The sequence below is a fragment of the Rhodospirillum sp. A1_3_36 genome, from assembly GCF_047263945.1.
GTDB lineage: Bacteria > Pseudomonadota > Alphaproteobacteria > Rhodospirillales > Rhodospirillaceae > Rhodospirillum.
The window spans coordinates 403,701-460,409 of record NZ_JBLAVB010000001.1; the positions used below are offsets into that span (position 1 = coordinate 403,701).

At 59.7% G+C, this 56,709-nt stretch carries 54 protein-coding genes (1 of these 54 cut by a window edge); 38 read left to right on the top strand and 16 right to left on the bottom strand.

Features of this window, described 5'->3' with window-relative positions; genetic code table 11:
- Positions 1–1,715, top strand: the 3' portion of a protein-coding gene (locus ACLIRY_RS01695) for a molybdopterin cofactor-binding domain-containing protein (RefSeq protein ID WP_413203607.1). Its footprint begins 478 nt before the window's first position; the window shows 1,715 of its 2,193 coding nt (coding positions 479–2,193); its start codon lies beyond the left edge, outside the window; it ends in the stop codon at positions 1,713–1,715.
- Between the two features lie 75 nt (positions 1,716–1,790).
- Here the strand turns inward: ACLIRY_RS01695 and ACLIRY_RS01700 are convergent, their stop codons facing one another.
- Positions 1,791–2,840, bottom strand: coding sequence for a cytochrome-c peroxidase (locus ACLIRY_RS01700; protein WP_413203608.1), 1,050 nt, complete (start codon positions 2,838–2,840; stop codon positions 1,791–1,793).
- Positions 2,841–3,323: 483 nt separating this feature from the next.
- Here ACLIRY_RS01700 and ilvD point away from each other — a divergent pair, with 483 nt between their 5' ends.
- Positions 3,324–5,174, top strand: a complete 1,851-nt coding sequence (ilvD, locus tag ACLIRY_RS01705; RefSeq protein WP_413203609.1) for a dihydroxy-acid dehydratase — start codon at positions 3,324–3,326, stop codon at positions 5,172–5,174.
- A gap of 111 nt (positions 5,175–5,285) precedes the next feature.
- Here the strand turns inward: ilvD and ACLIRY_RS01710 are convergent, their stop codons facing one another.
- Positions 5,286–5,729 carry a DUF4870 family protein gene (locus ACLIRY_RS01710; protein ID WP_413203610.1) on the bottom strand — a complete coding sequence of 148 codons (444 nt, stop codon included), beginning with the start codon at positions 5,727–5,729 and terminating at the stop codon, positions 5,286–5,288.
- A 498-nt stretch (positions 5,730–6,227) separates the two neighbouring features.
- Positions 6,228–7,046 (bottom strand): exodeoxyribonuclease III, encoded by an 819-nt coding sequence (locus ACLIRY_RS01715; protein WP_413203611.1) that lies wholly within the window; start codon positions 7,044–7,046, stop codon positions 6,228–6,230.
- 88 nt (positions 7,047–7,134) lie between these two features.
- Here ACLIRY_RS01715 and ACLIRY_RS01720 point away from each other — a divergent pair, with 88 nt between their 5' ends.
- A complete protein-coding gene (locus tag ACLIRY_RS01720) occupies positions 7,135–7,914 on the top strand; it encodes a hypothetical protein (protein WP_413203612.1) in 780 nt (259 codons plus the stop codon).
- A 29-nt stretch (positions 7,915–7,943) separates the two neighbouring features.
- Here ACLIRY_RS01720 and erpA read toward each other — a convergent pair whose 3' ends face one another.
- Complete coding sequence (erpA, locus tag ACLIRY_RS01725; RefSeq protein WP_413204177.1) at positions 7,944–8,318, bottom strand: iron-sulfur cluster insertion protein ErpA; 375 nt, start codon at positions 8,316–8,318, stop codon at positions 7,944–7,946.
- A gap of 288 nt (positions 8,319–8,606) precedes the next feature.
- Here erpA and ACLIRY_RS01730 point away from each other — a divergent pair, with 288 nt between their 5' ends.
- From ACLIRY_RS01730 to ACLIRY_RS01795, 14 genes are all read left to right on the top strand, one after another.
- The gene (locus tag ACLIRY_RS01730) at positions 8,607–9,803 is read left to right on the top strand and encodes a deoxyguanosinetriphosphate triphosphohydrolase (protein WP_413203613.1); all 1,197 of its coding nucleotides are present in this window, start codon (positions 8,607–8,609) and stop codon (positions 9,801–9,803) included.
- On the top strand, positions 9,800–11,578 hold the full coding sequence (gene argS / locus ACLIRY_RS01735) for an arginine--tRNA ligase (protein WP_413203614.1): 1,779 nt from the start codon (positions 9,800–9,802) through the stop codon (positions 11,576–11,578). The genes ACLIRY_RS01730 and argS overlap by 4 nt, the downstream gene beginning before the upstream one ends.
- Entirely contained in the window at positions 11,578–12,615 is a 1,038-nt protein-coding gene (locus ACLIRY_RS01740) for an SPOR domain-containing protein (protein WP_413203615.1), read from the top strand. The genes argS and ACLIRY_RS01740 overlap by 1 nt, the downstream gene beginning before the upstream one ends.
- A gap of 7 nt (positions 12,616–12,622) precedes the next feature.
- On the top strand, positions 12,623–13,627 hold the full coding sequence (nagZ, locus tag ACLIRY_RS01745) for a beta-N-acetylhexosaminidase (protein WP_413203616.1): 1,005 nt from the start codon (positions 12,623–12,625) through the stop codon (positions 13,625–13,627).
- Positions 13,627–14,322 (top strand): site-2 protease family protein, encoded by a 696-nt coding sequence (locus tag ACLIRY_RS01750; RefSeq protein ID WP_413203617.1) that lies wholly within the window; start codon positions 13,627–13,629, stop codon positions 14,320–14,322. The genes nagZ and ACLIRY_RS01750 overlap by 1 nt, the downstream gene beginning before the upstream one ends.
- Before the next feature lie 125 nt (positions 14,323–14,447).
- Complete coding sequence (locus ACLIRY_RS01755) at positions 14,448–15,269, top strand: segregation and condensation protein A (RefSeq protein WP_413203618.1); 822 nt, start codon at positions 14,448–14,450, stop codon at positions 15,267–15,269.
- A complete protein-coding gene (gene scpB, locus ACLIRY_RS01760; protein ID WP_413203619.1) occupies positions 15,262–15,999 on the top strand; it encodes an SMC-Scp complex subunit ScpB in 738 nt (245 codons plus the stop codon). The genes ACLIRY_RS01755 and scpB overlap by 8 nt, the downstream gene beginning before the upstream one ends.
- A 185-nt stretch (positions 16,000–16,184) precedes the next feature.
- Entirely contained in the window at positions 16,185–16,418 is a 234-nt protein-coding gene (locus ACLIRY_RS01765; protein WP_413203620.1) for a twin-arginine translocase TatA/TatE family subunit, read from the top strand.
- A gap of 160 nt (positions 16,419–16,578) precedes the next feature.
- A complete protein-coding gene (gene tatB, locus ACLIRY_RS01770; protein WP_413203621.1) occupies positions 16,579–17,052 on the top strand; it encodes a Sec-independent protein translocase protein TatB in 474 nt (157 codons plus the stop codon).
- Between the two features lie 18 nt (positions 17,053–17,070).
- Positions 17,071–18,066 (top strand): twin-arginine translocase subunit TatC, encoded by a 996-nt coding sequence (gene tatC / locus ACLIRY_RS01775; protein WP_413203622.1) that lies wholly within the window; start codon positions 17,071–17,073, stop codon positions 18,064–18,066.
- A gap of 166 nt (positions 18,067–18,232) precedes the next feature.
- Positions 18,233–19,516, top strand: a complete 1,284-nt coding sequence (serS, locus tag ACLIRY_RS01780; protein ID WP_413203623.1) for a serine--tRNA ligase — start codon at positions 18,233–18,235, stop codon at positions 19,514–19,516.
- Positions 19,516–20,298 (top strand): 5'/3'-nucleotidase SurE, encoded by a 783-nt coding sequence (gene surE / locus ACLIRY_RS01785; protein WP_413203624.1) that lies wholly within the window; start codon positions 19,516–19,518, stop codon positions 20,296–20,298. Before serS ends, surE begins: the two co-directional genes overlap by 1 nt.
- 48 nt (positions 20,299–20,346) lie before the next feature.
- On the top strand, positions 20,347–21,054 hold the full coding sequence (locus ACLIRY_RS01790) for a protein-L-isoaspartate(D-aspartate) O-methyltransferase (RefSeq protein WP_413204178.1): 708 nt from the start codon (positions 20,347–20,349) through the stop codon (positions 21,052–21,054).
- A 76-nt stretch (positions 21,055–21,130) separates the two neighbouring features.
- On the top strand, positions 21,131–22,222 hold the full coding sequence (locus ACLIRY_RS01795; protein ID WP_413203625.1) for a LysM peptidoglycan-binding domain-containing protein: 1,092 nt from the start codon (positions 21,131–21,133) through the stop codon (positions 22,220–22,222).
- A gap of 39 nt (positions 22,223–22,261) precedes the next feature.
- Here the strand turns inward: ACLIRY_RS01795 and ACLIRY_RS01800 are convergent, their stop codons facing one another.
- The 4 genes from ACLIRY_RS01800 to ACLIRY_RS01815 form a co-directional block, all read right to left on the bottom strand.
- Positions 22,262–23,146 (bottom strand): ATP-binding protein, encoded by an 885-nt coding sequence (locus tag ACLIRY_RS01800; protein WP_413203626.1) that lies wholly within the window; start codon positions 23,144–23,146, stop codon positions 22,262–22,264.
- 80 nt (positions 23,147–23,226) lie between these two features.
- On the bottom strand, positions 23,227–23,706 hold the full coding sequence (locus ACLIRY_RS01805) for a ShlB/FhaC/HecB family hemolysin secretion/activation protein (RefSeq protein WP_413204179.1): 480 nt from the start codon (positions 23,704–23,706) through the stop codon (positions 23,227–23,229).
- Positions 23,670–25,319, bottom strand: coding sequence for a hypothetical protein (locus ACLIRY_RS01810; RefSeq protein ID WP_413204180.1), 1,650 nt, complete (start codon positions 25,317–25,319; stop codon positions 23,670–23,672). The genes ACLIRY_RS01805 and ACLIRY_RS01810 overlap by 37 nt, the downstream gene beginning before the upstream one ends.
- The gene (locus tag ACLIRY_RS01815; protein WP_413203627.1) at positions 25,280–25,657 is read right to left on the bottom strand and encodes a hypothetical protein; all 378 of its coding nucleotides are present in this window, start codon (positions 25,655–25,657) and stop codon (positions 25,280–25,282) included. The genes ACLIRY_RS01810 and ACLIRY_RS01815 overlap by 40 nt, the downstream gene beginning before the upstream one ends.
- Before the next feature lie 459 nt (positions 25,658–26,116).
- Here ACLIRY_RS01815 and yajC point away from each other — a divergent pair, with 459 nt between their 5' ends.
- The 6 genes from yajC to ACLIRY_RS01845 all read left to right on the top strand — a co-directional run bounded on the left by yajC (position 26,117) and on the right by ACLIRY_RS01845 (position 31,954).
- The gene (gene yajC / locus ACLIRY_RS01820) at positions 26,117–26,536 is read left to right on the top strand and encodes a preprotein translocase subunit YajC (RefSeq protein ID WP_413203628.1); all 420 of its coding nucleotides are present in this window, start codon (positions 26,117–26,119) and stop codon (positions 26,534–26,536) included.
- Between the two features lie 88 nt (positions 26,537–26,624).
- Entirely contained in the window at positions 26,625–28,193 is a 1,569-nt protein-coding gene (gene secD / locus ACLIRY_RS01825; RefSeq protein ID WP_413203629.1) for a protein translocase subunit SecD, read from the top strand.
- A gap of 7 nt (positions 28,194–28,200) precedes the next feature.
- Entirely contained in the window at positions 28,201–29,304 is a 1,104-nt protein-coding gene (gene secF, locus ACLIRY_RS01830; protein ID WP_413203630.1) for a protein translocase subunit SecF, read from the top strand.
- A 125-nt stretch (positions 29,305–29,429) separates the two neighbouring features.
- Positions 29,430–29,795: an Mth938-like domain-containing protein gene (locus tag ACLIRY_RS01835; RefSeq protein WP_413203631.1), complete on the top strand. Its 366-nt coding sequence runs from the start codon at positions 29,430–29,432 to the stop codon at positions 29,793–29,795.
- A 178-nt stretch (positions 29,796–29,973) separates the two neighbouring features.
- Complete coding sequence (locus tag ACLIRY_RS01840; RefSeq protein ID WP_413203632.1) at positions 29,974–30,654, top strand: carbon-nitrogen hydrolase family protein; 681 nt, start codon at positions 29,974–29,976, stop codon at positions 30,652–30,654.
- A 256-nt stretch (positions 30,655–30,910) separates the two neighbouring features.
- A complete protein-coding gene (locus ACLIRY_RS01845; protein ID WP_413203633.1) occupies positions 30,911–31,954 on the top strand; it encodes an alpha/beta hydrolase family protein in 1,044 nt (347 codons plus the stop codon).
- Here ACLIRY_RS01845 and ACLIRY_RS01850 read toward each other — a convergent pair.
- From ACLIRY_RS01850 to ACLIRY_RS01860, 3 genes are all read right to left on the bottom strand, one after another.
- Positions 31,911–33,014, bottom strand: coding sequence for a helix-turn-helix domain-containing protein (locus tag ACLIRY_RS01850; protein ID WP_413203634.1), 1,104 nt, complete (start codon positions 33,012–33,014; stop codon positions 31,911–31,913). The genes ACLIRY_RS01845 and ACLIRY_RS01850 overlap by 44 nt on opposite strands.
- Positions 33,015–33,061: 47 nt before the next feature.
- The gene (locus ACLIRY_RS01855; protein WP_413203635.1) at positions 33,062–33,646 is read right to left on the bottom strand and encodes a GNAT family N-acetyltransferase; all 585 of its coding nucleotides are present in this window, start codon (positions 33,644–33,646) and stop codon (positions 33,062–33,064) included.
- Between the two features lie 295 nt (positions 33,647–33,941).
- Positions 33,942–34,541: a superoxide dismutase gene (locus tag ACLIRY_RS01860; protein ID WP_413203636.1), complete on the bottom strand. Its 600-nt coding sequence runs from the start codon at positions 34,539–34,541 to the stop codon at positions 33,942–33,944.
- A 194-nt stretch (positions 34,542–34,735) separates the two neighbouring features.
- Between ACLIRY_RS01860 and ACLIRY_RS01865 the strand changes: the two genes are divergently transcribed.
- Both ACLIRY_RS01865 and ACLIRY_RS01870 read left to right on the top strand, forming a co-directional pair.
- Positions 34,736–35,638, top strand: a complete 903-nt coding sequence (locus tag ACLIRY_RS01865) for a squalene/phytoene synthase family protein (protein ID WP_413203637.1) — start codon at positions 34,736–34,738, stop codon at positions 35,636–35,638.
- A 213-nt stretch (positions 35,639–35,851) separates the two neighbouring features.
- The gene (locus ACLIRY_RS01870; RefSeq protein ID WP_413203638.1) at positions 35,852–36,067 is read left to right on the top strand and encodes a hypothetical protein; all 216 of its coding nucleotides are present in this window, start codon (positions 35,852–35,854) and stop codon (positions 36,065–36,067) included.
- Positions 36,068–36,297: 230 nt separating this feature from the next.
- Here ACLIRY_RS01870 and trmFO read toward each other — a convergent pair whose 3' ends face one another.
- A complete protein-coding gene (trmFO, locus tag ACLIRY_RS01875; protein WP_413203639.1) occupies positions 36,298–37,767 on the bottom strand; it encodes a methylenetetrahydrofolate--tRNA-(uracil(54)-C(5))-methyltransferase (FADH(2)-oxidizing) TrmFO in 1,470 nt (489 codons plus the stop codon).
- Positions 37,768–38,088: 321 nt separating this feature from the next.
- Between trmFO and ACLIRY_RS01880 the strand changes: the two genes are divergently transcribed.
- From ACLIRY_RS01880 to ACLIRY_RS01905, 6 genes are all read left to right on the top strand, one after another.
- Positions 38,089–38,523 (top strand): rhodanese-like domain-containing protein, encoded by a 435-nt coding sequence (locus ACLIRY_RS01880; RefSeq protein ID WP_413203640.1) that lies wholly within the window; start codon positions 38,089–38,091, stop codon positions 38,521–38,523.
- A 190-nt stretch (positions 38,524–38,713) separates the two neighbouring features.
- The gene (locus tag ACLIRY_RS01885) at positions 38,714–39,133 is read left to right on the top strand and encodes a DUF4170 domain-containing protein (protein WP_413203641.1); all 420 of its coding nucleotides are present in this window, start codon (positions 38,714–38,716) and stop codon (positions 39,131–39,133) included.
- Between the two features lie 199 nt (positions 39,134–39,332).
- Positions 39,333–39,953 (top strand): hypothetical protein, encoded by a 621-nt coding sequence (locus ACLIRY_RS01890; protein WP_413203642.1) that lies wholly within the window; start codon positions 39,333–39,335, stop codon positions 39,951–39,953.
- On the top strand, positions 39,950–40,612 hold the full coding sequence (locus ACLIRY_RS01895) for a DUF1007 family protein (protein ID WP_413203643.1): 663 nt from the start codon (positions 39,950–39,952) through the stop codon (positions 40,610–40,612). Before ACLIRY_RS01890 ends, ACLIRY_RS01895 begins: the two co-directional genes overlap by 4 nt.
- A 10-nt stretch (positions 40,613–40,622) precedes the next feature.
- Positions 40,623–41,576, top strand: a complete 954-nt coding sequence (locus ACLIRY_RS01900; protein WP_413203644.1) for a nickel/cobalt transporter — start codon at positions 40,623–40,625, stop codon at positions 41,574–41,576.
- 58 nt (positions 41,577–41,634) lie between these two features.
- On the top strand, positions 41,635–42,240 hold the full coding sequence (locus ACLIRY_RS01905) for a flavin reductase family protein (protein WP_413203645.1): 606 nt from the start codon (positions 41,635–41,637) through the stop codon (positions 42,238–42,240).
- 214 nt (positions 42,241–42,454) lie between these two features.
- On the opposite strand, the gene ACLIRY_RS01910 is transcribed toward ACLIRY_RS01905, so the two are convergent.
- The 4 genes from ACLIRY_RS01910 to uvrA form a co-directional block, all read right to left on the bottom strand.
- Positions 42,455–43,087, bottom strand: coding sequence for a TIGR02466 family protein (locus tag ACLIRY_RS01910; RefSeq protein WP_413203646.1), 633 nt, complete (start codon positions 43,085–43,087; stop codon positions 42,455–42,457).
- A gap of 439 nt (positions 43,088–43,526) precedes the next feature.
- Positions 43,527–46,076, bottom strand: coding sequence for a patatin-like protein (locus tag ACLIRY_RS01915; RefSeq protein WP_413203647.1), 2,550 nt, complete (start codon positions 46,074–46,076; stop codon positions 43,527–43,529).
- A gap of 125 nt (positions 46,077–46,201) precedes the next feature.
- The gene (locus tag ACLIRY_RS01920; RefSeq protein WP_413203648.1) at positions 46,202–46,651 is read right to left on the bottom strand and encodes an SRPBCC family protein; all 450 of its coding nucleotides are present in this window, start codon (positions 46,649–46,651) and stop codon (positions 46,202–46,204) included.
- 31 nt (positions 46,652–46,682) lie between these two features.
- Entirely contained in the window at positions 46,683–49,532 is a 2,850-nt protein-coding gene (gene uvrA / locus ACLIRY_RS01925; protein ID WP_413203649.1) for an excinuclease ABC subunit UvrA, read from the bottom strand.
- A gap of 413 nt (positions 49,533–49,945) precedes the next feature.
- On the opposite strand from uvrA, the gene ACLIRY_RS01930 reads away from it, so the two are divergent.
- The 7 genes from ACLIRY_RS01930 (at position 49,946) to ssb (ending at position 56,341) form a co-directional block, all read left to right on the top strand.
- Positions 49,946–50,860: an ABC transporter permease subunit gene (locus ACLIRY_RS01930; RefSeq protein WP_413203650.1), complete on the top strand. Its 915-nt coding sequence runs from the start codon at positions 49,946–49,948 to the stop codon at positions 50,858–50,860.
- Positions 50,860–52,212, top strand: a complete 1,353-nt coding sequence (livM, locus tag ACLIRY_RS01935; RefSeq protein ID WP_413203651.1) for a high-affinity branched-chain amino acid ABC transporter permease LivM — start codon at positions 50,860–50,862, stop codon at positions 52,210–52,212. Before ACLIRY_RS01930 ends, livM begins: the two co-directional genes overlap by 1 nt.
- Complete coding sequence (locus ACLIRY_RS01940) at positions 52,209–53,078, top strand: ABC transporter ATP-binding protein (RefSeq protein WP_413203652.1); 870 nt, start codon at positions 52,209–52,211, stop codon at positions 53,076–53,078. The genes livM and ACLIRY_RS01940 overlap by 4 nt, the downstream gene beginning before the upstream one ends.
- An 11-nt stretch (positions 53,079–53,089) precedes the next feature.
- Complete coding sequence (locus ACLIRY_RS01945; protein ID WP_413204181.1) at positions 53,090–53,800, top strand: ABC transporter ATP-binding protein; 711 nt, start codon at positions 53,090–53,092, stop codon at positions 53,798–53,800.
- Positions 53,800–54,153 carry a DUF6867 family protein gene (locus ACLIRY_RS01950; RefSeq protein ID WP_413203653.1) on the top strand — a complete coding sequence of 118 codons (354 nt, stop codon included), beginning with the start codon at positions 53,800–53,802 and terminating at the stop codon, positions 54,151–54,153. The genes ACLIRY_RS01945 and ACLIRY_RS01950 overlap by 1 nt, the downstream gene beginning before the upstream one ends.
- A 323-nt stretch (positions 54,154–54,476) precedes the next feature.
- Positions 54,477–55,583: a branched-chain amino acid ABC transporter substrate-binding protein gene (locus ACLIRY_RS01955; protein ID WP_413203654.1), complete on the top strand. Its 1,107-nt coding sequence runs from the start codon at positions 54,477–54,479 to the stop codon at positions 55,581–55,583.
- A 212-nt stretch (positions 55,584–55,795) separates the two neighbouring features.
- Positions 55,796–56,341 (top strand): single-stranded DNA-binding protein, encoded by a 546-nt coding sequence (ssb, locus tag ACLIRY_RS01960; protein ID WP_413203655.1) that lies wholly within the window; start codon positions 55,796–55,798, stop codon positions 56,339–56,341.
- Positions 56,342–56,709: the final 368 nt, after the last annotated feature.

The window sequence follows — 56,709 nt, forward strand, 5'->3', positions numbered from 1 at the left end:
CCGCCGGTTTCGGCGCGTTCGTTGCCGCAGCAGCGGCATTGGTTCCGCCCGAGACTCCGCCCCTCAAGGATCCAGCGGCCTTCACGTTGATCGGTAAGTCCGACCTGAAACGGCGGGACAATACCAACAAAACGGATGGCACGGCCGTCTTTGCCCTGGATGTCACCCTGCCGGGTATGGTGCACGCCGTCATTCTGCGTCCGGATCGGCCCGGTGCCGTCCTTGCCTCCTTCGATGCCTCCGGCGCCAGGGATGTGGCCGGGTTCCTGGATGCCAAGGCTCTGCCGAACAAGGCGGGGGTTGCGGTTTTCGCCAAGTCCACTTGGGCGGCGATCCAGGCGCGAAACGCGATCACCGCCGAATGGGACAATAGTGCCGCAGAAACCCGCTCCACCGGGCGCATGGTTGAGGAACACCTTGCCCTGGTACGGGGCGAACCCACTTATCAGGTCCGGGAGGGCGGTGATCTGGCGACCACGACGGCGGCCTTGTCCGGTGCGGCCAAGGTGATTGAGGCGGAATTCACTTTTCCCCACTTGGCCCATGCTCCCATGGAGCCCCTGAATTGCGTCATCGAGGCAACCGAGACCGGCGGCGTCCGCTTCCATGACGGCTGTCAGGCGCCGGGGATCACCCAAGGCGCCGTCGCCCATGTCCTGGGATTGACGCCGGACAAGGTGGAAGTGAACACGGTTTATGCCGGAGGGTCCTTCGGCCGCCGCGCCAGCCCCACATCCGACTACCATGTGGAGGCCGCACTGGCCTTCTCCCTATTGGGGGGCAAGACTCCCGTAAAACTTGTCTGGACCCGGGAAGACGATATTCGGGGCGGCTATTACCGCCCCATGGCTGCCCATCGGGTCAAGATTGGCCTGGATGGTGACGGCAAACTGGTGGGGTGGGATCACCGGTTGGCTGTGCAATCCATCATGAAAGGCACGGCCTTTGAGGCTGCTATGGTCCAAAACGGTGTCGACGGTACCTCGGCAGAGGGTGTGCGGGACAGTCATTACGCCATTCCCGCCATGTCCGTGGGCCTGTCGGATTGGACCTCGCCACTTAAGGTTCTGTGGTGGCGCTCTGTGGGACATACCCACACGGGCTATGCCATGGAAGCGGCCATGGACATGGCTGCCAAGGCGGCGGGCCAGGACCCGGTGGCCTTCCGTCTAGCGCTTTTGGAAGGCGATGATCCGGATCGAAAACGGCTTGCTGGGGTGCTTCGCCTCGTGGCCGAGAAGGTGGAATGGAACAAACCCGCTGTCGCGGGGCGTTTCCGGGGGGTGGCCGTTCACAAGTCCTTTAATACCTACGTGGCCCAAGTGGCTGAGGTCTCCCGGTCCGAAGATGGGGCAATCAAGATCGAGAAGGTGATATGCGCCGTTGATTGCGGAGTCGTTGTCAATCCGGACATCGTCAAGGCTCAGATGGAAGGCGGGATTGGTTTCGGTCTGGGGGCGGCCATGCGCAACCAGATCACTTTCACCGACGGTGCCGTAGATCAGTGGAATTTCCCCGACTATATGCCGTTGCGGATGGGGGACATTGGATCCATTGAGGTTCACATCCTGCCCTCCACCGAAGCGCCGACGGGCGTGGGGGAGCCGGGCTTGCCTCCCTCGCTGCCTGCCGTGGCGAATGCCATCGCTGCAGCCACCGGAGACTGGCCGACGCACCTTCCCTGGAGCGAGAACGGCCTCTCCTTTGGGGCCTGATTGTCCGGATTTGTGAAACGGAAGAGGGGGGCTGTCGCCCCCCTCGTGTTTACTGTGACTTGAATATGGGGGCGATTACATCCCCTCAGGCTTGGGCGTGCCTGCAGTGCTCACCGGCAGGATGGGGTATTCGACCTTGGGCTGTTCTCCGGTCAGGGTTTTGAGGAAGGCCGTGATGGCCGTTACCTCTTCTTCGCTCAGGGTCTCCCCCAACTGCGAAGATCCCATGACGGCGACGGCCTGTTCCAGATCCCAAACCTTTCCGGAATGGAAATAGGGGGCAGTCAGCTCAATGTTGCGCAAAGGGCCAGCTCGGAAAACGTAGTCATCCGTTGCGGTCTTGGTTACGGCAAACCGCCCCTTGTCCCCGGGTGGCAGAATGTCGGCGCCCGGTTGCTCCACCACGCCAAAGGGATAGTACCCATGGCCCCCCACGTTGACTCCGTTGTGGCAGGCCGCGCAGCCCTTGTCTATAAACAGAGCCAAGCCCTTCTTTTCTGTTTCATCAAGAACGACGTCGTTGCCCTCCAACCATTGGTCAAAGCGGCTTGCAGGGGTAATGAGCGTCGCCTCGAAGGCCTCAATGGCCTTGGCCATGTTGTCAAAGGTCACAGGGTCCGCCTCGCCTGTGAAAGCGGCTGTGAAGGCCTCTACATAGGCGGGCATGGACTTTAGGGTGGTAACCACCCGTTCGGGAGTGCTGGCCATTTCCACACCGGCCTGGACAGGTCCCTTGGCTTGAGCCTTCAAGTCCTCGGCCCGGCCATCCCAGAATTGGGCCTCGTTGAATACGGCGTTGAGCACTGTTGGGGCGTTGCGCGGTCCCTTTTGCCACCCATGCCCGATGGAGGTCTCGAGGTTGTCATCTCCTCCCATACCCAAGTTGTGACAGGTGTTACAGGAAATCAAACCGCTCTTGGATAGGCGGGGATCGAAGAAAAGGGAGCGGCCCAATTCAATGCGCTCTCCGGTCACCGCGTTTCCCTCCACCGCAGGAACTATTGAAGGGATGGGTTTGAACATGTCCTTGGCCTGATCCCGCAGGTTATCGGCAGCGAAGGCGGTGCTCACAGTCAAGACACAGGCGGCACAAAGGGCGGTCGTTGTCATTCGGAAACGGCCCATGGACTTGTCTCCTTCTTGGATCGCGCCCCCAATTCGGGCCGGTGGATCCGGCGTTGGGAAGCGCCATTGACACTCCACGGGGAAAAATCCCGGATTAGGAGAAAAGTTTCATTGATATCTATCAAAAGAGTAGGGGCATTTGGTTTCTATACCCCGTCTCCAACCGGGGCTTGAGGCCCCGGACCCCCATTTGTTTTTACCAATGGGATCAAAGGGTCCGTGACCCTTTACGGGTCTGGGCAGAGCCCAGAAACTGCGAAGCAGGGTTTCCGGATTTTCAAGGACACAGAGTCTAGTTTACCTCCGCATCCGAATGGGAAACGGTATGCAGAGGATTGGCTTCAATATATGGAGGCGGAAGTCCGGGAGTCTCTTCTCCTTTGAACACGGGGCTCCATGTTGTAAGGTCACCGACCCCGGATAGCCGGGACAGGCCTTCCAAAAGGAAGGTCCACCCAAGACCCTCCAGGCAGGCGACGTTTCATGGCTCCTTATCGTTCCCGCACTTCCACCCATGGCCGCAACATGGCCGGCGCCCGCGGATTGTGGCGCGCCACCGGCATGAATGACGATGATTTCGGCAAGCCGATCATCGCCGTGGTCAATTCTTTCACCCAGTTCGTCCCGGGTCATGTGCACCTGAAGGACCTGGGGCAGATGGTGGCCCGCGAGATCGAGAATGCGGGCGGTGTGGCCAAGGAATTCAACACCATCGCCGTGGATGATGGTATCGCCATGGGCCACGATGGCATGCTCTACAGCCTGCCCTCGCGGGAGCTGATTGCCGACGCGGTGGAATACATGGCGAACGCCCATTGCGCCGATGCGCTGGTGTGTATTTCCAACTGTGACAAGATCACCCCGGGCATGCTCATGGCCTCTCTGCGGCTGAACATTCCGACCATTTTCGTGTCCGGTGGCCCTATGGAAGCCGGCAAGGCCGTGTTGAAAGGCAAGGAAGTCGCCCTGGACCTGATCGATGCCATGGTTGCGGCGGGGGACGAAAAGAACTCGGACGACGAAGTGGCGGTCATTGAGCGTTCTGCCTGCCCCACCTGCGGCTCCTGCTCGGGCATGTTCACGGCCAATTCCATGAACTGCCTGACCGAGGCCCTTGGTCTCTCCCTGCCAGGTAATGGCTCCATCGTCGCCACCCATGCCGACCGCAAGGAGCTCTTCCTGGAGGCCGGGCGGCGCATCGTCGATCTGGCCAAGCGCCATTACGAGGAGGATGACGACAGCGTTTTGCCCCGCTCTGTGGCCAGCTTCGCTGCTTTCGAAAACGCCATGAGCCTGGACATCGCCATGGGCGGTTCCACCAACACGGTGCTCCACCTGCTGGCTGCGGCCCAGGAGGGGGAAATCCCCTTCACCATGAAGGATATCGATCGCCTGTCCCGCAAGGTGCCGCATCTGTGTAAGGTGGCCCCCAGCACCCAGATTTACCACATGGAGGACGTGCACCGGGCCGGTGGCATCATGGGGATCCTGGGCGAGCTGTCCCGGGCCGGTCTGCTGAATACCAACGTGCCGACCGTGCATGCGCCGACCATGGCCGACGCCATCGCCGACAATGACATCATGCTGACCGACAACGCCATCGTGAAGCGGTTCTTCAAGGCGGCTCCGGGTGGGGTGCGAACTGTCGAGCCCTTCTCGACGGAGAACCGCTGGGAGCTGGATACGGACCGGGAGTCCGGCTGCATCCGGAACCTGGAGCACGCCTATTCCAAAGATGGCGGTTTGGCGGTTCTCTACGGCAATATCGCGCCTGATGGCTGTATCGTGAAGACGGCCGGCGTGGATGCGTCGATCCTGACCTTCACCGGAACCGTGAAGATCTGCGAAAGCCAGGACGAGGCCGTGGCCCGGATCCTGGGCGGCGAGGTGGTCGAGGGCGACGTGGTGATCGTCCGCTATGAAGGTCCCAAGGGTGGGCCGGGGATGCAGGAAATGCTTTACCCCACCAGCTACCTGAAGTCTCGGGGCTTGGGCAAAGCCTGCGCCCTGCTGACCGATGGCCGTTTCTCCGGCGGCACCTCCGGTCTGTCCATCGGCCATGCTTCTCCCGAAGCGGCCGCCGGTGGCCCCATTGGTCTGGCGGAGGAGGGGGATACCCTGGTCATCGACATCCCCAACCGGACCATCACGCTGCAGATCTCCGAGGAGGAATTCGCCCAGCGTCGCGCTGCCATGGACGCCAAGGGCAAGGACGCCTGGAAACCCGCCAAACCCCGGAAGCGGGTTGTTTCGGCCGCTTTGCGGGCCTACGCAGCCCTCACCACCAGTGCGGATCGGGGCGCCGTGCGCGACGTATCCCAGGTGGAGAGGTAGGGGCTCGATGTCCCTTCGTTGATGTGAAAGCGCCCCGTGGTCGATCCACGGGGCGTTTTTTCTGTCGGGTTACGGCAAAAGCTGAAGCCGAACAGGACTTGTGGACCTGTTTTAAAAGAATGACTTGGGATTAGAAAAACCCTTGCGCTTACTTATGGCGAACATTCCCTTAAACACACGGTAGATAAACCATATAACAGTGAAACAAAGTATTAGGATTGCTGCTCCAGGTAGGGAATACCAGAATCCCATTGTCATTCCCATCATCAAATATGCCAGAGAAAGAGAATTGCTCAAGATGATTGCTAAGGAAATCAAAGAAAAGAGAATAGAAAACCAAAAAGTTCGAATCAGCCAAGTCAAGTGATCAGCATATATTGTTCCAGTGTAGTCGCCTCGTTTCAGATAGGCCATGGTGAGTCCAAATACAGACGTAATTCCATAAAAAAAAGAAACAACGTAGAGGGCATAGATGACTTGAACCATCGTCCGTGCGCCCTCTGGTTCGGGTGGGTTTGGATTATCCATCATGTCGAAGATTGAGCTTTCGCTCATGGTCAGTCTCTCCTAAAGAGGGTAAGGCAAGGAAGCCATGTCGATTGGATAGGGATTCTTTACTAATACCAAGCGGCGCGGGTTTAAACCCACGCCGCTTTTCTTGCGTTCAAACGCCAGGCGGGCTTTTACGCGCCATAAGGCGCGGCGGCCACTTGGCCGCTTCCAAGGTGCGGTGAGGCAAACTCACCGCACCTTGGTATAAAGGGATCATCCGATGCGGTTATTTGTTCGCATTGCCCTCAATGCCATGTTGTCGAGCACAAGTTTGGCCTAGAGCATCGAGCGGAAAAGTGGGGGCCGCGAAGGGAACGCGGAGCGGACAACCGGTTTTCCGCTCCAAGCGATACTCTAACCACTTGCAAAGAAATTTCGAAAAGCGCCTCACAATTTTGAGTTTATGTCGCAAGAAGGCACAAGATTCACCCCTCCCACGGGATCCCTTTAAAATAGAAGGCATCGTTTAAAGTGTGAGAGTAATTGAGAGGAAAAAAGCGGTCAAGACGTTTGGGCGTTGCAAGCTAACTCCACCCACGTCGGCGTGTGGTCGCTGGCCTTCTGTTCTCCGCGCGGCTTGCGGTCCACACCTGCGGTCATCAATTTGTCCGCGGCCGCCGGGTTGAGCAGCAAGTGGTCGATGCGCAGGCCGTTATCCTTCTGCCAAGCGCCCGCCTGATAGTCCCAGAAGGTATAAACCCCCGGTGCCTTGGTCACTGCGCGTAGGGCGTCCGTATATCCCATGTGGAGCAGGGCGCGGAACCGCTGGCGGGTTTCCGGTCGGCAGAGGGCGTCATCCTTCCAGCCTTTGGGGTCGTACACGTCATCATCGGTTGGACAGACGTTGTAATCCCCGGCGATGACCACCGGCAGGTCCGGATAGGTCTCCAAAAGGACTCGCGCCCTGTCGATCAGCTTGTCCATCCAGCGGAGCTTATAACCGAACTTGCGGTCTTCCGTGATGGGGTTCCCATTGGGCAGGTAGAGGCAGCAGACCCGGACCTTGCCGTCCACCAGGGCCTCGATATAGCGGGCCTGGGCGTCGGGTTCGTCGTCTTCCGATCCCGTGGCGCCGGGCAGGCGGGGAGTGATGTCCTCCAGCGGCAGGCGGGAGAGGATGGCCACGCCGTTGTAGGTCTTCTGGCCGTGGACGGCCACCTGATATCCCAATTCCTCAATCTCCAGGGCCGGGAAGGCCTCGTCCACACATTTGATCTCCTGAAGGAGGACGACATCGGGCGTTTCCGCCTTCAACCATGCAAGCAGGTTGGGCAAACGGGCCTTGACGCTGTTCACGTTGAAGGTGGCGATGCGCACCATTGTTTCTTATCTCCTGAGAGGGCCATATGGGGAGGGGACGGGATGGTCTCGTCTTACCATGGACCAGGGACGGGGGACAGGGAAACCCATGGATGAAGCGGCTTCGACCCGCGCCTCGGCGGCGCAGGAACAGGGTTTGACGTTTCCTATCACGGGAGCCCTGATAAGGGCGCTCGGGGGAGCCCTGATAAGGGCAGTCGGGGGAACCCTTATCAGGGTGGGCTGTGTGATCGTCGGCCTGAGTGTCCCAGGGGCCTCCTCCGCCCTTGCGGCAGATTGTCCCCAGCCAGAGATGGCTCCCCGGGTTATTTTGGAAACCGGATTTGCCCAACCGACTCTGGATACAAGCAAAACGGCGTCCCAATTGGCGGCGATCCTGGCCAGCCAGCAAGGGGCATCGGCGGTGGGCAATGCCGTCGGGTTGACCAGCACCCGCCCAACCTATTCCTACCAGACAAGGGTTTCCGCCAAGCAGGTGGGAAATCAGAGATATTGTGTCTTTCTAACGGATCTGACGATTCGCTTCCAATACGAGAGTATTCTGGTCTACGTCGCCCGGCAGTATCGGCCGTCGACCTGTCCCTACCACGTGACCTTGGACCACGAGTTGCGCCATGTGGCGCTTTACCGTCAGGGATACGAGGCCTTTCTGCCCCGCTTGAGTGCCAGAGCCGCCGAGGTGGCGCGCCAAGTGAACCCCATGAAGGCATCCTCCCGGGCCACAGCCAAGCAAGTGCACCTCAAGCGCATCCAAAGGGAGTTGGAACCCCTGTTTCAGGCGTTCTTCAAAGAACAGCGGGCCAGAAATCTGGAAATGGACACGCCCCAGGCCTATGGCCTGGAACGGGACAAATGTCTGGATTGGTGAGGGGGTATCCTCTCACCGGCGCTCACCCCTTATACGGAAAAGGACGTTCCGCAACCGCATGTGCTGGTGGCATTGGGGTTTTTGATGGTGAAGGCTGCAGCCATCAGGTCTTCCGTATAGTCGATCACCGAGCCCCGCAGCAGGTCCAGGGATGCTTCATCGATCACCACGGTGACGTCGTGTTCCTTGAACAGCCGATCATCTTCGGCAACGGTTTTTTCCAGGTCGAACCCATAGGAAAAGCCCGAACATCCGCCGCCGGAAACCATCACGCGCAGCATCAGGCCAGGGTTTTTTTCCGCTTCCATCAAGGCTTTGATTCGCGCTGCCGCAGAGGCGGAAATGCTTACCTCCGGTCCTTGGGAGACGCCGGTGGCGGGAGCAGGGGTGGTTTCAGTGGTCATGTCCGTCATTGCGGTCTTCCTTTGTGACAGAGCCAATTGGGGTGGCCATGGGGGAAGGCCATGAAACCCACGGGACTGTTGCGTCCGAATGAAGCTTCCAACTGCCAAGATAGGCAGTTCGGGCAGCCAAGCGCAAGGGGAGGGGGCGTTTCCTTCGGCACTGCGGCGTAAATGAAAGGCCTCTTTGACCATCTGATTGTGAAATATTGAACGGCTTATTGGTTTATTCGGCAAAGACAGTGGGCTTGAAAGCTTGCCCGGAGGCGCGCTGGAGACTACCTTTCCGCCATGACACCCTGGATTCCCCAACCGACAGTCCTCGCCCCCTATGCCACTCATCCGGAGGAAAGCAGAGGACGACTCCACCCCGAGCCTGGCAACGCGCATCGATCCCCCCACCAAAGGGATAGGGATCGGATCATTCACGCCGCCGCCTTCCGCCGCTTGAAGTACAAGACCCAAGTCTTCGTCAATTCAGTGGGGGAAAATTACAGAACCCGGTTGACCCATAGTCTGGAAGTGTCGCAGATCGCCCGCTCAGTCAGCCGCATGCTTGGACTGAACGAGGATCTTGCCGAAGCCCTCGCCCTCGCCCATGACCTGGGGCACACCTGCTTCGGTCATGCGGGAGAAGATGCGCTGAAGGATTGCATGGCCTCCTTCGACGGCTTTGACCACAACGCCCAGTCCTTACGTGTCGTCACGAAGTTGGAACGGCGTTATGCCACCTTCGATGGCCTGAATTTAACTTGGGAGACCCTGGAGGGGCTCGTCAAGCATAACGGTCCCCTGGTGAAGGCCGGGGAGAGGACCCTGGAGGAGTTGCCCGCAGCGATCCGGGAATATGTCAGCAGCCATGATTTGGAGCTGGCCTCTTACGCTGGACCGGAGGCGCAGATCGCTGCCTTGGCGGACGATATCGCCTACAACGCCCATGATATCGATGACAGTCTGCGGGCCGGGCTTCTGCAGCTGGACGATCTAGTGGAGGTCCCTCTGGTCGGTCCACTCCTGCGCGAGGTGTTGGAGACCTATCCTGGCCTGGAAACCTCGCGCATTCTGCATGAGACCCAGCGGCGGGTGATTACGGCCATGGTGGATGACCTGCGCCGGGAAACCAGCCGCCGACTGTGTACGGCGGCACCTGGTTCGGCGGCGGAAATCCGGGCCATGAATGAGCCGGTGGTTGCCTTTAGCGCGGAAATGGCGGAAAACGACAAGGGCCTGAAAGACTTTCTCTTTCTCAATGTTTACCGCCACTATCGAGTGAACCGCATGACCAGCAAGGCCCGGCGGGTGGTGCGTGAGACATTCGCCCTATTGCTTGAGGAGCCGCGCCTGTTGCCCACCGATTGGCGGGAGCGGGCTTCGAAACCCCATACCCCCCGGACAGCCCGGGTGGTCTGTGATTACATCGCCGGTATGACCGATCGTTTCGCACTCGACGAACATGCCAGACTGTTTGACCCGTTGGTGAAGCCATGAATGTTTTCAATGAAGTAAAAGCCGTTGTTCTGGATGTGGTCGAGGTATTGAAGGCTGAAGGCACCCTGCCCGCAGAGCTGGATGCCTCTCGGGTGACCATGGAGCCCCCTCGGGATCCCAGCCACGGTGACATGGCGACCAACGCGGCCATGGTTTTGGGCAAAGCTGCCAAGATGAAACCCCGCGATCTGGCTGAATTGCTGGTTGGCAAGCTTGTCCAGGCTGACTTGGTCTCCGACGCCGAAGTGGCCGGGCCAGGTTTTATCAATATCCGTTTGAAGTCAGAAGCTTGGCTAAACGTTTTGAAAGTGGTTCTGGAAACGGGACCCGCCTTCGGCGCCTCTACGATGGGCGGAGGAGCGGCCGTCAACGTGGAATTCGTCTCCGCCAACCCGACAGGTCCCATGCATGTGGGGCATGGACGGGGCGCGGTGTATGGTGACGCGCTCGCCAGCCTGCTTTCCAAGGCCGGATGGGCGGTGACCAAGGAATATTATGTGAACGATGCGGGCGCCCAGGTCGATGCCTTGGCCCGGGCCGTTTATGCCCGGTATCGAGTGGTGCTTGGAGAATTGAGCGAAGAGGCCTTTGCGGCCATGCTTGCGGCCAAGGAAATCGAATACGGTGGTGACTATCTGGTTCCGTTGGCCAAGGACATTGCGGCGGACGAAGGAGCTGTTTGGCTGGGCAAGGAGGAGGTCGAGTGGCTGCCCCACTTCCGGGATCGGGGTATTGAGAGTATGCTCGCCCTGATTAAGGAAGACCTGGGCGCCATGGGCGTCACCCACGATGTTTTCACCTCCGAGCGGGACTTGGTGCGCGCCGGGCGGGTCGATGAGCTTCTTGCGGAGCTGGAAAATCGCGATCTGATTTATGTGGGTGAGCTGGAACCCCCGAAGGGCAAGCTTCCCGATGATTGGGAACCCCGGCCCCAGACTCTGTTCCGGGCTACCCAATACGGCGATGACGTGGACCGGCCCCTGAAGAAATCCGACGGCACCTGGACCTATTTCGCCAGCGACATCGCCTATCACCACGACAAATACAAGCGTGGCTTCAAGGAGATGATCAACATTCTTGGCGCCGACCATGGCGGCTACGTGAAGCGCCTGAAGGCCGCGGTGAAAGCCGTTTCGGATGGGCAAGGAGAGCTTGATGTGAAATTGATCCAGCTCGTCAAACTGATGAACAAGGGCGAGCCGGTGAAAATGTCCAAGCGCGCCGGTACCTTCATCACCCTGCGCGAGGTGGTTGATGAAGTGGGCAAGGACGTCGTCCGCTTTATTATGCTGACCCGTAAGAATGACGCAGCCTTGGATTTCGATTATGCCAAAGTCACGGAAAAAACTCGGGATAATCCGGTCTTTTATGTGCAATATGCCTATGCTCGGTCCCAGTCCGTAAAACGTCTCGCCATGGAGGCCTTCTCCGGCCGGGACCTGTCTCCTGAGGCCTTGGCCCAGAGCGCCGATCTGTCGCTACTGGATGCGGAAGAAGAGCTGGCCATGGTGCGGCTGCTGGCTGGTTGGCCCCGTTTGGTGGAAAGTGCTGCGGAAGCCCATGAACCCCATCGGGTGGCCTTCTACCTGGGTGAAGTGGCTGCAGCCTTTCATGGTTTGTGGAATCGTGGGAACGATGACGCTCAACTGCGGTTCTTTCTTCCGGAGAACGAGCAGATGAGCCTCGCCCGCCTCGCGCTTGTCCAAGCGGTAGCGACGGTGATAGCGTCTGGGTTGGAGATCTTCGGAGTGGAACCGGTTAAGGAGATGCGGTAATGGCACTAAAGCGCCAGCGTCCGGACGGTGCAGAGGACGATATCGACCTGGACGAGCAGCTGATGAACTTGCTGCCAGACGAACTGCGCAATTCCGATGAGATCTATTTGGATGACGACGTGGATGGCCCCCGGGGACGGGGAGGTGTCTTGGCCATTATGTTCGGCATTTTTTTCGGTCTGCTGGTTGCCGGTGTCGCCGCTTGGTATTTGTTGGGAGAAGCGGGAAGTGATCGGGCAGATGGGGCCGATGGACCACCGGTGATCACTGCCGAGGGGGAGCCCTATAAGACTCGTCCTGAAGAACCCGGCGGCATGATGGTCGAAAACAAGGACAAGCTCGTTTATAACCGCATTGCCGAAGGGGATCGGGCCGTGAAACCGGAAGAGAAGCTGCTTCCGGAGGCGGAACAGCCCAAGCCACCGCCGGTCGCACCGACTGAAGAGGCCGCAGGCAAAACCGAGACCACGGCTCCGGCCTTTGCGACCCAGGCCCCGGAGATTCCACCTTCCCCGATAGAAACCGATACCCCTCCTGCTCCGCCGCCACCTCCGGTGCCGCTGGCAAACGGGAAGGGTCCCCTAGACAGGCCGAACGGGACGGCGACCATGCCGCTGCCGGTTGCCCCTGCAGAACCGGTCGCTCCGGCACCCGTTCCGTTGGAGCCCAAGACAACAGCTGCTCCCAAACCCGCGGCGCCCAAACCTGTTGCTCCCAAACCCGTAGCGCCGCAGCCCGTCTCCCCTCAAACGGCCGCCGCCGCTCCGGCATCGTCGGGAAAGGCCGTGAAGGGAGATACCCTGATCCAGGTCGCCGCTTTGCGGACCGAGGGTGCGGCCGAGGAGGCATGGCGTAATATCTTGACCACGCACAAAAATCTTCTTGGCTCCTTCCGCCATTCGGTTGTGCGGGCCGATCTGGGTGACAAGGGGATCTATTTCCGCCTTCGTGTGGGGCCGGTGGGTGATCGCGCCCAGGCCAAAGCCCTCTGCGAAACCTTAAAAAGCCGTGGGCAAGGGTGCATCGTTGTCCGATAAATCGCCATTGGCCGCTATCTTGGGTGTCTCCGGAACGGAATTGACTCCCAATGAGATCGGCTTTCTTAGGGAAGTCGACCCTTTCGGGTTCATTCTCTTCGCCCGGAATATCGAGACACCGGATCAAGTCCGCTCCCTGACCGAAAGTCTTAGGGCGACTGTCGACCGAACGGATGCTCCGGTCCTGATCGACCAAGAAGGGGGGCGCGTTCAGCGGCTGCGCCCTCCCCATTGGCCCGTTCGCTCACCTGCGGAAGTCTTTGGTTCCTTGTACGGGCGGGATCCCCTTAAGGCCCGGGCTGCGGTCACCTTACAGGCTCGGCTGATCGCCCATGATCTGCGCCAATTGGGGATCGATACCGATTGCTTGCCGGTCCTGGACGTCCGCCAGCAGGGAGCCCATGACATTATCGGCGATCGGGCCTTTTCGGAAGACCCTGAGGTTGTTGGTCCGTTGGGACAGGCGGTGGTCGCCGGACTGTTGAGCGGTGGCGTCTATCCAGTGATCAAACATATCCCTGGCCATGGCCGGTCTCACGCGGATAGTCACAAGGATTTGCCTGTGGTGGATACCGATCTTGACACTCTGACAGGTCATGATATCCCGCCTTTTCAGGTCCTGGCCGACGCGCCCTTTGCTATGACCGCCCATATCGTCTATTCCGCAATCGATCCAACCCAGCCGGCCACTCTATCGGCCAAAGTGATCGACGAGGTTATTCGCGGGGTCTGCGGCTTTCAGGGATTGTTGATGACCGATGACCTGTCCATGAAGGCCCTTGATCGCCTCACCATGGAGGAGAGGACCCGCCGCTCGCTGGCAGCAGGTTGCGATTTGGTGCTCCATTGCAACGGGGATATGGATGAGATGAAAGAGGTGGTTCACGCCGCACGTCCCTTGGATCTCATGGGCATGCAGCGCTGGCATCGGGCCAAGGGGCAACTTGGTACGCCAGACCCAGCCTATGATCCGCGCATCGACGAAGAAACCCTGGCGGAGTATTTGTCGTGATGGATATGGACTTCGCGGGGATGGTCGAAAACGTTCTGACCTGGATCCCTGGACTGATTCTGGCCATCACGTTACACGAGGCGGCCCATGCCTATGCTGCCTCTTTGCTGGGTGACAATACGGCGAAGGCCCTGGGGCGAGTGACCTTAAACCCAATTCGTCATGTGGATCCCTTTGGCACCGTCGTGTTGCCCGGTCTGTTATTTCTGGTGAGTTCGCCCTTCTTATTTGGATGGGCCAAGCCGGTGCCCGTGGATTATCGGAACTTGCATCACCCCAAACGGGATATGGCCTGGGTGGCCCTTGCCGGCCCCGGAATGAACGTGTTTTTGGCCGTTGTCTTCGCGGCCAGCATCCATCTTTTGCGTTTCGTTCCAGAGGATTGGCTACAAGTTCTGTTCATCACCTTGCAAAAGGCCGTCTTGATTAATTGCGTTCTGGCTGTTTTCAACATGATCCCCATTCCTCCCTTGGATGGCGGGCGGGTGCTGGTGGGACTGTTACCCATGAAGCCGGCCCTTTGGATGTCCCGGATGGAAAAAAAGGGCCTGTTGCTGCTGATCGGCGTGCTTTTTCTTCTGCCCCTGCTCCTCGGGCAGATCGGCATCCATTTCAGTCCCTTTGAGTTGGTTATTGGCCCCATCGTCCGGGCGTTGATGGCGGCCGTTTATACCACCGTCATGCTTCCCATTTAGGGATGGCTCCGAGGGGTCCGAGATCAAGGTCAATTCGGAACACTCTGAAATCTCTATAGATTGAGTGAACCGGGGCCAGATTCATTCAATCCATTCTCGTTTCACTTGAGAGGCCGGGAGAGATCATGGTGGACGAGTCCGACTTTCAGGAGGACCCCACGCCAGAGCCCTCGCCGGAGCGGCTGAATGAGTTGGTCCTGGAACTGGACGGTTTCGAGGGACCCATTGACCTGCTGCTGAGCTTGGCACGGGACCAGAAGGTGGACTTGGCCAAGCTGTCCATCCTGGCCTTGGCCGAACAATATCTGACCTTCATGGCCCACGCACGCCAAGCCCAATTGGAGCTGGCCGCAGACTATTTGGTCATGGCCGCTTGGTTGGCCTACTTAAAGTCCCGCCTGCTGATCCCAGCTCAAAAGTCCGAGGACGAACCCAGTGGCGAGGAACTGGCAGCGGCCCTGCAATTTCAATTGCAACGGCTGGAGGGGATGCGGGCCGTTTCGGAACGGCTGATGGGCCGTCCCCGCCTGGGGAGGGAAATCTTTTCCCGGGGGGCACCCGAAGGACTCGTTCTGGTCAAACGGCCGATTTTCGCGGCCACCCTGCATGACCTGCTGCGGGCTTATGGCTCAGTCAGGCGGGCCATGGAGCGGCCAAAGGTCTTGGAGATCGAGCACTTTGATCTTTATAGCGTCGATGATGCTATTCAGCGGATAAATGCCATGCTTGGAACCGTGCTGGACTGGACGACCCTGCAGACCTTCTTGCCCCCGGCCATGCTCGACCCTTTGGCCCGGCGGTCAGCCCTTGCTGCAACCTTTGTGGCCACACTGGAGATGGCCAAGCAGGGTCTGTTATCCGTTCGCCAGGATGGCGGAACATATGCACCAATCCATGTGAAACCCACGGGCAAGGCTGTCTGGCGGGAAGGGGATAAGGATGAGTAAGGGACCCTTCAAACGCGGCGTGAAAATGACGGGAGGGGAGGTGGACTTCGGTCAGCTTCGGATGGTCGAGGCCCTGCTGTTCGCCTCCGCCGATCCCCTGTCGCCGGAGGAGCTGGCTACCCGCCTGCCTGAAGGTGCCGATATGGGTGGGCTTCTCACGGCCCTGCAGGAGCAGTATGCCAATCGGGGTGTTACCCTGGTGGTCACCGGCGGCCGCTGGGCCTTCCGGACGGCCCCCGATCTGGCGGGGATGCTTCGGGTGGAAGCGCCGGAGCAGAGGCGCCTCTCGCGGGCTGCCGTGGAGACACTGGCGATTATCGCCTACCACCAACCGGTCACCCGGGCCGATATCGAGGACATTCGCGGCGTGGCCCTGTCCAAGGGGACGCTCGATCTATTGTTGGAAGCGGGCTGGATTCGGCCCCGGGGAAGGCGCCAAACCGTGGGGCGCCCCCTGACCTGGGGAACATCCGACTCCTTCCTGGATCACTTCAGTTTGGAATCCCTCGATGACCTGCCCGGTGTTGAGGAATTGAAGGCTGCGGGCCTTCTGGATCGCCGTCCGGCACTGGCCGCCTATGGTGCCCGAGCCCGGGACGGGGACGACGCCTTGGAAGATGTGGAGGAAGACGGGACGCTGACCGGCCAGCCTGGGCGGCGGGAGGATCTGCAACTTGACCTTCTGCGTCGGGAGCCCCTCACCACAACAAGTGGCAGCGAAGACACATGACGGGATGCCGCTTGATCGGGCGCGGGGTATCTTAAAACCTCACGGGATGAGCCCGCATCGGGAATGGGAGAAACCTGCCCCTTTGGTCATGCCTTACCGTTGCGAGGGGCGTTGCTTTCTGCGATGATCCGCCAGGGCAAAGGGCGACCGATGCGTCCCGCCGAAATTGATCGTTTGGAGGAGTTATGGGTTTTTCCAGCATTTGGCACTGGATCATCGTTTTGGTGGTGGTTCTTCTGCTGTTCGGCGCGGGTAAGATTCCCCGGCTGATGGGTGACGTCGCCAAGGGCGTCAAGGCCTTCAAAAAGGGCATGGCCGACGACGATGATGAACCTACGTCCTCCGACCGTAAGGTGATCGACGACAGCAAGTCTGCCGATGCCGCGCCGAAAGCCAAGACCAAGGAAGACGCCTCCTAAGTTGGAGGAGGGCCTGCAGCCTCCGGTTTTGGAGGTGACCCGATTGCGCCGGTCCGTCATCCGGGCCGACGCAATTTGTCAACGATTTAACCGAGCGGTCACAGGACGCCTGTCATTGTGTCCGGAATGCCGCTCACCGCTCTGGTAAAGACGGATATCCATGCTAGACCTTGGTTGGTCCGAGATCGCGGTTATTGCCGTGCTCGCCCTTGTCGTCATTGGTCCCAAGGACCTGCCCAGGGTGTTGCGCACCGTGGGCAGGTGGGTGCGGAGAATTCGTGCCATGGGCGGTGAATTTCAAAAGCACATGGACGATGTGATGCGTGAGTCCGGCGTGGATGAGGTGCGCAAGCAGGTCAATACGATCGCGCGTACGGACATCGGCGGCAAGATCGATAAGGTTGTCGATCCCGACGGCTCGCTCGCCAAATCCCTGAGGGACGATCCGAGCAAAAAGTCCATTGAGAAGCAGCCGACGCAGGAAAAAGCACCGCAGGATCAGTCACCCCAACTGGCCGCTCCCTTGCATCAGGGGAAGCGAGAAGAGGGGGCCGCATCTGCGGAAACCCTGGGTGAAGGGAACGGGGATTCGCCCAAGACGACCAAGGCCACTTCGGCCGAACAACAGCAATAAGACAGGTGGATTGAGGGAATGGCTCCGGCGGACCGCGCCCCCGAGGAAGAGGATGTGGACGGCAAAACAATGCCGTTGCTCGAACATTTGGTGGAACTGCGCAATCGCTTGCTTTGGGCGGTCGTGTTTTTCATCGTGGCCTTCTTTGCCTGTTTTCATTTTTCAGAGCATATCTACAACTTCCTGATCGAACCGCTGGCCAAGATCATGGAACGGGTAGGTGGCTCCCAGCGGATGATTTACACGGCGTTGACCGAGGCCTTCTTCACCTATGTGAAAGTGGCGGCTTTCGGCGCCTGCGTTCTCTCCTTTCCGCTGTTTGCGGCCCAGATGTGGATGTTTATCGCGCCCGGACTCTACCGGAATGAAAAGCGCGCCTTCCTGCCCTTCCTGTTCATCAGCCCCATTCTTTTTGTGATGGGGGCGGCGATGGTTTACTACCTCGTCATGCCCATGGCCTGGGAATTTCTGCTGGGGTTCCAGACGACCAAGGCGGAAACCGTCCTGCCTATCCAGTTGGAGGCCAAGGTCGGCGAATACCTGGGGCTGGTGATGAAGCTGATCCTGGCTTTTGGGTTAAGTTTCCAGATGCCCGTGGTCCTGACCCTGATGGCACGGTCCGGTTTGGTCCGGTCCAAGTCGCTGGCGGGGGCGCGGAAATACGCCATCGTTGGTGTCTTTGTGGCTGCGGCCATGATCACCCCTCCCGATGTGATCAGTCAGGTTCTGCTCGCTCTGCCTATGATCGTCCTCTATGAGCTTTCCATTGTCGCTGCCCGTATGGTGGAAAAATCCCGGGGCGAAGAGGAAGATGACCTCGACTTCGATGACGAAGAGGATGGTCCCGGTGAAGGGGGCAATGACCCTGAGCCACCAGCTTCGGATGAATCTTCAACGACCTCCGGTGTACCGTCGACTGCGACCGGCACAGTGGTATCCTCCCGGGAAGACGGGTACGAGGACGATGGGGACGACGGTGGCGTTTCGGAAACGGATTGGAATCAGACGAAGTAGTCGTTTCTCCTTTTGGTTCTGCCATTTCTCAAGGGTTTTTAAACCCAATCCGCATAGGATTCCCGTCCATGGAGTCGGGAGACTCCTGGCGGAGCAAGGGATCTGCCCTTTCCCCGCGCCGCGTCAGACCGTGGTATCTTGACACGTCTACTCATGGACCCACCCAATGCATGACCTTAAAGCCATCCGCGAAAACCCCGAGGCCTTCGATAGGGGGTTGTCCCGCCGTGGACTGCCGCCTCGGGCTGCGGAAATCCTCGAGTTGGATGGTAAGCGCCGGTCCAACCAGACGGATCTGAACGAGATGCAGGCCCGCCGCAACGAGGTCTCCAAGCAGATCGGTGGCGTGAAAAAGGCCGGGGGGGACGCCCAGCCTTTGATGGACGAAGTGGCTAACCTGAAAGTCCGCATGGCCGAATTGGAGAGCCAGTCCAAAGCGGTAGAGGATGATTTGCAGGCTCTGCTCATGGGTCTGCCGAACACCGTGGATGAGGAGACTCCCGACGGCCCCGACGAGGAAGCCAATGTGGAGATCCGGACCTGGGGCACGCCCCGGACTTTCGACTTCGACCCGAAGCAGCATTTCGACATTGGCGAGTCCCTCGGAGAGATGGATTTCGAGGCGGGTGCCCGCCTGTCTGGCGCTCGCTTTGTGGTTCTGAAGGGGCAGGTGGCTCGCCTGGAGCGCGCTCTGGCTCAGTTCATGCTCGATCTGCATATCACCGATCATGGCTATACGGAGATTCAAACCCCTGTCCTGGTGCGGGAGGCGGCCCTGTACGGGACCGGCCAATTGCCCAAGTTTGGTGAAGATCTGTTCAAGGTGGATGAGGACTTCTACCTGATCCCCACCGCCGAAGTGACCCTGACCAATCTGGTGAACGGGCAGATCCTGTCCGAGGGAGACCTGCCGCTGCGTATGACGGCCCATACCCAATGTTTCCGGGCCGAGGCCGGGGCCGCCGGCAAGGATACCCGGGGCATGATCCGGCAGCATCAATTCGAGAAGGTGGAAATGGTCTCCATTGTCCACCCGGACCAGTCCGAAGCCGAATTGGACCGTATGACCCTTTGCGCAGAAACGGTTCTTCAGAAGCTGGACTTACCCTATCGGGTGCTCGCACTCTGTACCGGGGATATCGGCTTTGGCGCCAAGCGTACCTATGACCTGGAGGTCTGGCTGCCGGGCCAGAACCGCTATCGAGAGATTTCGTCCTGTTCCAACACCGGTGATTTCCAGGCCCGCCGCATGAATGCCCGCTTCAAGGGCGAGGGCGAGAAGGGCACCCGCTTCGTTCACACCCTGAATGGTTCTGGCTTGGCTGTCGGACGCTGCTTGGTGGCGGTGCTGGAAAATTACCAAAACGCCGACGGAACGGTGACTGTGCCGGAGGTCCTTCGGGGCTATATGGGGGGACTTGAGGTGATGGGCATGGGGGCCGGGCACTGATGTTCGATCCCCTCGTCGATCTGTCCAAGGCGCGGATTCTGCTGTCCAACGATGACGGCATTGATGCGCCGGGCATGGTTCATCTGGAGGCTGTCGCACGGACCCTGAGTGACGATGTTTGGGTGGTCGCGCCCGATCGGGAACAAAGTGGCGCGGGACATGCCCTGACTCTTCACGACCCCCTGCGCTACGGCCAGAGGGGCGAAAAGCGCTTTGCCGTGGGTGGCACACCCACCGATAGCGTCTTGGTGGCGGTCAACCACCTGATGGCCGATCGCAGGCCCGATCTGGTTCTTTCGGGTATCAATCGGGGCGGGAACCTGGGCGAGGACGTGCATTATTCCGGAACCGTCGCCGCAGGCATGGAGGGGACTCTCCTGGGAATACGGGCGATTGCCCTGTCCCAGGTCTTTGACGAGCGCTCTCCGGATCCGTTCCAGGTGGCTGCGACTCACGCGGCGGACGTGATACGACGCCTCTGCGCCCGTCCCTGGCGGCGCGATCTGCTGATGAATGTGAACTTCCCCGATTGCCCCCCTGTGGAGGTGTCTGGCGTGGAAGTCTGCCGTCAGGGCAAGCGAAAGCTGGGCGACGATATCCAAGAACGGATGGATCCCCGGGGGCGTCCTTACCTTTGGATTGGTGTTATGCGTAAGGAGGACCGACAGAGCCCGGGCACGGATCTGGAGGCTGCCTACCGCCAAGCTATTACGGTCACGCCCCTTTGCGTGGATATGACCGATAACGGCGCGTTAACTGATCTCGCGGAGGCATTTGTATAGATCATGCTGGGGTCTGGAGGGGTATCGGTGAACGAGAGCTTTGGACGTATGCTTCCCGCTGGGGACTTTGCTCAAGGTGAGATCTCACTCTCTCGGGAGGAGCAGTTGAGGGCATTGAAGGCCCATCTACAGAGGGAACTCAGCCGTCATGTGAGTGATCCTCGCGTGCTTGCTGTCCTGGAGGCCATCCCCCGGGAATTTTTTGTCGCCGACCCCTTCCTCCACCATTCCTACGACAATGCGGCCCTTCCTATTGGTTGTGGTCAGACCATCAGCCAGCCCCTTGTCGTTGCGCGAATGACCGAACAATTGGATCTCACCGACCGCCATAAGGTGTTGGAGATCGGTACCGGATCGGGCTATCAAACGGCAGTCCTGTCCCGCCTGTGCCGTCGGGTCTACACGGTCGAACGCCACGCCCCCCTGCTCAAGGAAGCCGAAGCCCGCTTCAGCGCCATGACCCTGCGCAATGTGGTGACGCGCGAAGGAGATGGTCATCGGGGCTGGCCGGAACAGGCGCCCTTCGAACGCATCCTGGTGACCGCAGCAGCCGAGGATATTCCCCGGCGTTTGGTGGATCAGTTGGCCGTGGGGGGCTTGATGGTCTTGCCCGTAGGCAAGGAAGGGGGGGACCAGGAGGTCATCCGTGTGCGCCGCCATGAAACCCACATCCAGACGGAAAGTTTATTTCCTGTTCGCTTCGTTCCCATGGTGGAAGGTCTACCTGAAGGGTTTCCCAGCGCTGCGGCTTGGTGATTTGTCCGCCAAAAAAATCGCGGCAGGGAGCGGATAGTTAATAAACGGCATACGAATTTGCTCTAAGGTCCTGAGCATGATCAAGACCGCCACCAGCATCAGAAAACGAGGCCGGAGGATGGGTTCCCTGGCCGGAGCCGCCCTGATTGGGGTGGTATTGGCGCTTTCTGCTTGCGCTTCCCGCTCTCCACCGCCTGGCCCGGGATATGATGTCTCTCGCTCTGTGGCACAGACCCATCAGGTTGTACCCGGTGATACGGTTTATGGGATCTCCCGGCGCTATGGCGTTCCGATGAAGGAGATCATTGCGGTCAATGGCTTACGGCCTCCCTTTACTCTGTATGTCGGGCAAGTGATCCGACTTCCCGGGCAAGCCGTTCACGTCGTCCAGCGCGGCGAAACGGTCTATTCCATTGCCCGTCAGCATGGCGTCAATATGAACCGTCTGGCCCGCGAGAACGGGCTGGGTTCCGATTATATGATTCGCGTAGGACAAAGGCTGACCCTGCCTGGAGCCGCACCCGCACCGGCGGTCCAGCCGGATTATCCCCAGAATACTCAGGTCGCAACCGTTCCCGTTCCCGTTCAGAAACCGTCGACCTATGGCGACCCGGCGCCCGATGTGTACCAAGGAGCGCCCCAAACGACCGGCGAGGGACAACGCATTCAGGTTCCTCCTCCGCCCGTCGCCCGGCCCGCCACCGCACCCGTGTCTTCCCCGCCCAGCACTCCGGTAGTTGCCCAGGGACCCGTGCCGGGCGCCCCTGCTCTGGCGGGCGCCTTTGCTTGGCCTCTGCAAGGGGCGATCCTGTCGAACTATGGGCCGACCAGCAAGGGGCAGCACAATGACGGCATCAACATTGCCGCTCCGGCGGGAACTCCGGTTAAGGCATCCGAATCCGGCGTCGTTGTTTACGCAGGCAATGAAATTCGGGGGTTTGGCAATCTCATCTTACTGAAACACGAAGGCGGATTAATGACCGCTTACGCCCATAACGAGGTCTTGCTTGTGGGGCGTGGAGCGGTGGTGCGTCGGGGCCAGGATATCGCGCGGGTCGGAAGTTCCGGTGGCGTCTCCCAACCCCAGCTTCATTTCGAAATCAGGAAGAACGGAAAAGCCGTTGATCCCAATCCCTATTTGGTCGGTCAGCGGGTTGCTATGCGATAAGAATGGGCGATAAGAATGGGCGACAAGATTGGAAGGGCGTCACCCCTCCAGCCGCTTTCCCTCCCGCCCGGCGATTTCCTGAATGAACTGCCAGGCAACGCGACCGGACCGGCTGCCCCGGGTCACGCACCATTCCTTGGCTTCCCGCTTGAGCTGTTCTGGATCCGTTTCCAGGCCATAGGCCTTGGCATAGCCTAGAATGATGTCAAAATAGGTCGTCTGATCCAGGTTGTGGAAGCCCAGCCACAGACCGAAACGGTCTGATAGGCTGACCTTTTCCTCCACAGCCTCGCTGGCATGGATGGCCGTTGATTGCTCATTCTCCACCATGTCCCGGGCCAGCAGATGACGGCGGTTAGAGGTGGCGTAGAACAGGACGTTTTCCGGCCGCCCCTCGATGCCCCCCTCCAGAACGGCCTTGAGGGACTTATAGCTGTCGTCGTTCCCGTCAAAGGACAGGTCGTCGCAGAACAGCAGGCAAGGGCGGTTTGAGACAGCGAGGATTTTCAGAAGACGGGGAAGGGAGGGAATGTCCTCCCGGTGAATTTCCACCAGGGCGACACGGCTGCGACTCTCCTTATCAAGAGTCTCGTTGACGGCGGCATGGACCGCTTTGAGCAGGGAGGATTTGCCCGTCCCCCGGGCCCCCCACAACAGGGCATTGTTAGCGGGAAATCCCCGGGCAAAGCGCAGAGTATTATCGTAAAGGGTTTCGCGCTGGCGCTCCACGCCCCGAAGCAGGGCGATATCGACCTTGTTCACCCGATAGATGGGCTCTGCCGTCCCGTCGGCGGCATGCCAGACAAAGGCGTCTGCGAGGCTCAGATCGGTGGTGGGCAAGGGAGGGGGTGACTGGCGTTCGAGGGCACTGGCGATGCGCTCCAGGACCGAATAGAGGTCGGATATCGAAGGGGAATCGGTCACGGGGCGGTCTCCTGAGCCTTGGTTTTGGGAGACCGCCTGGATAATCGTTTCCTGGACCGCTCGCAAGCTCGCAGCCGCGATTAATAGGCCAGGGTGATCCTCATCTGAGCGGAAACGTCTCCCTGTTGAGTCTGATCGGGTCCGTCTGTCAGGGCGACACCGATGTTTGTTCCAAAGCGCAGGTTGCTGGCCAGGGAATACTCCAGCCCCACCCCCAAGCCGACCAAGGTGCTGTTTGTATCGGTTGCGGTGCTGTTCAGGTTGAAGGAATGCCCATAGGCCACGTCAAGGAACCCATAGGGGGCAACTGTGTCATTCAGTTTGCCTACCACGGGCGTATCGGAGAGGTCCAGGGCACCGAGCAGGGAGACTTTGGGCAGGGCCAGTTCGTTACGCAAGATAAACCCCGTATCAGCGGAGCCGTCGTCGATGGTGTATCCCCGGGTGGCGTAATAGCCGCCGAGGGAGACCTGTTCGGATCCGGGCAGGGCCTGTCCGGCGACCTGGGCGAGTAGCGTGGTCTTCAGAACGTAGTCGGCGGATCCTCCGACCTGATCCAGGGGCGTGGTGTGGGAAACTGATCCCCGGGCATAGGCGTATTGGGCGTCCTGGACCCGGCCGCCGGTGAAGGTGCTCCAGCGGGATCAGATGCCCCAACCCGGCGAAGGTCCCCTTGAATACGTTCGTATCGTCTCCGATAACGGCCCCTGAATATGTGGCTGCCCGACAGGTCCAGATCTCCGGCCAGTGCATAATTTCCAGAAAGTTTGGCGGTATCTATGCCTATGCTATCCAATCCGGCTTTGTCCTGGATCAGGGTATAGCCCGTTCCACCGATGGTCAGGCTGGCTCCGGTTCCTGCGAGGTTGATCTTCGCGCCGATATGCAGAACATAGCCCTTGCCGGTTCCATAATCCAAAACCAGTCCGGCATTGTTGGTTCCGGTCAAACTCTTGTTCAGGCGGATGTTTCCTGCTGCCTGCAAGGTCAGGGTGTTGGTTGCCCAAGTGACATCGCTGTCAACCACAATGTCTCCGGCCTGTGTGCCGGTGGAGCCAGTGGAAACGATGACATTTGCCGTTCCCAGGGCGTTTTCCAGGGTGCTGACCTTCAGGCCGCTGTTGTCGTAAGTGGCTGAGGTCCCATCCCCGGCCTTGGCGTCGGTGGTGATGGTCAGATTGTGGGGGTCGAGCAGCAGGGTGCCGGTCTGTCCGTTTTCCGCAGTCAGATCTGTTGTCCCCTTATAGGCGAGGACGGCCTTGCCCGAGACCTCGGCTGTGCCACCGCCTCCGCCCTGTCCGGTGCCCCGGGCGGAGATCGCGCCCTCGAACCCGGTTTTTTCATCGGACCAGACAACGACGGTGCCGCCCTTGCCTGCGGTGCTGTCGGCGGTCAGGACCGCGCCCTTGTCAACGGTTGTGGTCCGGGCCGTGGTGATGACCCCGTCCTGGGTTTTGGTAGCGGGATCCCGCCCGCCCTGGTAATCACCGCCCACCAGGATAGTTCCGCCCGCAGCGCCGCTGGCATCCAGTTTGGCCGTGCCGGTCAGGTGGACCGCGCCGCCGGTGGCGACGATGGTGCCCCCTGAGGCGCTGCCGTCGGTGCCCTTTCGGGCTTGCAGGGTGCCGGAGACCTCTGTCGTGCCGTCCTTGCCTGCGGTAAGCAGGATCCGCCCGTCTCGAATGGCTGTGCCGGTTGCGGACACAGTGCCGCCGGTATTCCCCGCCAGCGCATAGACATTGCCGCCATTGGCCCGCAGTTCGGCGACAGCCGCAGCAATACGGCCGCTGTTGGTGACCGCATCGTCGGCACCGCCGACTTTGACGAGGATATGACCGCCGTCGGCTTGGGCCTTGTCAAGGACCAGGACCTCGGTCCCCGCAGCCAGGGCTGCCGTTCCATTGGGGGCGGACAGGGTGCCGTTGTTGGTGACCTTGCGAGCGATCAGGGTGATATCACCGCCCAGGGAGCCGATGGCCCCCGCGTTGACCACCGTGGCGGTGGAAGACCCGGAGAAGGTATTGTCTCCGCCATCAAGGAAATCCTGATCCGGGATATCGAGGGTCGAGGCGGTAAAGGATCCGCCTGTTTGAACGCGCCCGGAGGGACCGATGGCGACACCTGCCGGATTGATCAGATAGAGCGACCCTGTCGCTGAAAGATTACCGTCGATCTGGGAGGGGAGGGGAGGGGGCCGGTGACCCTATTGAGGGTAGCGCCTGAGCCGTTGTTGAAGGTAACGCTTTTCCCTTGTCCGATGGAAAAGCCCTGCCAAGCGAGGATAGCCCGCGCTGAGGCTTGGTCAATGACCAAGCTGTCGCCAGAAGGACTATGGATGACGGCCGCTCCAGCTGTGACCGAGCCACCTTCAGGCAGTCCCTGAGCCCGGGCGATCCCGGGAACGAGGGCGCCTGCAGCGAGTAGAGCAATCCCACCGGTCAGGGCCGTTCCAGTAAAGTGGCGATTACGGAGGCACGTCCCTCTGGCGCGCGCTTTTTGATGAAGGACCAAGGACGAAATCTCCTTGTACCCAGGTTGTTTGATAAGAAATGATGATGTTTTATCACTATGTAATGCAAAGCCCCTTCCACAAAGGCGGGCTCTGCCTACTAAGGAGAGTATTCCCTAGGGAAGATCTGCTCTAAGTCCGGTCACCGATACAGCATATCGGTTGTTACTGTTCGGCTTTCTCGTAAACACAACTGGCGCCCATCGCATTTGTCTTTACGGCCAGAAAATCAATCGTAGGGAATGTAATGGCTTTAAACTAAACCGAGAGCAATCGTCTTAGTGGCGGGACAGGTCGTTATCTCCCCATCACGCAGATCCAACCAGGGAGCAAGGCTGTGGTAGATCGCTTCGGCCTTCCGTGTTTGCAAGCATGCTCGCGGATCGTTATAGTCCGGGCTCCCGCCTGGGCTCTGTGCCCATGCAACCGGTTTTCACACGGATCGAAGAAACGAGGACCCGATGTTCATCTCCCCGGCCTATGCCCAAGCGGCCTCTCCTGGTGGCGCCCTGGGCGGACTGGAATCCTTCCTGCCGCTCATTCTGATTTTCGTCATCTTCTACTTCCTTCTGATTCGCCCCCAGCAGCGGCGAATGAAGGAACACAAGGCCATGTTGAGCAATGTGCGTCGCGGCGATAAGATCGTCACCAACGGCGGCATCGTTGGCACCGTCGTCAAGGTGGTGAACGAGACTGAGTTGAGTGTCGAGATTGCCGAAAATATTAAGGTCCGCGTCATGCGGGACATGATTGCCAACATTATTTCCAAGACCGAACCCGTGGCCGGTGAGGCCGCCGGGAACGACAACGGTGGACCCAATGGCCCCCAGGAAGGCGGAATGGCCTCCAAGCTCAAGGGCTTGCTGGGCGGCAAGAAGTAATCAGTGCGCTAAAGGCGTGCTTTCAGCACGACTCTCCTGACCGGGGGGCTCCCTGCTGAGCCCCCCGTCCTCCAGACGGATTTCCGTGATGACGCTTTCCTTCCCGAAGTGGAAGATGGCCTTGGTGATTCTGGTCGCATTGGCCGGTCTCGCCTTTACCATCCCCAATTTCATGCGCGACCGGGCCGACACCATGCCCAGTTGGTGGCAACCGGTAACCCTGGGGCTCGACCTGCAAGGGGGGTCCTACCTTCTGTTACAGGTTGAATTCGAAACCCTGGTCAACGAACAACTCGAAAGTCTCGTCGAAAGTGTCCGCACCGCCCTTCGCGGGGAGCGAATCCGCTATTCGGGTTTGGGCATGCGGGATGGTGCCGTTTCGCTCACGATCACCAATCCCGATGACCGGGCCAAGGCGCTGCGTCTGCTTCGCGGTCTGGAAAGCGGGGTTCAGGCCGATATGACCGACGATGGCCGAGTGTCCATGAGCTTCACGGAACAGGCTCTGATTGAAAAGCGGACCCAGGCCGTTGATCAATCCATCGAAATCGTCCGACGCCGTGTTGACGAAACGGGAACGCGGGAGCCGTCGATCCAGCGTCAAGGCCAGGACCGGATTATTGTGGAATTGCCCGGTATCGACAATCCGGAACGGGTGAAGGCCCTGATCGGTCAGACGGCCAAGCTGACGTTCCATCTGCTCGATGAAACCGTGTCCCCAGAGGATGCGGCCCGGGGGCGCATTCCCCCCGGCTCCAAGCTATTGGATAACGGCGAAGCCGGTCAACCCGGCCAACCCGACAAGCTGGTGGTGCGCAAGCGCGTCGAAGTTAGCGGCGACCGTTTGGTCGGAGCCCAAGCCTCCTTCCAGAATGGCGAGCCGGTGGTGAGCTTCCGCTTCGATACCGTGGGTGGGCGCAAGTTCGGTCAGGTGACGTCGGATGCCGAAGGCAAGTTCCTGGCCATTGTTCTGGATAACCGGGTCATCAGCGCCCCGCGCATTCGCGAGCCCATTTTGGGTGGAAGCGGAATCATTTCCGGTAATTTCACCACTCAAGAGGCTCAGGATCTTGCCCTCCTGCTGCGGGCAGGCGCTCTTCCGGCGCCGTTGACCGTGCTTGAAGAACGGACCGTTGGTCCCGGACTGGGTGCCGATAGTATCGCCGCAGGCGAGCTTGCCAGCGTCCTGGGTCTCGTCGCGGTGGTTGTTTTCATGATTTTTGCTTACGGGCAGTTCGGCATCTTTGCCAATATCGCCCTGACGGTGAATATCTGTCTGCTCATCGGCATCCTGTCGGGCTTGGGAGCAACCCTGACCCTGCCTGGTATCGCTGGTATCGCCCTGACGATCGGCATGGCCGTGGATGCCAACGTGCTGATCTTTGAGCGCATCCGGGAAGAGTCCCGCCTGGGCAAGAGCCTGATTCATTCCATCCAATCGGGGTTCAGCAATGCCTTCTCGGCCATTCTGGACGCCAATGTGACCACGCTGTTCGCTGCGGCCTTGCTGTTCTACTTCGGCTCCGGTCCGGTTCGCGGTTTCGCGGTGACCCTGTCCGTCGGCGTGCTGACCTCCATGTTTACAGCCATCATGGTCACCCGCTTCATCATTTCCGTCTGGGTGCGCCATGCGCGACCCAAGACGCTTCCCATCTGAGGTTCCCATGTTGCGTCCCATCAAGTTGATTCCCGATGACACGCGCATCGATTTCCTCTCGAAGCGTCTTGTCTTGCTGGTCGTTTCGACGATCTTCCTTGTCGGTTGTGTGGTCTCCGTCGCGGTCCAAGGGCTCAACTTCGGCATCGATTTCACCGGCGGTATCCTGATTGAGGTGCGGACCCCCGAACCGGCGAACCTGAGCGACTACCGCTCCAAGCTGAACAATGTGGTGGATGGCGATATTTCGCTGACCACCTTTGGGGAGGATCCACGCGATCTCTTGATTCGCCTGCCCGAGCAGCCCGGCGGAGAGGCCGCGAATACGGCCGCTTTGTCCCGGGTGAAAGAGGCTCTGGGATCGGATGTGGAATACCGGCGGACCGAACTGGTTGGTCCCAAGGTCGGCAACGAGTTGGTGGAAGCCGGGATGTTGGCCATGGGGCTGTCCATTCTGATTATCGCCGCCTACATCTGGTTCCGATTCGAATGGCAATACGCCATGGGAGGCATCATCGCCCTTCTGCATGACGTCATTGCCACGATTGGGCTGTTTTCCCTGTTCCAGATTCAGTTCGATCTGACCAGCGTAGCAGCGGTCCTAACCGTGGCGGGCTATTCCATCAACGATACGGTGGTGATCTTCGACCGCGTCCGCGAGGAAATGCGCCGCTATAAGAAGCTCAGTGTGGGCGAGGTCTTGAACCTGGCCATCAACAAGACCCTCTCGCGGACCATTCTCACCTCCGGGACCACGGTTCTGGCCGTCGGCTGCCTTTTCCTTTTCGGGGGAGAGGTGTTGCGTGGGTTCAGTCTTGCCATCATCTGGGGTATCTTCGTCGGAACCTATTCCAGCATCTATGTCGCTGTACCGTCGCTGATCTATTTCAATTTCTCCCGGGGCGGAGAGTTGGATCCGGACGCACCCGACGAAGAGACCGAGATTATTGTCGAAGCTGATGACGACGGTAGCGAGCCTAGCAGCGGTGAAGCCCTGGCCGCCCGCGCCGCCGCTGCGGAAAAGGCTGCGGCGGAAGCCGAAGCCAAGGCCAAACCCCTGACTCCGGGCCGGGTTGTTGGTAAGGCCAAGGGAAAGCGGAATAAGCGGTGATCGGGTCGGGGGCGCGTGCCCCCGATTTCTGACTTCAGGGAGCCATCGCCCCCGAATCCCCATTTGGGGAGGATTCGTCCTCCCCAAACCCCTCCACAGTTTTGGAGGTTCCCATGGAACTGAAAATGCAAATTCCCGCCAGCCGCCAGGTCGTCGAGGCCTATGGCGATGGCGGTTTTCGTGTGACCGGCACCCATTACACCGGCTCCTTGCTGGTGACACCGGAACAAACCCTCGCGTGGTCCGTAGCCCGACTCGAAGACCTGACCGTGGAGAGCATCCAGCCCATCCTCGACATGGGGCGGGAGGAACTGGATATCCTGTTGATCGGGTGCGGAGAGCGCATGGGCTTGCCGTCTAAGGCCGTCCGCGAGGCCTGCCTGGCCGTCGGGATCACGCCGGAGCCCATGGATACGGGCGCGGCCTGTCGGACCTATAATGTGCTGATCCATGAAGACCGCCGCGTCGCGACGGCCCTGATCGCCGTTTAGAGTGCTCCGTGATCAAGTTGGGCCACGTCTTGGCTCAACTTGGCCTCGAACATCCGGAAACCCTGCTTCGCAGTTTCTGGGCCCTGCCCAGACCCGCAAAGGGTCACGGACCCTTTGATCCCCCAATGGGGGTTCGGGGCCTCAGGCCCCCCATAGAGAGGGAAGGGGCCTTGAGGCGATGCGAGTCTCTGCGGCGCAAACCGTCGTTGCGCAGGATGTCTCAGCCAACGGACAGACCATCCGGAAGGCCATTGGCGACGCAGCCGATCAGGGCGCCCGGCTCGTCACGTTCTGCGAGGGGGCTCTCTCCGGGTACGCAAAGTCCCAGATCGCCTCCCCAGATGACTGGCTTCGGTTCGATTGGGCCCGGCAGAAGGCCGAATTGGAAGCCATCGCTGAAACATGCGGGAAGCGGGGTCTTTGGGGCGTGGTCGGTGCGGCCCACCCGCTGGAAGACGGCCTGCCTCCCCACAATAGTCTCTATGTTTTTTCCGATTGCGGGGCTTTGGTTACCCGTTACGACAAGCGCTTCCTCTCCCATACGGAATTGGGGGGCTGGTATACCCCTGGAGAAGACCCCATCGTGTTTTCCGTCGATGACTACACCTTCGGTTGCGCGATTTGCATTGAAGTCCAGTTTCCTGAAGTTTTCGCAGATTACGGCCAACGGGGTGTCGATGCCGTGCTCTTTGCCTCCCAAGGTCTTCCGGAGTCCTATCAAACAGTGCTGCGCGCCCATGCAGCCTGTATGGCCTATGGATCTGCGCTGTGGCGCCAACCCGGGGTGGGATGGGGCATATCATCGGACCGGATGGTCTGCAGATATCCCCCCGTTCGGAAAGCACCGAGCCCGCCTTGACTTTGGCCACCCTCGACCGGGAGGATCCTGCCTACCATGTCGCCTTAAAGCTGGCGCGCCCCTGGCGTCTCGAGGCGAAAGCTGGGGAGATCTACCGGGAAATGCGATCCCCTCATCACCCAAGAAGTCTCAATCGGACCGCCCTATAGGGAAAAACCCGGAAAAAGTAGGACCTGGATCGCGTTTCAGGTCTCGGAAGCGTGAGCCAAACCGCAAGGTTGGAGCCTGTCCTTGTTCAAAATAGGGAAACGCTTTTATGGCTTTTCGCTTTCTTATTGTCTTGCTTCTCGGGATTCTGATGTCCTTATCTGTCGCCCAGGCAGGGTCGGTCGGTTTCCGGACAATCCGTCTCGCGGATCCGGATGGGCGTCGGGACCTGTCGGTGGCTCTCTGGTATTCCACGGACCAATCTGATCCGGTAACGCTTGCCGGGGATAATCCCGCGTTCATCGGTATTCCCGTGGTCGAGAATGCCGTCCCTGACAACACACTCCGACCGCTGGTGGTGCTCTCCCATGGCCATGGGGGCAATTGGCGCAATCAGATTTGGCTGGCCGAGGCCTTGGTCTCTGCGGGGTATCGGGTCGCGGCGCCGAACCATCCCGGGACAACGAGTCGGGACCGCCGCCCCGAGGAAGCCGCTCGGTTATGGGAACGCCCCCATGACCTGAGCCGGGTCATGGATGCTCTTTTGGCCGACCCGAGTCTCGCCGGGCCCGTTGACCCGGGCAGGATTGCCGTTATAGGCCATTCTCTGGGAGGTTGGACGGCCTTGGCCCTCGCCGGAGGACGCTTTGACCGCGCACGTTTTGCCAAGGCCTGCATCCAACACCCGGAGATGGTTGCGTCCTGCCGGATCGCAGAAGAGGATGGGAATATGGGCTTGGGCACGGTGGAGCGGGCTGCCCTGGGGCAGGATATGCGAGACCCACGCATCCGGGCCGCGATTTCCCTCGACCTCGGGCTCGCCCAAGGGTTCACCCCGGATAGCCTCGCGGTGATCTCCGTTCCGGTTCTGGTGATCGCCGCCGGAGACACTTCCAGCGCCCTTCCTACGGATCTCGAATCCGGATATTTGCTCAACTATTTGCCGAAGGAGGGGACGGAGTCCCTGAGGATTTCCGACGCCGCCCACTTTAGCTTCCTCTCCCTTTGCAAGCCAGGCGCCACCGCCCTGTTGGAGGACGAGCATCCGGGGGATGGGATCCTTTGCCATGATGGCGGTGGACGGGACCGAGAAGCCATCCACAAGCAGGTCATTGACCGGGTGCTTCTCTTCCTGGCGGCGGCCCTTCGGTGACGGTCGACAGGGCCTTGCGGTAGGCGCTGGGACTCTGACCGGTGATCCTCAGGAACTCCCTGTTGAAGTTCGATTTTGTTTGAAAACCGCAGTCAAAGAGAATCGTGGTAACCGGCGCCTCCGTTTCGGTTAGGAGGCGTTTGGCCTCCGCGATTCGGTAGGTGTTGACGAAGCGGGAGATGTTTTCCCCGTGTAATCGATTGATGGCAGAGGATAGGCGGCGGGCCGGAATGCCCGTCGCCCGGGCAAGTCGGTTCACGGTCAGGTCAGGGTCCTTGTACAGCCCTCGCTCGGTGAGGACTCGGTCGACGGCATCACGGATGATTATCGGATCCTCCTGGTTCTTCTTCTCCGCAAGCGTTGTGGCTGGGAGAGGGGCCTCGGCGGCCTCTGAAACCTCACTGGGACGGCTGCGCCGCACCAAGGTTGCCGCCAGGGCGATCAGGACAAAGCCTACCCCGTCTGCCCCGGCGACGATGTCGGGAGCATGGCGTCCCCCATAGAACTTGAAATCCAAAGCAATGGCGGTCTCCACGGCGGCATTGCTGATCAACACCATGGAGGCCACCAGGATTCCCCTTCGAACGGCGATAGCGTCTGTCAGGCGCGCCGCAGCCAAGCGATCAGGTCCTTGGAGTCCGATGCGGGCCAGGGCCAAGCCATAGGAGAGTGACTGTATGGCCAAAACAAAGTCAGGGGAGAGATACAGCGCCGGTCTCAGGACCATAAGCCCAAGAGCCAGAACGAAGGGCAAGCCATGGATCCAAAGGACGTTACGAGGGGGGGGAGGTCGGTCACCGAGGGGGCGGGCAAGGGGGGAGAAGCAGAACCAAGCAATGGGCGGCACCAGGGCGGCAACGCCCACCAAAAGGAATCGGAAGACCAGGAGATCAAGACTCCACCGTAAGCCGACCACAGTAACGGCCGTGGCGCAGGCGCCAACGAAGAAAAGAGCCGCCCTCTCCCCCTGAGACACCGTCTCCCCCCGGTCCACCAGCAGGTGGATGAGGAGGATCCACAGCAAAAGAGCCACCACGAAGGGGAAGGGGATGGCGATCATGATGGGGGACCGGGAGTCCTTGACGTCTCGGTTAGGGCCCGGACTCGTTAGACGCCGCGCGCCATCAGAATCACTCTCCGGGCTGATAGGCGGTCGTTGTGGGGGAGGTCCAAATGGTCTATCGAGGAGAAGCCGAATTCCTCATAGAGTTTGATCGCCCTGGTATTGGTCGACCAGACCTGCAGGCTGACTCGTTTGCGCCCTTCGGCTCCGGCCATGCCCAAGGCTTCGGCGACCAGTTTCCGGCCGATTCCATGGCCTCGGTGTTCAGGCAGGACGGCCATGGCATTGATATAGAAGCCGCCGGGGTCCCGCATGCGGGAGAGGGGAAGGACGTGCACCATCCGATCGGCGGGAACCATGTCCGTTTCCAGCTCGTCAAGGCGTTCGACGGGGAAAGCGTTGACCATGCCAACAATGACTCCGTCCTTCAAGGCTACGCGACATTCGGGCCAGCCGTAGGGGCTGTCACCGGTTTCCACCAAATGGGCAAGCAGGTCCGCCGCTCCCATGTCGGGAACCAGCCCGTCAAGAAGGAATTCATACAGGCCTTCGCCGGCTTGTACCAACAGGGTGGCGATGGCTTCCGCGTCACCGTCTTGAGCGTCGCGGATCGTAATTCCGTCCGTCATCGTCTTGAAGTCCCTTGAAATAGAACGGGGATATGCTGCATGTCGACCGTGCCATGGTTTGCCCGTCAGGGCAACCTTGGCGAAGGATGGGCAGGGATGACAAAAAAACGGGTTCCTGGTGGGAACCCGTTTTTTCATGTGAGACGCTGGAGTGCCCCCCTCCCGCCAGGCGGTCACTCACGGTACATGACAGGGTTTCGCAGTTTCTGGAGTCTGGGGCCTTTCGGCCCCAGTGGGGGACGGGGCAAAGCCCCGTAACGGGAAAATACCCCCTGTCGTATACCTTTGCGGTATTTTAGGCCTTGGCTAGGTTGTCGGCGACGAAGTCCCAGTTCACCAAGCTGTCGAGGAAGGTGGACAGGAAATCCGGCCGGCGATTCTGGTAGTCGAGGTAGTAGGCGTGCTCCCAAACGTCGCAGGTCAGCAGAGCAGTCTCACCCTTGGTCATGGGCAGGTCAGCGTTGGCGGTTTTGGTGATGGCCAGCTTGCCATCCTTCACCACCAGCCAAGCCCAGCCACTGCCGAACTGGGTAGCGCCAGCCTGCTTGAATTCGGTCTTGAAGGCCTCGAAGGATCCGAAGGCGGCGTCAATGGCCTCCTTCAGAGCGCCGGTGGGCTCGCCACCACCGTTGGCCTTCATGCCGTTCCAGAAGAAGGTGTGGTTCCACACCTGGGCAGCGTTGTTGAAGACGCCAGCCTTGGACGCGTCACCGGCCACGGCCAGGATGATTTCCTCCAGGCTCTTGTCCGCCAGCGGAGTGTCCTTAACCATGTTGTTCAGGTTGGTCACATAGGTGTTGTGGTGCTTGCCGTGGTGGAACTCCAGGGTCTGGGCAGACATGTGGGGTTCCAGCGCATCCTTGGCGTAGGGCAGGGGCGGCAGCTCGAAGGCCATCGGTACTCTCTCCTTCTGGTGAAACGTCGACCCTTGGACCGGGCCGTGCACGGAATGCATCTGATTTATGGGCGATAGGCCCCGTTGTGAAGGGAGGAAATGACACGTCATGAGCATTTTCCCTTTTCCCCCCGCCCAACCCAGGCCATATGGGGGCATTCTCGTCCCGGAAGACCTTCACGAAGGAAGACGACATGACTGCGGATTCTCCCCCCACCGCCCCGTCCTCCCCCTCCCAGTCAAGCAGCGATCAGCCTGCGCGCTTGTCCCTGCTCGCCCGGGATGTCCGTGACTACGATCCGGCCCGTTTTCAAACCAATCTCTTTGCCCCCGCTGCCCGGCGGGAGGATTTGATGGCCCTTCATGCTTTCCATGTGGAATTGGCTCGGATTGCGGGAACGGTGTCAGAAGCCTTGATTGGGCAGATGCGCTATCAATGGTGGCGGGATCAAGTCAATAGTGCCTGTGATGGAAAGGGACCCATCCTCGGCCATCCTGTGGGGGAGGGGGTGAACGCCGTCATCCAGACTTATGGCTTGGACCGGGAGGCTTTGTTGTCCATCATCGATGCCAGGGAGACAGATCTGGAGGTCCAGCCCTTCGCAACGGAGGAGGATATGGTCTGCCATGCCCGAGTCTCCTCCGGAGCCTTGAATGGGATGGCGGCCCGGGTGGTGGGTATCACCGCACCAGAGACTTTGGCGGCTGCGGAGGATATCGGGACGGCTTGGGGGCTGCTCGACCTCGTGGGTCCATGTGCCTTGGAGGCCCGTCGGGGACGGCTGACCCTTCCCGCAGATCTTTGCGCTGAAGCTGGGGTGACGGTGGAGACACTGGCCCGACCTGAAGGGGGCGAGGCTGCCAGGAAGCCCCTGCGTCGCGTGATGGATCTCGTTCAAGGCCACCTCTTGTCAGCGAGGCGCTTGCGAGGAGCGGTGAAAATGGATCAAGCTTCGCCTTTCTTAATGGCTCGGCTTTGTTGGCATTACATCGACGTAGTGAAAAAATGCGACTATTTTCCCAATGATCCGAGGGCATTGGTTGTTCCTCGTATGCCCATCAGGCTTTTTCTATCTGCGATTGCGAGACGCTTTTGACGTGATTTCTGGATGGTGTTGTGCCGTCGATTTAGGTTTGAACACCTCGGAGTCGCGGTCAGAGTCTTAATGAAAAGTGAATAAAAATTAAATTAATTCAAACCCTTGCCGGAGCCTCTAAAGGGGCGTAGGGTAAAGGGTGTGGTATAAAAATGCCCTACGCGGAATGTATGGGCGCCCACTTTGGGAAAGAGTATGTGAAGGAGGTCGGCGATGCGTGCTGATCATGTTACGGCTGGCCAACACTTGGCTGCAGTCTTGACGGTTGTAGCCTTGAGCGTGGTTCTGAGTGGACTTGTCGATGTGAGCAATGCGCGCCTCGGTGGTCAGGGTGTCGAAATGCCTTTGGCTGGCGATTTGGGTAGCATTAGCGCTCCGGCCCACTCGCAATGGGGACGGACCGTTCTCGGCCTATCCAATATGCGCTAGGATTTCCGGCGCTACCATGTTGGAAACTGAGTCGACAGACTTGGTCTGTCTGATCTCATAGCCTAAGAGCCCAACCCAAAAGTCATGGCGTAAAATCAAAGGGTTCCGTCATGCCCATGAAAGCGGGCATCCAGGGTTGATTTCGGTGTCGGTGCTCAAACGCACTGGCGTTGCGGGGTTTGCCTCTAAAAAAGGACGACCCTTCGGGCCGTCCTTTTGTTTGTATCTGCTTATTTGGGTTGGCGTGGAGTTTTCTCGCGGGGTTGTGGCTCGGGTAGGGGCCAGTCTGCGCGGGGTGAATCCTCTTCCGACCAGGGAGAGGGGGCTTTCAGCCAACCCGCTTGATCCGTCAGGGCGCGGTGAGCATAAGCTACCTTGCGCTCCCGCCCCTTAGGGACACGGGGTTTGCCGCCGGGTTTGGTGGACCAGGGCTCCAAGGGTGGCAGCAAGCCGAACGTGATGTTCATGGGTTGGAAGGTCTCCGCATCCGCACCCCCGGTGATATGGGCCAGCAAAGCACCCATGGCCGTCGTCGAAGGTGGCGGAGCAAACTCCAGACCCAGGATTTCCGCCGCAGCCAGGCGCCCCGCCATGAGGCCGACCGAAGCACTTTCCACGTAGCCCTCGCAACCTGTGATTTGGCCTGCAAAGCGCAGGTGGGGCAGGGCCTTCAGCCGCAATTGCCCATCCAGCAGGCGGGGGGAGTTGAGGAAGGTGTTGCGGTGGATGCCGCCAAGGCGGGCGAATTCGGCATTCTCCAGCCCTGGAATGGTTCGGAAGATGCGAATCTGCTCCCCATGCTTCAGCTTCGTCTGGAAACCGACCATGTTGTATAGGGTCCCCAGTGCGTTGTCCTGACGGAGCTGGACGACGGCATGGGAGCGGTGTTCCGGATTGTTGGGATCGCGTAGGCCTACCGGCTTCATGGGTCCGAAGGCCAGGGTGTCCCGCCCCCGTTCGGCCATGACCTCAATCGGGAGGCATCCGTCGAAATAGGGTGTGCCTTCCCATTCCTTGAACGTGGTCTTTTCCCCGTCGATCAGGGCATCAATGAAGGCCTCATATTGGGCTTCACTCATGGCGCAATTGATGTAGTCCCGCCCATCGCCCTTATCGTAACGGCTTTGAAACCAAGCTTTGTCGAAGTCAATACTGTCTTTGGTGACAATGGGGGCGATGGCATCGAAAAAAGCCAGGCTGTCCTCTCCCGTTGCCAGCTGGATGGCTTGGGCCAGGGGGGCGGAGGTCAGGGGACCTGTCGCGATGATAGCCAAGCCACCGTCCGGAGCAGGCAGAGCATCGAGTTCCCGTCGCTCGATCCTCACCAGCGGATGAGCCTCCAAGGCTTGGGTCACGGCCTGTGAGAAACCGTCCCGATCAACGGCCAGGGCGCCACCCGCAGGCACCTTATGGGCGTCGGCGCTGGACAGGACCAGGGATCCGGCCCGGCGCATTTCCTCATGCAACAGGCCGACGGCATTGAAGAGGGGGTCGTCCGACCGCAGGGAATTGGAACAGACCAATTCGGCCAAATGGTCTGTGTGATGGGCTTCCGTGGGACGGGTGGGGCGCATTTCGACCAAGGTTACGGCGACACCGGCCCGGGCCGCCTGCCAGGCAGCCTCGGATCCGGCCAAACCGCCGCCGACGATGGTCAGGCGCGCCTGCGGGGTGTTCGGGGGGGAGTTTGTCTCGTTCATGGTTTGTCTTTAAGCTCTAGGAATGGCCCTGTCTAGATCAAACCGGCCTAAATCGGAATCGATTCCTGCCGGATAATTTGATCTGAAATCATATGGTTAGAGTATTGAGTGGACCGGAAAACCGGTATCTACTTTTCAGCTCGATGTTCTAGGGGGGCGAGTAGGGGGCGCGAGGATGGGGAGTGGTGCAATCAGGTGCCGTCCGTTTGTCCCGGTGAGGGCTCGGGGTATGCTTGACAGAACGGTCCCGGTGCGCGACACAAAGACCCGGTTTCTCCGACCCGGGGAAACCCGACCTTTGTCTTATTTAGGAGGATGCCGGTGACCGAGGATTTCAACCTGTCCTGGGGCTTCCTGTCCACCGCCTTCCTGGTGCTCGCCACCATCTTTGCCATTCGCATGATGCCCCGTCTGATCGCTGGGGTTCCCTTCGTCTCTCTGGATGACTTGAAGGCCAAGATGGATGGCAAAGAAGACTGTCTTGTCATCGACGTGAGGGGTGAGGGGGAATATGCTGGAGGCCACCCTCGCGGAGCCATGAATCTACCCGTGGGTGAGCTGAAGACCCGCCTGAACGAAATTTCTGACGACGATTTGGCGGCGCTGAAAGCGACGCCCGTCTATTTGATTTGCGCCACCAACAGCCGCGCCGCCAGCGCCGCCCGCACCTTGAAGGGCAAGGGCTTCACCGCGCTGTCCGTGGTCGACGGCGGTGTCGGAAAGTGGCAGCGCAAGGGGTATCCCATGGACTCGTGATCCATGGACCAATGACCCAGGGGCTGGGGCTCATGGGCTCGGTCATGGGTGCGGTTTTGGATAAAGAGGGCTGGTGAAGTCAACCAATCAGCGATCGCCCATAGGGTCCGTCTTGCTGGAAAAGGGGACTGGATTCGGGCGTTGCCGCATATCGTTTCGATGTGACACTTAAGGGGGATGATCAAGCATCATGGAAAAGAAACGCAGTTTTTGGGTCATTGGTGGGGAATACGCCGACACCTCCTTCGGGACTCTGGCCAATGGCGCCGAGGAAGAACGTTTCGGGCCGTTCACTGAGGCTGGTGCGCACGAATGCTGGCGGGCACTGACCGGCAAGACCGTGGATAACGCTATGGTCCGCTATTTCGTGCGCAATGAAAGCGGCACCGATGGCAAGGACTTCTACGTGGTCGGTGGCGAATACTCCGGGACCGACTTCAAGGCCATGGCCGGGGGCAAGTCCCTGGAAATTCATGGTCCCTTCGAAAAGGCCGAGGCCATGATTTTCTGGCGGGGAATCACCAGTCAGACCGTGGACAGCGCCCTGCACCGCTACGATCTGGTGACCACCGAGGAGCTCGAAGATTTCAAGGCGCGCGCCCAAGGGTAAGTCCCCCGCCGGAAGAAAGGGGGACAACAGCCCCCTTGCGCCTCCCGCTGAGGGCATGCTGGAGGCTTTTTCCGAGGGGAGTGGGACCATCGACGACTGGTTGTCGAGCGATGACGCCTCTTCCCGGCCCCCAACCCGATCCCTTCGCCCGCCCACAAGGAAACCCCGCGCCCCATCCCCCGGGGGCCGGAGTGGCCTGATGGACGACAGGCCGGATCCCGTGTTGGGTCATGATCCCACTGCGGCACCTTCCGATGACAGGAAGATCGCCCCCTCGAAGGCTCCCAGGGCCAAGGGGGCGCCGACGCCTGAGGAACGGGCCGATCTGGTCGTCATGAGTCTGGAGAACTTCATCCGGGACCATCGGACCCGGACCCTGTCGGGCATGAAGGTCTCCGATTGGAAGTCCAGTGCCCGCAAGTCGGTGCTGGAAGCCCTCATTGAGGCTGAGGAAACCCAGGCGAGGCATCTGATCCACACCAACCGCTGGATCCTGGTGGGCAGTGCTACGGTCGTATCCATTGGCTTTTGGGCGGCGGTCTACGCCATAGACCGGGATTACGGCGCGGTCGCCGCAGTCCTTTTGGGTCTGTTGGCCTTCATTCTGATCATCGTCACCATGGAGGGGGTCCTCCGTCGGGCCATCCGCGCGAACATGGGGAAAACCCGGGAGCGCAGGTGGCTGGATATTCGCTCCTTCGACAGCAAAATAAAGCGGTTGCGCCGCGACCTTGAGGAGACACTCAAGGAATTGGAGGACGGGGCGGAAGAAGTGGCGAAGCTTCGTGAAAAACTGGGATTCGGACGGAGGAAACGGTGATTCGCTGCGTTTTGACGATCTTGACCCTGGCGCTCCTAGGGATGGGCGGATGGGCTCGGCTGGCCGAGGCGCATCCCCATGTCTGGATCGATGCCACAGCGGTTCTATCCGTGAACGAAGCGGGCCAATGGACGGGGGTGACGGTCACCTGGACCTTCGATGAGTTCTATTCCCAGGCCAGCGTGGAGGGATTCGACGAAGATGGAGATGGCCTTCCGGACCAGGCCCCCCTGGATGCCATGTTCAACGAGGCATTGGAGAACCTGCGGGAATGGATCTATTTCACCGATGCCCGGTTGGGAGACAAACGTCTGGCCTGGGGGGATGGAGCTACAGGGGGCGCATCCTGGGTGGATGGGCGCCTCGTCTACCGCTTTGTCCTGCCCTTGGCGGAACCTGTAGATCTGGTGGCCCACGCCAAGGAGATCAGCCTTCGCCTTTATGATCCCACATTTTACATATCCATTCTCCTGGCCGAACAACCAAATGCGGCCTCCCTGAAGGGCGCGCCGCCGGGCTGCAAGGTCACTGTTTTTGAACCGGAAGGAGCGCGCGATATGACCTTCGACGACGCCATAGCCATTTCTGAGGACGTACAGCCGGGAGAAGAAGGCCTGGGGTTCCCCTATGCCCAGAAGATCGGGGTGCAGTGTGATTAGATTTTGTGTTGTGCTTATTGCTGCCCTTGTCTTGGCCGCAGAACCCGCCTTGGCCGCCGGTTGGTTGGATGGCTTAATCCTGGAAATTCGTTCCCAACAAGCGGCTTACCACGGAGACCTCGCCAATGCGGTCAAGGGGTTGCGGGATGGGGAGGGACTTACCGCCGGGCTGGCGTTGATGATTGCCAGCCTGGGGTATGGTGTCTTCCACGCCCTGGGGCCAGGACATGGCAAGGCTGTCATCGCCACTTATGCGGCCACGACGGAACACCACTTCCGCCGGGCCATCTGGCTCTCCCTGGCTGCCGGAACTGTTCAGGCCACCACGGCGGTGGTTCTGGTCTATGGCGCGTTCTTCTTCGTCCGAGGGGGAGCCCGCTGGGCTACGGCTGCGTCGGATCGCTGGCTGGAACCGGCCAGTTATGCCGCAGTCGGCATGCTGGGCCTTTATATTTTGGTTCAGGGGATCCGGGGCGTTCTCCGCTCCCGGGCGCGGGATATGAACCAGGGGCATGTGCATGATCATGGGCATACTCACGACCATCACGACCATCACGACCACAACACCCATGATGGGGCTTGTTGTCATGGCCACGGCCCGTCCATAGCCCAGGTAGAGCGGGCCGGGGATTGGAAGACGGCGGTGGGGATTGCTGTGGCCGTTGGGATCCGGCCCTGTTCCGGAGCGATCCTGGTTCTGGTGGTCGCCAATGGTCTCGGGCTTTGGGCGGCCGGAATTCTCTCTGCCTATGTGATGGCTTTGGGGACGGCGGCGACCGTTTCCCTGCTCGCCGTGGGGGCGCGGGCCTCGCGGGTGCCTCTGGCCCGTCTGGGCGCCCGTCTGCCCGTCTCCCCCGGTGTGCTTGCCGGGACCGGCGCCATGATCGGAGGCGGGCTTATTGTCGCTCTGGCCGGTGTTCTGCTCAACGCGGCCCTGAGAACGCCCCTCCACCCCTTGCTGTGATCGGCCTCAGACCCCATACAAAAGCTTCGTAAACCGGCAGAACGGAGGATGAGAGACCATGCATTACGGTGACCGACGGCCAGAGGATCTGCCCCACGACCCTTTTAAGGCCATCGTGGCGCCCCGGCCCATCGGCTGGATCGGAACCCGCAATGCCGATGGGATCCCCAATCTGGCGCCCTATTCCTTTTTCAATGGAATCGGCACCGGGCCGCATATGATCTGTTTTTCCTCGATGGGGCCGAAACATTCCTTCGTGAATGCCAAGGACCGGGGGGAGTTCACCTTCTCCCTGGCGACCGAGCCTTTGGTGGCGGCGATGAATGCCACCTCGGACATGGTTCCCGATGGCGCCAACGAATTCGTGTTGGCCGGTCTGACCGAAGGCCAGTCGGTGGAGATTGCTGCCCCCTTTGTGGCCGAGAGTCCCGCTGCTTTGGAATGCGTGACCCTGTCGGCCACCCGCCTGACAGACCGTCACGGAAACCCAACGGACGCCCATCTGGTTATCGGCGAGGTGGTCCACACCCATATCCGGGATGAATTCATCCGAGAGGGGCGGTTTGACGTCACCCTGGCCCGGACCCTGTCCCGCCTGGGGTATATGGATTATGCAACGATCACGGAAACCTGGGAATTGGCGCGTCCGACGGAAAAGGGCTAACGTTCTGAAGCTGCGGGGCTTTGCCCCGCTCCCCACCGGGGCCTGAGGCCCCGGACCCCCATTCCGTTTAGAGTGTCGAGCGCAAAAGAGTACTAGGATCTGGGTAGAGCCTAGAGCGACAAGAACTTGAATTAAAATACAAAATGACCGATGGGGTCCGGGGAAGCCCAGGCTTCCCCGGCGGGGGTGCGGGGGCAGCGCCCCTGCTTGTTTCCTAACCCCAGGAGAGGTTGAAGGAGCAGGTAATCCGTTCTTCCTCGGCTTGGTTCAAGGTCACCTCGTGCCGAAGCCAACTTTCCCACAGGAACATGGTGCCCGGTGTCGGCGTGAACTTCAAAAAGTTCTGGAGGTCCCGGGGGGCATTGGCCTTGCGCGGGGGGGCAGCCATCATGCGGGCCAGACGGGGATCCTCGAATTTGATGGCGCTTGCGCCCTCGGGCAGGTCGACGTAGAAGGTGCCGCTGATCACGCTATTGGGGTGAATATGCGATCCGTGAAAACCGCCCGGATCCAGAACGTTCACCCAAAGGGAGCAGAGCACCAGTTCCTTGTCTCCCAGGTCCCAATGGAGCGCCTCGGCGAACTGGGCGGCATTCTTGTAGATGTGGGCCTGAAGGGTCTCGAAGGGCGGGAACCGCCAAGGTAGATCGTCCAGAGAGGCGTAGGACGTATAGCCCGGATAGCCGTTCTCCTCACACCACCTTTGCCCGGCTTCATCGTCTTCGGCCAAGGCAAGACAACAGTCTCCAAGCTCTTCGATCAGCTCGGTCTCGGACCCCAGATCCGCCTGGTAAATACGGCTGGGGAAGGCCAATTCAATGGCCGTTGGATGGCTATGGTCTTTCATGGACCCGCGTGTACTCCAACGGCCTGACTGGGTCAATGTCCTAGAGTGCTCCGAGATCAAGTTGGGCCACTTTGCCCCGTTTCCCACTGGGGCTAAAAGGCCCCAGACCCCGGGCGCTTATTTGTAAAAGAAAAATGGGGGTTTGGGGGCATTGGCCCCCAAATGGGTTTGGGCAATCGCCCAAAAAGGACGAGTCACTGTTGTGTCCTGTGCTTTACGGCCCAACTTAGCCTCGAAGGCACTCTAAAACTTATCCAACTAGAGTGAAGTGGGGCCAACTTGTTCCAAGTTGATCTTATACCAAGCGGCGCGGGTTGAAACCCACGCCGCTTTTCTTGCGTTCAAACGCCACGCGGGCTTTTAAGCGCCATAAGGCGCGGCGGCCACTTGGCCGCTTCCAAGGTGCGGTGAGGCAAACTCACCGTACCTTGGTATTATTTCACTCTAGATGGGTGGCCAGCCAGTTCTGGATTTCCGGCGGCACAACCCAATTGTGGGCCGCGTGTTCTTGAGCTGCCTTTTGCAGCAATCGAGCCAGGAGTCGCTTGATCCAGGCCTCTTCCTTGTCCGGGTCCCGACCTGCGGCTTTCAGGATCAGTTGGAGTAGCCGTTCCATGCCATCTGCCCGCCCCCAAAGAATGTCTTGCTCCCTGTATTCGTGGGAGAGGAACCCAGCGAATGCGCTCAATCCAGCGCTTTTAATCCGATTCGGGTTGGTCGTGATGGCCGTTGAATCCTGGGGAGAGAGGCGCATGACTTCTGCCGTAACCAAGTCGGTAATACCTGCGGTATTCATGCGGGGAAACAGGGATCGATCGACGAAGGCGAAAGCGATGGCGGCATCAATCCCCGAGTCTCGGATTCCATTGGTCTCAGGCAAAAGCAGGAGGGCGTTGTAAAGCTTGGTCTTGTGCCCCTCTGTGGCGGCGGCATAGAGACCGGCGAGCAAGCCCCAGACTTTGCGCAGCCCGTCTCCATGGGCTTGCAACGCGACCTCGATATCAAACCTCAAGGTGGTCTCGATATAGGTGTCCAGGGTGCTCTGGTCACCCGCACCAAAAATATCCGAGATTTTATCGCCCAACGAGGTGCCAGTCGGTGCTGGACCCAACAGAGACGTGACCAGAGTTTGGTTCAACCAGGGTTCATCCAAACTATCCAACATATCGGCCAGGGCGGCCTTGGCCTGATCGATTGCGGTTCGGTCCACGTCCGACAGGTCGACCGTATTGTAGGCCGTATCGATGACTTGAATCACGGCCCGGATCCGACGCGCTCGATAGGCCAGATCGAAAGTGGAGAGAAAGGACCGGGGGTTATCGGGCAGGTCCTGGTTCGGACTGTCGGCGTGAACCGCGTCGTTGGTGATGCCTTGTTGAATATGGGGGAGATTATCCTCAACCCAGCGTTTCAGCAGACGGGCAAGAAATTGCCCATGGCGGGAGGCGGCGGGATAGGCCAGGGATTCGCCCAACATGACACCCAGGTCATCAAGGATGGAGCGGACCTTCACCCGGGCGTAGATCACGGCGTCTGGCGCTGCGTCTTCCCCAACCCCCACCATGGCGCTTTGGGCTGCTTGATCCAGGTGGGTGGAAAATTTCTCCAGAGAGAGGGGGGCGGGTGGGTCCCCCCGCCAGCGTTTCACCCATTCCATGGCCGCCCTGGCGATCGAATCCCGGTCTTCACGCAAACGGCCGACCGTGACGTCGCGCTCCTTCAAATTGCGTAAATCTTTATAAATGGGATCATGGGAGATCATGCCGAGGAGCTTCATCCCAGTCTTGACGATTGGGGGGGCACTCACCGGAGGGTAGGGGCTCTCGTCTGGCTTGCCGATCCAGCTTTCCGGTGTTCCCCAATCAGCCGGATCCATGTCCTCGGGATCAGGTTCAAGGTATAGGATGACCCGGTGTACATGTCGGGCGACCGGTTTGCGCTCTATGGCCTGGATCAGTTGGGTGAAGGGATGATTGTTCTCGATCCCGCCATCGGCCTGCCAAGCCCGCTCCACGGGAGATCCAGACAAGACATGTTCCCGCAACACAGTGCGTAGAAATGCGGTGAGCTGTCCCCCGTTTAAGACCCGTTCCGGTTTCTTTAGCCAGGCGTTGGCAATGGTTTCGTGGGTCTCCAAAGGGAAGGCCAAGGGAAAGGAGGCCGTCGTGCGGGCGCAATAGGTCAGGGAGAAGTTATCGAACGGAACGGCTTCTGAGGGGCGACTTTTAAAATGCGCCATATGGGCATGGGTGCGCTCAAAAAGTTGGGTCTTCTGGTTTTCCAAAGTCAAAGGCAGGGGGCGAGGCCAGCCAAACAGATCCGTGCGAGTCACGAAGATGTCCAAGTCGGTATCCGCCGGGATCAGGGGGCTGGTCTTCTTGGCGTCCATGGCATCCAGCGCATCGGCGATGAGCTTGGTGAAGGTTTCTCCGCTCATGGGAGTGTAGCGGCCATCCTTGCTGACGATGGCACTGTATAGGGTTCCATAAAGCCACTCCCGGTCCAACCCGCCCAAGGCAAGATAGCGATCGAGTGTCTCTCGAGTCTCCTTGTCGGTCATCTTCCAGAGTATGCCGTCAATGACTTGGCGGAAAATCCACCAGACTGAATGGGGGGGCTTCACTTTCAAAACACGCAAGTCCGCCTGGGTGACCCAGGTGGTCGTCAGAGGGGTAATGTCGGCCCCTTCCAGGATGGCTTTCCCCAGAACCACACCATTGATTCCCCCGGCGGAGGTTCCGGCTATGGCGTCGACCACCACCCGCAGGGGCGGACAGCCGGTTTCCTGCTCGATTTCCTTGAGTACCGATATCCATTCTTTGGCGGTCGTGCTGAGGCCCGCATTTTCGGCGAAGGTTGGGTCCATCTTGGCCCGGCTGGCGCGCAGCAGTTCCCAGACCTCCCGCACGGTACCGTTCATATAAACGGCGAGGGACACGCCGCCATAAAGCACCAATCCGATACGGATATCCTTGGATATCTGGTCCATGCAGCTTCTCCCTGATCCGTGCACAATTCCCCTGTCAGGGAAAAAGGATAGGTCGAAGACTATCGGATTACAATGTTCACGGTCCTCATCCGAGTTAGACACCAAAAAAGAGTTCTTTCTTGGTCTCAAATACGGCGCATATGGTCCCGGAGATCGCGCAAATGGATGCTCCACCCTGCAGAATGGTTGGCGATCAGGGTATCCCTGGCCTCCTCACTCACACCAAGGGAGGCCCACCCGGTGTGGTCCAGGCGCAGACGGGTGCGCCCGGGGGGCGTCTCCTCCAAAGTGATGGAGACCCGGGTGGCCAAAGGCCAATTGGCGTCCTTCCAGGTCATGACCAAATGCCTTGGCGGTTGATAGGTCAGGACCTCGCCCTCGGTGACCATGGGGGTTCCGCTGCCGTCGTCCCATTCCTCCCGCAACGAACCGCCTGCCTTGGCTTCCAGGGTGACATGATCGCCCCACCAGACCCGGATGTGCTCCGCTCCGGTCAGCGCCTCCCAGACCCGACTGGGGGCGGTGGGGAGGGTGAGGGTCAGACTCAGTCGGTCTGGGCCGTTTTCCACATCCATGAAACGCGTTCCTTCCGTCCTCTTCCGAGCCTTATTGCGCCGCCTGACGGGCCGCCAGATAGGGTTTCAGATAGGTGCCCGTATGGCTTCCCGGCGTCTCTGCGACCTCTTCGGGCGTGCCCTGGGCCACGACGTGCCCGCCGCCGGATCCGCCCTCGGGTCCCATGTCTATGATGTAGTCTGCGGTCTTGATGACCTCCAGGTTATGCTCGATCACCAGGATCGTGTTCCCGGTATCAACCAGAGCTTGGAGGACTTCCATCAGCTTCCGGACATCCTCGAAATGCAGACCCGTGGTGGGCTCGTCGAGGATGTAGAGGGTGCGGCCCGTGGCCCGTTTCGACAGCTCCTTGGACAGCTTGACCCGTTGCGCTTCACCGCCGGACAGGGTGGTGGCCTGTTGGCCCAGGTGGACATAATCCAGCCCCACCTGGGAGAGCAGCTCCATCTTGTCGCGGACGGCGGGGACGGCCTTGAAGAAATCCTTGGCCTCCTCGACGGTCATGTCCAAAACATCGGCGATGGATTTGCCCTTGAAGGCGACCTCCAGGGTTTCCCTGTTGTAGCGCTTGCCCTTGCAGACGTCGCAGGTCACAAAGACATCGGGCAGGAAGTGCATCTCGATCTTCAGCACGCCGTCGCCCTGGCAGGCCTCGCAGCGCCCGCCCTTCACGTTGAAAGAGAAGCGACCCGGTTTGTAACCCCGGGTCTTGGCCTCGGGCAGGCCCGCGAACCAATCCCGGATAGGGGTGAACGCACCGGTGTAGGTGGCCGGATTGGACCGGGGCGTGCGACCGATGGGGCTTTGGTCGATGTCGACGATCTTGTCGATATGGTGGATGCCCTCGATGGAATCATGGTCGCCCGGCAGGTCCCGTGCCCCGTGCAGGTGACGGGCGAGGGCCTTGTAGAGGGTTTCGATCACCAGGGTCGACTTGCCACCACCGGACACACCGGTGATACAGGTGAAGGTGCCGAGGGGGATCTTGACGTCCACGGACTGGAGGTTGTTGGCTCGCGCGCCCTTGACCTCCAGGAATCGTCCGTCGCCGGGGCGGCGGGAGGCGGGCAGGGGAACCGCCCGCTTGCCCGTGAGATATTGGCCGGTGATGCTTTCAGGCACGGCCATGACCTCTTCCGGTGTGCCCTGGGCGACGATGGTGCCCCCGTGGACACCGGCACCCGGCCCCATATCCACCAGATAGTCGGCGGCGCGAATGGCGTCCTCGTCATGCTCGACGACGATCACGGTATTGCCAATATCCCGCAGGCGTTTCAAGGTGATGAGCAGGCGGTCGTTGTCCCTCTGGTGCAGGCCGATGGAAGGCTCGTCCAGCACGTAGAGGACCCCGGTCAAGCCCGAGCCGATCTGGCTGGCCAGACGGATCCGCTGACTCTCCCCACCCGACAAGGTGCCCGAAGTGCGGGAGAGGGACAGGTAGTCGAGGCCGACGTTGCCCAGAAAGCCCAGGCGCTCATTGATTTCCCGTAGGATGCGGTCGGCGATGGATCGGTCTTTCTCGGATAGGACAGATTCCAATGCGGCGAACCACTCCCGGGCTCCGGCGATCGACAGGGCAGAGACCTCGCCCACATGCTTGCCTTGGATCTTCACCGCAAGCGCTTCGGGCTTCAACCGGTGGCCGCCGCAGGCTTCGCAGGGGGCAGTGGCTTGATAGCGGGATAGCTCTTCGCGGATCCAATTGCTCTCCGTTTCCCGCCAACGCCGCTGGATGTTGGGGATGACCCCCTCGAAGGGCTTCTCGGTCTTGTAGCTCCGTGTCCCATCGTTGAAGGCCAGGGGGATTATTTCTTTTCCGGAACCATGGAGAATCACCTGCCGAACCGCGTCTGGAAGGTCTTTCCATGCTGTGTCCATGTCGGCACCGAAGTGTTTGACAACACTGGATAAGGCTTGGGCGTAGTAAGGGGAGGGTGGGGTTTGGCTGGACCAGGGGGCGACGGCGCCCTTGTTCAGACTGAGCGTTTGGTCAGGGACGATCAGATCCGGGTCAAAATACATGGTCACCCCAAGGCCATCGCAGGTCGGGCAGGCGCCAAAGGGGTTGTTGAAGGAAAACAGGCGGGGCTCGATCTCATCAATGGTGAAGCCACTGACGGGACAGGCGAAGCGGGCCGAATAGGTATGGCGCTCACTGGTTTTTGCGTCTTCGGCAAAGACCAGTCCGTCGGACAACTCGAGTGCCGTTTCCAGGGAATCCGCCAAACGGGTCTCAAGCCCCTCGCGTACGATCAGGCGGTCCACGACCACCTCAATATCATGCTTGATCCTCTTGTTCAGGGCGGGGACGTCGGGGATCTCGTAAATCTCCCCATCCACCTTTACCCGGCTGAAGCCCTTCTTGGACAGCTCCGCCAGCTCCTTCTTGAACTCCCCCTTGCGACCCCGGGCGATGGGAGCGAGGAGATAAAGGCGTGCGCCCTCCTCAAGTCCCATGATCCGGTCGACCATCTGGCTGACGGTCTGGCTTTCAATGGGCAGTCCCGTGGCTGGGGAATGGGGCACGCCAATCCGCGCCCACAGCAGGCGCATGTAATCGTGGATCTCCGTCACCGTCCCCACCGTGGAGCGGGGGTTGCGTGACGTTGTCTTCTGTTCGATGGAAATGGCCGGAGACAGTCCCTCGATGGAATCCACGTCGGGCTTCTGCATCAGCTCCAGGAACTGACGGGCATAGGACGACAGGGACTCCACATAGCGCCTTTGTCCTTCGGCATAGATTGTGTCAAAGGCGAGACTCGACTTACCGGAGCCGGACAACCCCGTGATCACAACCAGTTTGTCCCTTGGTATCGTAAGGTTAACATCTTTCAGGTTGTGCTGTCTCGCGCCGCATACGCGTATTTCGTGAGTGCTCATGGGGGATCGCCTGGAAAAAAGTCGAGTGTTTCAGTCCGTGGTTTATCTAGCGCGGTTGATGCCCATTTGCACGCTTTCCGGAAAAAGGTAATTTTTGGATCCAAAATATATTCTCCAAGCAATAAATTGTCGCTCGCGAAGTGCCATAGGACAGAAGTATAAAGGTTGTCGATCGTGGACAGGCGGTGAGGTCCGTCTGGGTAACATCATGGCGCCGATGCCTTTGGGTTTCTGGGAATTGCCTGGCCCGGTCGACCTGTTGTAACACCGTTGATCGATACCACGTTTTGAGGGGTCGTCGTGGTGGGGGACCCTTCGAATTCCAAAAACCCAGATTGTTCAGCTCTTCCCACGTTGTTCTCGTCGCGGAATGCGGGCGGAACTGCGGAGCTCCAGGAAAACTAGGGGGTAGGGTGGCGTATTTTATCCAGCAATTGATCAACGGGCTCACGCTCGGCGCGATCTATGGCCTAATAGCCATCGGCTATACGATGGTCTATGGCATTATCGGCATGATCAACTTCGCCCATGGCGAGATCTATATGATTGGCGCCTTTCTGGCGATCATCAGCTATTTGGTTTTCGGGGACATGGGCATTGTCTCGATTCCTATTTTGCTGATGGGCATGTTGGTCATTTCCATGATCTTCACAGCCGCTTACGGATGGACGGTGGAGCGGTTGGCTTACAGGCCCTTGCGGGGATCCTTCCGGCTGGCGCCGCTGATTTCGGCCATCGGCATGTCCATTGCCCTGCAGAACTATGTGCAGATATCCCAAGGCGCAAGGGTGAAGCCCATTCAGCCTGTCGTTCAGGGCGGGTTCGAGCTTTTTACCCAAGGTGGGTTCGCCGTTCAGATTACCTACTTGCAAATCGTGATCTGGGTTCTGACCACGGTTTTGATGGTCGGATTTACCTATTTGATCACCCAGACGTCCCTGGGACGCCAGCAACGGGCTTGTGAACAGGACCGGAAGATGGCCTCCCTGATCGGGGTGAACGTGGACAAGACCATTTCCCTGACCTTCGTCCTGGGTGCCGTGCTCGCTGCAGTGGCCGGGTTGATTACGACCCTGTACTACGGTGTCATTGACTTCTATGTGGGTTTCCTCGCGGGGATGAAGGCCTTCACGGCGGCGGTGCTGGGTGGCATCGGATCCTTGCCGGGTGCCATGCTGGGAGGACTGCTGATCGGATTGATCGAAGCCTTCTGGTCTGCCTATTTCACTATCGAATACAAGGACGTCGCCACCTTTGGCATCCTCGTTCTCGTGTTGATCTTCAAGCCGACGGGTTTCCTCGGTAAGCCGGAAGTGGAGAAGGTGTGATGGCAGACGCCATGATCGATACCAAGAAACCCGGCCTGGTGGTCGGATGGCTCGACTTGGGCGCCTTGCTCAAGGAATGTACCATTACTGCCGCCCTGTCTGCGGTGTTGTTCCTCCCCTTCATTGCGCTGCATGCCGCCAGCGGTGGGACTGGCGGGCTCGTCATCGAGACCCGCTGGGACAGTTGGGCTTGGTTTGTCCTCGCGGCCTTTGTGGGGCGCGCCCTGTTGGTGATCTGGCGGGAAAATCCCTCCAGTCGGACCCGGGATGCGTTGACGAAGACGGTTGTCATGCCGGTGGGGGGATTCTTCCGCAAGAACATGGTTGCCATTGGTTTGGTGGCCCTGGTCCTGGCGGTCATCTTCCCCATTTCGCCCTTCGGAAACCGGTACTATGTGGACGTGGCCACCACCTGGATGATCTACATCATGCTGGGCTGGGGGCTGAATATCGTGGTCGGTTTGGCGGGGTTGCTCGACCTGGGCTATGTGGCGTTCTATGCCGTTGGTGCCTATTCCTACGCCCTGCTCTCCCAGACCTTTGGCTGGTCCTTCTGGGTCTGTCTGCCCCTGGCCGGTGTCTTCGCTGCGTTCTTTGGCATTATCCTGGGCTTTCCAGTGCTGCGCCTGAGGGGCGATTACCTGGCGATTGTAACACTGGGGTTTGGTGAGATTATCCGGGTCATCCTGTTGAACTGGTACAATGTGACCAACGGCCCCGACGGTATCAGCGGCATCGAGCGCCCGACGTTGTTCGGATTGGAATTTAGCCGTAAGGCTGCGGAGGGGGGGACCACCTTCCATGAGTTCTTCGGGTTGGAATACTCGACGATGTACCGGGTGGTTTTCCTGTTTTACCTTATCCTGGGCCTCGCGGTTCTGACCAATCTGTTCACCCAGCGGATTCGGAAGTTGCCTGTGGGCCGGGCTTGGGAAGCCCTCCGTGAAGACGAGATCGCCTGCCGGTCGTTGGGGATGAACCCGACGAACATCAAGCTCTCCGCCTTCGCCCTGGGCGCCATGTTCGGCGGGTTTGCCGGTTCCTTCTTCGCCACCCGCCAAGGCTTCATCAGCCCGGAAAGCTTCACCTTCATCGAAAGTGCGGTGATCCTGGCCATTGTGGTGTTGGGCGGGATGGGAAGCCAGATTGGTGTTGTCATCGCGGCCTTCTTCCTGGTCGTTGTGCCGGAAATGGCCCGTGAATTCGAACAGTATCGCATGCTTGTCTTTGGCGCGGCCATGGTCGCGGTGATGGTGTGGCGTCCGCGGGGGCTTCTGTCCTATCGAGATCCGACCATTCTGTTCTCGAAACTCAAGGGACGACAATCCGCCAACGGGGAGGGCCAGGCATGAGCACCGCCGACATGCTCCTGACCGTGGAGCACTTGACCATGCGCTTCGGGGGGTTGGTCGCCATCGACGACCTGTCCTTCGTGGCCCGCAATCGGGAAATCACCTCACTCATCGGCCCCAACGGAGCGGGCAAGACCACGGTCTTCAACTGTCTGACCGGATTTTATAAGCCGACGGTGGGGCGGTTGGTCCTGAACCATCCGAAATCCGGGAATACCTATTTCCTGGAGCAGATGGAGGGCTTCAAGGTTGCCCAGGTGGCCCATGTGGGGCGGACATTTCAGAACATCCGGCTGTTCGGCCAAATGTCCGTGTTCGAAAACCTCATCGTCGCCCAGCACAACGTGCTGATGAAGGCCTCGATGTTCTCTATCGCCGGATTGCTGAGGCTGCCCGTGTATAAGCGCGCCGAGCAGGAAGCTATCGACTTGGCGACCTATTGGCTCGACAAGGTGGGGCTGACCGACAAGGCCGACTGGGATGCGCAGAACCTCCCTTACGGCGACCAGCGCCGCCTGGAAATCGCCCGGGCCATGTGCACCCGGCCGGTCATGCTCTGCCTCGACGAACCCGCCGCGGGGCTGAATCCCCGCGAATCCCTGGAGTTGAACGACCTTTTGGTGTCCATCCGCAATGATCACGGTATCGGTCTGCTGCTGATCGAACATGACATGAGTGTGGTCATGGGGATCTCCGACCATATCGTCGTATTGGATCATGGCCGGAAGATCGCCGATGGTGATCCGAGTGCGGTGCGCGAGGATCCTGCGGTCATCAAGGCCTATCTCGGTGAGGAAGAGGACGAGGAATTGCCCCCGGAAGTCTCCCAGGACCTTGCAGCAAGCGGGAAGGGGGGCCAAGCATGAGCACCGAACCCATCCTGCGCATTTCCGGTGTCCACACCTACTATGGCAAGATCGAGGCCCTGAAGGGCATCGACGTGGATGTCTACAAGGGCGAGATCGTGACCCTCATCGGGTCCAACGGCGCGGGCAAGACCACGCTTTTGATGACCGTCTGCGGGGATCCCCAAGCCCAGGAAGGCCAAATCCTTTTCGAGGGGAAGGACATCACCAAGGTGCCCACGGACCAGATCGTCCGCATGGGAATCGCCCAGTCGCCCGAAGGGCGGCGCATCTTTTCGCGCATGAGCGTCTATGAAAACTTGCAGATGGGCGCCCTGGTTTCCGATCCCAAATACTTTGAGGAGGATCTGGCCAAGGTCTACAAGCTCTTTCCCCGGCTTGAGGAGCGGCGCGACCAGCGGGGCGGAACCCTGTCGGGTGGCGAGCAGCAGATGCTGGCCATTGGTCGGGCACTGATGAGCCGCCCCCGCCTGTTGCTTTTGGATGAACCCTCCCTGGGTATTGCCCCCTTGGTGGTTCGCCAGATCTTCCAGGCGATCAAGGAAGTGAATGAAAAGGAAGGCATGACCATCTTCCTGGTGGAACAGAATGCCTTCCACGCCCTGAAGCTCGCCCATCGGGCCTACGTGCTGGTCAACGGCAAGGTGGCCCTGTCGGGAACGGGACAGGAACTGCTCTCCAACCCGGAAATTCGCGCCGCTTATCTGGAGGGAGGCCATTGATGGACCAAAATGCCCTGCTCGGCTCGTCGCCCCTGGTGTTTCTTCTGTTTACCGTCGTTATGGTCGGCTGGGCCGCCTTTATGACGGGAAACGCCCTGGCAAGCACTTGGCGTCCCATGATTCAGACCGTGCCCTATGGCATTTTAACGGGGTTGGCCAACCGGTTTTTCGTTTTCGCCCTGTTCGGTGGTGAGCTTCTGTCCGTGACTGGTTTTTTGATCGATACGACGATTCTGATCGGAATCAGTCTGCTTGCCTATCGGATGACCCAGGCCCGCAAAATGGTCGGCCAGTACCCCTGGCTGTACGAACGGACCGGTTTGCTGGGTTGGCGGGAAAAAGGCAAAGGGTGAGAGCCATTTCTCCATCGGCGCACCTGCCGGTGGAGGTACTGGAAGTTCACCTTGGAAATTGGGTCTGGAAAAGAGGCCTGGAAAATAAGGATGACCATGCCCATCTGCCATGGTGGATTTCCCCTTTCGGGTTTCCCGTTCGGGAGGCCCAATCCTGGATCACATAGATTTGAAATCGGAATCGATTTCATGCAAAGACTGTGATCTAGATGTAATCCGTTGAGCGATTTGTGGGTTTCGCAAATTGCTTTTGGATCGGACCGGTGGGGTTTCGATCCAAGTCGTTCACGACGCATCCACTTCACACAAGGAGAGTGGTTCACATGAGCATGTTCAAAACCGGACTTCTGGCGGCTACTGCGGCCTTCGCTCTGGGCATGGGTACGGCCCAGGCTGAAATCGTCATCGCGACCGCTGGCCCCATGACCGGTCAGTATGCGTCCTTCGGCGAGCAGATGAAGAAAGGCGCCGAAATGGCCGTCAAGGACATCAACGCCAAGGGCGGTGTCCTGGGCGAGATGCTTGAACTGAAGATCGGTGACGACGCTTGCGATCCTAAGCAGGCTGTGGCCGTGGCCAACCAGTTCGTCAACGACGGCGTGGTATTTGTGGCCGGTCACTTCTGCTCCGGGTCGTCCATCCCGGCCTCTGCGGTATACAACGAGGAAGGCATTCTGCAGATCTCTCCGGCCTCCACGAATCCCAAGCTGACCGAGCAGGGCTTCGATAACGTCTTCCGGACCTGCGGTCGCGACGACCAGCAGGGCCTGATCGCAGGCGCCTTCCTGAAGGATCATTTCGGCGACAAGAAGATCGCCATCCTGCATGACAAGACCGCCTATGGTAAGGGGCTGGCCGACGAAACGAAGGCAGCCCTGAACGCCGCCGGCGTGAACGAGGCCCTCTACGAAGCGATCACGGCGGGTGAAAAGGACTACTCCGCCCTGGTGACCAAGCTGAAGAACGAAGGCATTGAAGTCATCTATCTGGGTGGCTATCACACCGAGGCGGGCCTGATCATCCGCCAGGCAAAGGAACAGGGTCTGGACGCAGTTCTGGTGTCCGGTGACGCCCTGGTGTCGAGCGAGTTCGCCTCCATCGCGGGCCCGGCTGGCGATGGCACCCTCTTCACCTTCTCCCCGGATCCCCGGAAAAACCCGGAAGCCGTGGAGGTTGTGAAGGAATTCGAGGACGAGGGCTATAACCCCGAGGGGTACACCCTGTACACCTATGGCGCGATCCAAGCTTGGGCCGATGCCGTTGAAGCCGCCGGTTCTACTGATGTCGAGGCTGTGGGCGAAAAGCTGAAGAGCATGGAATTCGACACGGTTCTGGGCACGTTCGGCTTTGATGACAAGGGCGACGTGACCGCTCCGGGTTACGTGATTTATCAATGGATGGGTGGCAACTACGATTACTACATGAAGTAATCGGCTATCCTGCCTATCAGAAGAACCCGGCGGATCATCCCGCCGGGTTTTTCGTTTTCAGCGGGCGGCGCTCCGGTTAGAGTGTGGGCCGTCAGGGGGCGCTCAGCGGCCCTCTTCCCCGTCCTGATGGACGGTTAATCCCCCGTCCTGATGGACGGTTAATCCCCCGTCCTGATGGACGGTTAATCATTGATTTTTCGGAAGGTTTCCCCATGGCTGGTTCGGTCAACAAGGTCATTCTCATCGGCAACTTGGGCAAGGATCCGGAAACGCGGAGCTTTCAGAACGGGGGTAAGGTAACCAACCTGCGTATTGCCACCTCCGACAGTTGGAAGGATCGCCAGACGGGGGAGCGGAAGGAGCGGACCGAATGGCATAGCGTCGCCATTTTCGGTCCCCTGGCCGAGATCGCCGAACGCTACCTGCGCAAGGGCTCCAAGGTTTACCTCTGTGGATCTCTGCAAACCCGTAAGTGGCAGGATCAAAGCGGGCAGGACCGCTATTCCACGGAGGTCGTGCTCCAGGGACCGGGTGCCGAGATGACCATGCTTGATGGCCGTGGCGGGGAGGAGCAGGGCCGTGGTGGTAGCGGTGGGTACGGCTCCGGTGGCGGGTATGGCGGCGGGTCCGGCGGCGGCGGCGACTTTGGCGGTGGAAGTTATGGGGGAAGCCAGGGCGGTGGGGCGCGTCAAGGCTGGGATTCTGGCCCGGCACAAGGGCCGGGACCGGTCGATATTGATGACGACATTCCGTTCTAACGCATTCCGAGATCAGGTTGACCCACTTTCACTTTCGTCAGAACGGCAGAGATCTGTCGGTGCCCGGATTCAAAGGGAATGGGGGGTCGGGGCCTCAGGCCCCAGCGGGGAGCGGGGCAGAGCCCCGCACCATTTAGGCAGGTGCGAAAAAGTATAGTTTTTCTCGTGAAAACAAAGGCTTGAGGGACGCTTTTCCAAGCTGTTCTCAGTTGCTCGGTTTGGGCTGATCTGCTAAGGTGCGCATCCGCGTTCCGGAGACAGTTGGAGTCACCGGTGGCGTGGGAAGTCCGGATCATATGGCCAAGGTCCAGAGGGGGTTCCCAAAGGCATTGGTCGCGTGAATCGGGTTTCAAACCGCAAGAGGGTCT

What these genes read in the sequence shown, in the direction of transcription:
- ACLIRY_RS01950 (WP_413203653.1), top strand. Translation starts at nt 53,800, where the DNA reads ATGGACCAAAATGCCCTGCTCGGCTCGTCGCCCCTGGTGTTTCTTCTG.
- ACLIRY_RS01850 (WP_413203634.1), bottom strand. Translation starts at nt 33,014, where the DNA reads ATGATCGCCATCCCCTTCCCCTTCGTGGTGGCTCTTTTGCTGTGGATC.
- tatB (WP_413203621.1), top strand. Translation starts at nt 16,579, where the DNA reads ATGCTAGACCTTGGTTGGTCCGAGATCGCGGTTATTGCCGTGCTCGCC.
- ACLIRY_RS01860 (WP_413203636.1), bottom strand. Translation starts at nt 34,541, where the DNA reads ATGGCCTTCGAGCTGCCGCCCCTGCCCTACGCCAAGGATGCGCTGGAA.
- ACLIRY_RS01750 (WP_413203617.1), top strand. Translation starts at nt 13,627, where the DNA reads ATGGATATGGACTTCGCGGGGATGGTCGAAAACGTTCTGACCTGGATC.
- erpA (WP_413204177.1), bottom strand. Translation starts at nt 8,318, where the DNA reads ATGACCACTGAAACCACCCCTGCTCCCGCCACCGGCGTCTCCCAAGGA.
- scpB (WP_413203619.1), top strand. Translation starts at nt 15,262, where the DNA reads ATGAGTAAGGGACCCTTCAAACGCGGCGTGAAAATGACGGGAGGGGAG.
- serS (WP_413203623.1), top strand. Translation starts at nt 18,233, where the DNA reads ATGCATGACCTTAAAGCCATCCGCGAAAACCCCGAGGCCTTCGATAGG.
- ACLIRY_RS01920 (WP_413203648.1), bottom strand. Translation starts at nt 46,651, where the DNA reads ATGGATGTGGAAAACGGCCCAGACCGACTGAGTCTGACCCTCACCCTC.
- argS (WP_413203614.1), top strand. Translation starts at nt 9,800, where the DNA reads ATGAATGTTTTCAATGAAGTAAAAGCCGTTGTTCTGGATGTGGTCGAG.
- livM (WP_413203651.1), top strand. Translation starts at nt 50,860, where the DNA reads ATGGCAGACGCCATGATCGATACCAAGAAACCCGGCCTGGTGGTCGGA.
- ACLIRY_RS01730 (WP_413203613.1), top strand. Translation starts at nt 8,607, where the DNA reads ATGACACCCTGGATTCCCCAACCGACAGTCCTCGCCCCCTATGCCACT.
- secF (WP_413203630.1), top strand. Translation starts at nt 28,201, where the DNA reads ATGTTGCGTCCCATCAAGTTGATTCCCGATGACACGCGCATCGATTTC.
- ACLIRY_RS01845 (WP_413203633.1), top strand. Translation starts at nt 30,911, where the DNA reads ATGGCTTTTCGCTTTCTTATTGTCTTGCTTCTCGGGATTCTGATGTCC.
- ACLIRY_RS01910 (WP_413203646.1), bottom strand. Translation starts at nt 43,087, where the DNA reads ATGAAAGACCATAGCCATCCAACGGCCATTGAATTGGCCTTCCCCAGC.
- ACLIRY_RS01710 (WP_413203610.1), bottom strand. Translation starts at nt 5,729, where the DNA reads ATGAGCGAAAGCTCAATCTTCGACATGATGGATAATCCAAACCCACCC.
- yajC (WP_413203628.1), top strand. Translation starts at nt 26,117, where the DNA reads ATGTTCATCTCCCCGGCCTATGCCCAAGCGGCCTCTCCTGGTGGCGCC.
- ACLIRY_RS01700 (WP_413203608.1), bottom strand. Translation starts at nt 2,840, where the DNA reads ATGGGCCGTTTCCGAATGACAACGACCGCCCTTTGTGCCGCCTGTGTC.
- ssb (WP_413203655.1), top strand. Translation starts at nt 55,796, where the DNA reads ATGGCTGGTTCGGTCAACAAGGTCATTCTCATCGGCAACTTGGGCAAG.
- ACLIRY_RS01795 (WP_413203625.1), top strand. Translation starts at nt 21,131, where the DNA reads ATGATCAAGACCGCCACCAGCATCAGAAAACGAGGCCGGAGGATGGGT.
- tatC (WP_413203622.1), top strand. Translation starts at nt 17,071, where the DNA reads ATGGCTCCGGCGGACCGCGCCCCCGAGGAAGAGGATGTGGACGGCAAA.
- ACLIRY_RS01790 (WP_413204178.1), top strand. Translation starts at nt 20,347, where the DNA reads ATGCTTCCCGCTGGGGACTTTGCTCAAGGTGAGATCTCACTCTCTCGG.
- ACLIRY_RS01955 (WP_413203654.1), top strand. Translation starts at nt 54,477, where the DNA reads ATGAGCATGTTCAAAACCGGACTTCTGGCGGCTACTGCGGCCTTCGCT.
- ACLIRY_RS01885 (WP_413203641.1), top strand. Translation starts at nt 38,714, where the DNA reads ATGGAAAAGAAACGCAGTTTTTGGGTCATTGGTGGGGAATACGCCGAC.
- ACLIRY_RS01840 (WP_413203632.1), top strand. Translation starts at nt 29,974, where the DNA reads ATGCGAGTCTCTGCGGCGCAAACCGTCGTTGCGCAGGATGTCTCAGCC.
- ACLIRY_RS01855 (WP_413203635.1), bottom strand. Translation starts at nt 33,646, where the DNA reads ATGACGGACGGAATTACGATCCGCGACGCTCAAGACGGTGACGCGGAA.
- ACLIRY_RS01905 (WP_413203645.1), top strand. Translation starts at nt 41,635, where the DNA reads ATGCATTACGGTGACCGACGGCCAGAGGATCTGCCCCACGACCCTTTT.
- ACLIRY_RS01740 (WP_413203615.1), top strand. Translation starts at nt 11,578, where the DNA reads ATGGCACTAAAGCGCCAGCGTCCGGACGGTGCAGAGGACGATATCGAC.
- uvrA (WP_413203649.1), bottom strand. Translation starts at nt 49,532, where the DNA reads ATGAGCACTCACGAAATACGCGTATGCGGCGCGAGACAGCACAACCTG.
- ACLIRY_RS01915 (WP_413203647.1), bottom strand. Translation starts at nt 46,076, where the DNA reads ATGGACCAGATATCCAAGGATATCCGTATCGGATTGGTGCTTTATGGC.
- ACLIRY_RS01720 (WP_413203612.1), top strand. Translation starts at nt 7,135, where the DNA reads ATGGATGAAGCGGCTTCGACCCGCGCCTCGGCGGCGCAGGAACAGGGT.
- ilvD (WP_413203609.1), top strand. Translation starts at nt 3,324, where the DNA reads ATGGCTCCTTATCGTTCCCGCACTTCCACCCATGGCCGCAACATGGCC.
- ACLIRY_RS01870 (WP_413203638.1), top strand. Translation starts at nt 35,852, where the DNA reads ATGCGTGCTGATCATGTTACGGCTGGCCAACACTTGGCTGCAGTCTTG.
- trmFO (WP_413203639.1), bottom strand. Translation starts at nt 37,767, where the DNA reads ATGAACGAGACAAACTCCCCCCCGAACACCCCGCAGGCGCGCCTGACC.
- ACLIRY_RS01940 (WP_413203652.1), top strand. Translation starts at nt 52,209, where the DNA reads ATGAGCACCGCCGACATGCTCCTGACCGTGGAGCACTTGACCATGCGC.
- ACLIRY_RS01755 (WP_413203618.1), top strand. Translation starts at nt 14,448, where the DNA reads ATGGTGGACGAGTCCGACTTTCAGGAGGACCCCACGCCAGAGCCCTCG.
- ACLIRY_RS01890 (WP_413203642.1), top strand. Translation starts at nt 39,333, where the DNA reads ATGGACGACAGGCCGGATCCCGTGTTGGGTCATGATCCCACTGCGGCA.
- surE (WP_413203624.1), top strand. Translation starts at nt 19,516, where the DNA reads ATGTTCGATCCCCTCGTCGATCTGTCCAAGGCGCGGATTCTGCTGTCC.
- ACLIRY_RS01765 (WP_413203620.1), top strand. Translation starts at nt 16,185, where the DNA reads ATGGGTTTTTCCAGCATTTGGCACTGGATCATCGTTTTGGTGGTGGTT.
- secD (WP_413203629.1), top strand. Translation starts at nt 26,625, where the DNA reads ATGACGCTTTCCTTCCCGAAGTGGAAGATGGCCTTGGTGATTCTGGTC.
- ACLIRY_RS01835 (WP_413203631.1), top strand. Translation starts at nt 29,430, where the DNA reads ATGCAAATTCCCGCCAGCCGCCAGGTCGTCGAGGCCTATGGCGATGGC.
- ACLIRY_RS01865 (WP_413203637.1), top strand. Translation starts at nt 34,736, where the DNA reads ATGACTGCGGATTCTCCCCCCACCGCCCCGTCCTCCCCCTCCCAGTCA.
- ACLIRY_RS01715 (WP_413203611.1), bottom strand. Translation starts at nt 7,046, where the DNA reads ATGGTGCGCATCGCCACCTTCAACGTGAACAGCGTCAAGGCCCGTTTG.